Genomic DNA, 42,431 nt, shown 5'->3' with positions numbered 1-42,431 from the left:
GAATGAATTTTGTTACAAGTTTAACCGAAGGTTCTTTGGGCAGAGTTTATTTGACAGGGTATTGGTCGCAACGCTGGAAAATCCATGGTACAGACCTTTTCCAAAAAACGGATAGTCATTAACTTTTTTGTTTCTATTTTTAAATCAAGAAAAGGTACAAAAGCCTACTGTTATCAGCTTCCTTCTATCTATAGCGCGTTAGCGATTTAAAATATTATTTACCGATTAAATAGTAATTATGAGTTTAGTAAAGGCAATTAAGCGATTGGAGTATGCAAACTTTCTTATTAAGAAAAAAGCAACGGGTAATTTAGAAACCTTGCTATAAAATGCAGTTATCCAAAAAGGACGGTGTTTATGAGCTATTATCTAAAATGAGGGAAACGGGGGCGCTCAAATTTCGTTTGATCGAATAAAACAGAACTACTTTTTTGCTGAAAACAGAGAAATTTGTATTTCCAATTTATGAAATATGGACAGGTATTAACGAGAGAGAAGGTGGCAAAAATTGGGAAACCTAAGGATTTGTGTTTTTCGGAGACTGCTGTATGAGGTGCAAACGACAGATTGTAATACTGAAAGTATCGCTGGAAAATGTAAGGATTCATATCCGAATGCTGTAAAAGCAGGCTGTAGCTGTTCTTAGTTTATAAAATTATAATGGTTATAATCAAGGCCGGTTTACAACGAAATAAATCGGCCTTAAAAAATGAATAATGAATCTTTTTAGGAATCTAATTATGAGTACTGCCTTATGCTTTACTCAACAGACATCTAACGCTCAAGACACTATTTCAGTGTATATACAAAATGTTGATTTCCAAAAAAATAGTGGCATTGCTTCTTTATATGAAGTTGTTAATTACCCTTATCTTCACTTGGTTAATAAAAGTATTCCTCTTGAGTATAGAATACCTAAAAAAATAAAACTCATTTCTTATAAGTTAACATTCAATGGAGGTATTTATCCGGTTTGGGAAGGAGATACCATCAATGTGGTTTTTAATAAACAAACAGGCTCCACAGAGTTAAGCAGAGAAAATAATAATCTCTTTTTGTTTTATGAATATCTGTCTGATAATTTTTATAAAAAGTATGTTTCTCCAAATAAATTTGAGGAAGATAAGGCCTCTTCTACAAGTGAGTTTGTAAATTATACAGAAAGCTATTATCAACAAAAGGATAAAATCATTAAAACCTTTTTTAACGGCAAAAAATTACCCTTACTACATTTGATTCTTAAAGAAGAAATAGAATGCCAGAAACTTGATTCTTATTTGAGTTCAAAAGATAGAGATTCTCTTATCAATAAGGATTCTATCTTGTCTTTATATAAAAACATACCAACCTCACTTGAAAAATACGGCAGCAATTATTATAGATTAGATATAAATAATTTAAATTATTTTTTTACCCAGAAGGATTTTCCAGCATTTTTGAGCACAGATGATTTTAATCAAGCATTTATTACCACCGCCCAAAAATATTTTTCAAAAGAAGTAACAGAATTTTTGCTGATGCTAAAACTGTGGAATTTTAAAAAAAATTCCAACGATGTAAATATGCAAAGTGCTGAGATGACCTTAAATTATTTACTACATTCTACATTAGACACGCAATATAAAAATATGGCGACTCAATTTTATATTGATTATAAGAAAGCACTTAAAACACTTTCAAATCTTTTAACAGCTAAATTAAAAACGTATAGTGGGAAAGTTGTAGAGCTGAGGGAAGTAGTAAACGTAGGTACGCCGCTATTCATGGACTTCTGGGCAACATGGTGTGGCCCTTGTATAGCAGAGTTTCCAAGCCTGGATAAAGTTTCAAGGGCTAATCGAAATATTCGTTTTATATCACTTTCCATAGACGAAGATGAAGATAAATGGAGAAAATTCGTGAAAGAAAGAAAATTAGATATTAAAAACACTTTCTTACTGGTAGGGGCAAAGGAAAATCTGCTGGCAAATACCTACTCTCTTACCGATGTACCAAGATTTATAGTTTTCAATGCGAAAGGTGAGTGTGTTTCATCTAATTTTATTAGACCAAGTGAACAAGAATTCGACGTAATGCTTAAAAAGAGCTTGATTTTAAAAAGTGAAGAATGATTACATTCTCAGCACTGTCCAAAATTGCAACAATATTTTTGTTAAGCTTATAATGGGAATAAATAATAAATGATTTATAGTGAAGTTGGTTAGCAAAGATTATTTGCGGGAAAAGAAAAAAAGCTGAATAAATCAGCAGTATTAAACCCGTAGAAAGTGATATGAATTTTCCTGCCTGTTTCATGTGGGCGCTTCACTTGATATTGCCCATAATAAAGCATTTCCTGCAAACTTTCCGCACCAGCCCGAAAGGCTTTCCTTGGTACCTCCTCTGTGCTTGTTAGCAAAGTTTGGAAAACTTACCGGCATTTTCGGCTTAATACTAATTCATTTTCTTTTTCAGGTGGCTTACCTGTTCCTGGAGGTTATTAACAAGGCCCGCAAGCTGGTTTACGTCCCAGCGTTGCTGTGTATTGGCTTTTGTGATGATCATCTGCGCCTTCCATACTTCAAGAATATCATCGGGATTTACATGATAAGGTTCATACTGCGGGTTATCACTTATCAGCGTAAGCTTGTTTTTATAACGGTTGTTTTTCATGATGCGCTTATATACAATGCCTTCATTTTTTGAAACAACTATATATGTATTATTGGCACGGATGTCATCCATTGCTGTAACCCTTTCGCCAACAATTACGCTGCCGCTTGGTGTGGGCAGCATGCTGTCGCCAACTATTTCAAATGCACGGTATTCGCCCGGCGCCAGCATGGGCAGGGTAAAAGTGTTCAGTTCATCAATAAACTCAGGGTCAGCATAACCGGCAAGATAACCGGCGGCAGCCTTAACCGGCACAAATTGTATTTCGTTAATATCGCCCTGCAGCTTTAACTGGCGGCGTTTATCAATATAACTGCCGCCGCCTTTAAGCGCTGTAAGATCTTTCAGCAATAGTTCATCAAGGCTTAATTTGAAAATACTGCATAAATTTTCCAGCACATCAAGCCTGGGCTCAGCGCGTTCTTCTTCGTAAGCACCCACAAGTGAGCGTTTGATTTTTAATTTATGCGCAAATTCTTCCTGTGTCCACCCGCGGAGCTTGCGTAAATACTTCAGATTTTTTCCGGCATAACTCATAGCTAATGCATTTAGTATGCAACATACTAATTATTTTAGTTTGAAAATCTTTTTTAATAAAGTTTTTTCAGATTTTTAAGCGGGCATAAAAAAGCCGCAGCCATAATCAAATACAGAATGAAACTGCGGCTTTTAGAAGGAAAGCTTAGGCTTTTACCTGCTTCTTTTCGCCAAGCATTAAGATTTCATTTACCTGCACTTCCGTTACATAGCGTTTATTGCCTTCCTTATCTGTGTAGTTGCGGTTTATGAGTTTTCCTTCTATGGCAACTTCACTGCCTTTTGACAAAAACTGTTCGGCAATTTCCGCCACTTTGCCCCAGGCAACCAGGTTATGCCATTGTGTATCTGTAACTTTTTCGCCTTTGGCCGTGCGGTAGGTTTCGTCGGTAGCCAAGCTAAAACGGGCCATTTTTTTGCCACTTTCTATGGTGCGGATCTCGGGTTTATTGCCAAGGTTCCCGATAAGCTGAACTTTGTTTTTAAGTGCGTACATACAATAAATTTTTACGGTTTTTAAATTTGTTATTTCAATCTCCGGCGGCGCCCTGCCGGCTGACAACACAAAGATGAAATTACCGGATAGCCTTAGCCGGTTTTTATTCGTTTACTCACGGATGTAACCGTTTGTAAACGGTTATACACGAAAATTGCTTAGTTTTATAATAATGCTTGTTATATGGAAGAACCTAAAAAATGCCTGCATTGCGGTAAAGCCATAAGAGGCCGTTCCGATAAAAAATTCTGCGATGATTATTGCCGCAATAATTACAATAACCAGCTAAAAGCGCAAAGCAATAATTATGTGCGCAACATAAGCAATGCGTTGGGCAAAAACCGCAGGATACTCGAATCGCTGCTGTCCAAAACAGAAGAAAAGGGTAAAACCACCAGGCAAATATTAATGCAACAGGGCTTTTCTTTTAAATATTTTACCCATACATACATACATAAAAAAGGAAATACGTATTTCTTTTGCTACGATTACGGATATTTGCCATTAGATAACGATTGGTATCTTATCGTGCGCAGCAAAAAAGAATAAAATAATTCCTACTAAATCAGTAGGAATTAATATCTTCACCATAAAATAAATCTTTATTATGAGTTTACGTTTAGGGGACGCGGCTCCCAATTTTAAAGCAAAAACAACCGCCGGTGAAATTGATTTTTACGAATATCTTGGCGATGGCTGGGGTATTTTATTTTCTCATCCTGCTGACTATACGCCTGTTTGCACAACCGAACTTGGCAAAACAGCTTTATTACAGGAAGAATTTGCCAAACGCAATACAAAAGTGCTGGCATTAAGCGTTGATTCGCTCGACAGGCATGCAGGCTGGGTGAACGACATTAATGAAACGCAAAGTGTAAATGTTGGCTTTCCAATTATTGCCGATGAAGATAAAAGCATTGCGCATGCTTACGGCATGATACATCCAAACGCTTCTGAAAACTTTACAGTACGTTCGCTGTTCATTATCGGGCCCGATAAAAAGATTAAGCTTACGATAACTTATCCTGCAAGCACCGGTAGAAATTTTGTTGAGGTATTGCGTGTATTGGACAGCCTTCAGCTTACCGCTAATTACAGCGTGGCCACACCGGCTAACTGGGCTGAAGGTGAAGATGTAATTGTAGTGCCTGCCGTTTCTACGGAAGCTGCAATTGAAAAATTCCCTAAAGGTGTAAAGGTTGTAAAACCGTATTTACGTTATACGCCGCAACCGAATAAGTAAAAGCCTTTTTATCATTAAAAGTTATAAATGCATCACAAAACCGTGGTGCATTTTTATTGTGCCAATCTTATATACGCCGTATCTGCATCATCACAAAGCCCATGATTGAATGAGGGTTGAATGTGCGATTAAAACATATTATAATTGGTTAAGCATCCGGCAGCTATTTGACGCGGTGCAAATAGGTTTAATGCGTGGTATGAGGCCTTTGCAAAATTTGTGTTCAGCTTTTAGAATGTGCTTATTTAGCGTCTCCTTCCGTCAAATCAGCTTAATTTAATAAGGGCCTTATGAGAACAAATACTTATAATCTTACTGTGGATGACTTAATTGTGCACTTCCTGAAACTGGAAGGCGTAAAATATATTTTCGGCGTGCCCGGCGGCGGGTTAATAAATATATTAAACACGCTAAAGAATAACGTCAACGGTCTTACATATTTCATTTGCCGGCACGAAACCGGCGCCGCTTATATAGCTGATGGATATTACCGTGCAACAGGCAATTTGGGCGTGGTAATGGTAACAACAGGCCCGGCGCTACCAATGCGCTTACCGGTATAATAAATGCACAGGCAGATGGCTCGGCAGTGTTATTGATTACCGGCGAAACAGACCAGCAATTTTATGGCGAGGGCTACCGGCAGAAAGGTATTGATGCCAGGTTAGATATTAAAGCCATTTATACGGCGGCTACCGGCAATAGTTCCGTTATTACAAGCGGATCGGCCGCCACTATTTTTAAACAGGCGCTGCGTGATGCTTTATCCATTCCAGGGAAACACCTTATGATGGCCTGATGGTAATCGGCTCTTCGCTTGGGGAATTATCTACCAATTCCTGGTCGCAAATTCAGCAACATCCATCATGGCAGCGGCGTCTTCTTTATTATTCATTGCCATATATAAGGCACAAAACTCACTGACAGCAAATCAGAAGCATTCGATTCTTTGCTCTTCTTCATTTTAACGTGCACAGTTTAAATTACTCTAATTATTAAGGGTATTTGAACTTGAAACAGCCAGTCATACAATCATAAGCACTTTTTTGATGAATAATACCCTTGTTAGCCGGCAAGGAATAAAGCCACACAATGCATAAAATTTAAAGCATATCTTATTATCTTATCATTTTTATATTTAGCTAATGCTCTTATTGTCTCACTGTTAAACATGTTCTGAAATCTCAGCGATAAAATCATTTGCAGGCTTTTCATGTTTATCAAAAATAAAAAGCACGGCGCCTGCTGCTAAAATGCCAATACCAATAAGGCTTTCAACCGGTCTTTGTATAAACGTAAACACTAAAACCCAGCCATTAAACAAAAGAAAAATAATTTGCAGCCAGGGTTTTAAAGGGCTTATAAAAACACCCGGCATTTTCTCTTTTATAAATAAACTTGTTGATACGGTAAGCGATGCCATCAGTTGTAAAACAAACCCTGCATATAATAAAACTTTTTCAAACGAACCTGAAAGTACAAGTACAATACTTATAAAAACATGCAGCCATATTGCAGCAACAGGAATGTTATGCCGGTTGGTTTTTGCCAACGGTTTCCACAACCTGAATTCGTTTGCCATAGCCTGCGTAACCCGCGGGCCCACCCATAAATAAGAACTGATAGTTGCCAGCAATTGTATGGCAATAAAAGCGCTTACCCATTTGCCACCGGTACTTCCAAGTAAGTTATTGTAAGCAATAAATGCAACTTCTTCTTTATTGGCAAGGGCATTTACAGTGCCGTTCTTAAGCATGCAAAATTGAAATAGCACATATACCATTAACACGAACCATGTGCTTAATATTAAAGCTTTGGGAAGATTGCGCAACGGTTTATCAATTTCACCGGCAATATATGCTGCTGCATTCCAGCCCGTGTAAGCAAAACTTACATACACCATTGATACAGCAAATCCAGGGCTTATAATTTCCTTGCGCCAGCTATTGGAGAAATTAAGCGCATTATTTTCTGCACCCGGCAATGCAAACGCAATTATGATAAGCGCAACAATAAAAACAACTTTAATGATGGTAGTAATATTTTGAAACCTGCTGCTGTGTTTTAATGTAATGCTGTGCATGATGCCTGTAATTAATATTATGGCAACAGCTATCCAGCTATTATTGTGCAAACCAAACGGTGAAAGATATTTTATAAAAGCGATTGCGGCCAAAGCTGCCGGCGCAGAAAACCCAACCGTTAATCCTGCCCATGCCGATAAATAACCGAGAAAGGGGTGAAACAATCTTGACAGGTAAATGTAATCGCCGCCGGACTGTTTAAAATATGTTGCCAGCTCTGCATAAGCAAATGCGCCAAACAATGCCAGTGCGCCGCCAAAAATCCAAAGCAATAATATGCTCCATGTATTTTGCACTGATGCAAGCTGAAACCCAACGCTGGTAAAAACACCGGTGCCAATCATATTCGCAATTACAATGGAAATAGCGGTGAGCAGTGTTATTTTCTTTGCCGGTTGCTTCAATGTAAATGCTGTTTGGTTAAAGCAAAATAACTAAATAACGGTTACCCGTTTTTATGCATTCTTATTTATTGAATTTCGGGAACAACGAGCCGAATGTTTATTGCATAATGCGTATTGCAATCTTCACTTCATCGGCAACAATGCTGTCAATCATCTCAAATTCGTCGGTTACGCTTTTTAAACTGCGCAACGAGATACGAACATTGCTTTGAATATCATATAAACCTGCATCAATTTCCTGTTGCCGCTGCTGTAATAGTTCCTGCACTTTATTGGTAATAGGTGCATTGCGGTTTGAAACAGTGGTTTTTACAACCTCTCCGTTTAAGATGCAAACAGTTCGTTTAAATTTTTCATTTACATTATTTATCAGAGCATCAAAATCCTCGGCCTTCATATCTTTTCCAAACCTGGTTATTAATGAAGATAAGGCTGCTATATGCGCCGTTAGAATATAACCGCTGGCAACAAACTGGTGGTAAAAAGAAAGCTTTGCATCTTTTCTTTTTTCAGAAAGCATGCGCTGAAAATTATCGCTCAGGTTAGCAAGCGCCACAAAAGCATCTTTCCGCATCGGCGTATAATCTGTTTTAAGCATTTCAGGCTTCCTTAATAACCCTGCTGCAACATTGAAATATTTTTTATTGGCATCAACAAAATCCTTTATGAGATCTTTTGTTTGCTCGTGCTCCCATAAAGGAAATATCATAAAAGATGCAATGAACGCAATTACACAACCAATGGCTGTATCAATAAGCCTGTCGGTAATAACTGCACTGAAATCAGACTGGTTTAAAAAATGAAAGCTGATGATAACATAAATGGTAATGCAGGTGCAGCTTATATAATAGTTAAGTTTCAGCAGGCTGTAAGCTATTACCATGGTACAAAGCAACAGCAGGAAGGCCAGTGTATTGTTGTTAACAAAATAGATGAAAGCAAATGATATAATTACACCTGTTATGGTGCCCAGCAAACGCTGCTTATTGCGTGTGCGTGAAATGCTGTAGGCTGGTTTTAATATAGTAGCAATGGTTAATAAAATCCAGTAACCATGTCCCAATGGAAAAAACAACGAAACAAAATAACCTATAAGCATCGCAATGGTTACACGCAAAGCATGCCTGAACTGGCTTGATTTAAGCGATATATTTCCTATTAATAAGGAAGGCGAAATTTCTGTATGCTTTACCTTAAGCTCTGCGCCCGGATAATTTTTATAATGCCTCGTTGCAATGGTTTCATAGCCCGAAAAATAATGAAGCCTTTTTATTCTTTCGCCCACATCCTGTATGGTAAAGCGTATTTGCCTTAGCTTGATAAATAAAGGCAATGTATTTTTATTAAGGCCATTCTTTCTTTCCAGCGCAAAAACATCCGAAAGCTTTTTTTGCTGCGCATTAATATCTGTATATGGCTTTGAATGCTGGTTGAATTGAATGGCATAGCCAATGCTGTTCAGCTCCTGGCTAAAGGCGTGCAGGGAATTTTCTATCTCCTGCAAAATCCCCGTATTATCAAAAGCTTTATGTATATCACTATAATTTTGGTGCAGCGAAATAAGATGTTCAAACAGATCGGCGCTGTCAAGGAACATCATCATTAATATTCTTCCCTTTGCTGTAGAGTCAATCACCATTTCCCTCGTGTTCAGCAGCATTTCCCGCAGGCTGTCCTGCTCCTGCTGAATGGTAATCTGTTTCAGGCTTAACTTGTTATATAAATACTCATCGTTATGTTTCTCTTTAAACAAGCCGGCCAGTGTTTCCACATATTCGGAAATGGAACGCAGGCTTTCTCCCAGTTGTATTTGTATGTAGCGGTAAGGCCGCAGGCGGTGCAGCAATATGCTCATCAAAAAATAACACATACCGCCTGCAGTAAGCATCAGCCCGTTAAACCAGGGGCTGCCAAAGCTGGCCTTGCTGTCAATATTAAAAATAAAAACCAGCAGCGCCACGAGGCCTACGGAATTAGCGCGGCTGCCGTAAATGCCGATCAGCGAAAAAAACATCCCGAATAATACAATGAACAGGGTAATGAAGACCGCATTGTGGTTGAGCGAAATGGTAATTACAACCACTATGAAATTAAGGCATATACTTGCCAGTATGGTATTGCGGCGGTGCGTAAACGGGCCGGGGCTGTCGGTTGAACCAACGATTAATGCACCCAGCGGGACGGCCGACATTAATCCCAGCACATCATAATGATATAAAATAATGGCAGGGATAATGGCGGCGGCAGTTATGCGTATGCCGGTAAATAAATATTGGCTTGAAAATATTTTTTTGAAAGTGAGCTGGTAATCCATGCTGTTTGCAAACTTAATAAAGTGCCAAAATCCCTGCACATTAAATATAACGCTAACAACCGTTTGGATTGATAAATTGAAGTTGCTTACATTTGCGCCCTCCATGCAAATTGAAGTATTAAAATCGAAAATTCACAGGGCGGTGATAACAGAAGCCAACCTGCAATATGTGGGAAGCTTAACACTGGATGAAGACCTGATGGATGCCGCCAATCTTATTGAAAATGAAAAGGTGCAGGTGGTGAATGTGAACAATGGCTCGAGGCTGGAAACCTACATTATTAAAGGCAGGCGCGGCAGCGGCACCGTTTGTTTAAACGGCCCCGCAGCAAGGCAGGGCGCCGTGGGCGATGTGGTGATTGTAATTTCGTATGCCATCATGGAATTTGAAGAGGCTAAAAAATTCAAACCCTGGCTTGTGTTTCCGAAGGAAGGAAATGCGCTATAGATATATAATTGTTGTTGATGTAAGGCACATGCGGCTGTGAACAAGTGAACCCGTAAACTTTTCTCCACGTCAACGCATTGTCAAAACTCCTCATCTCGTAATTAATTATTAGCCGAAGCGATTATTTTTGCGCGCTAAAATTTTATCTACTGTCGCGCAATACTGTTAATATAGCTTTAGTTGGCAACCCCAACAGTGGTAAGACTTCTTTATTCAATGCATTAACCGGCCTTAACCAGAAAGTGGGCAATTTTCCGGGCGTTACGGTTGATAAAAAAACAGGCTTATCCCATTTGGATGCGGGCGTAAACGCCACTGTTATTGATTTGCCCGGCACATACAGCCTGTACCCCCGGCGGGCCGATGAATGGGTGGCTTACAAGGTTTTGCTGCATGCCGATGAAAAATTACACCCGGAAATCGTGTTGCTGGTGGCCGATGCCAGCAACCTTAAACGCAATTTGCTTTTTTGCAGCCAGGTTATAGATTTAAAATATCCCGTGGTAATTGCCCTTACCATGATGGATCTTGCCCGCAAAAAAGGAATTGAAATAGATGTTGCCGGCCTTTCAACCGAATTGGGCGTGCCTGTTATTGCTGTAAACCCTAGAAAGAATAAAGGCATTACCGAGCTGAAAAAGGCGCTGGCGCAAACAGCTAAACTTCATCAGCAGCCTGCCAAAAGAGATTTTATCAACAACCTGTCGCTGGCGCCGCATGCTGTTGAAACAGTGAAACAGACCTTGCCAGGCATCAGCGATTATGAAGGCATTCATTATCTCATCAACCATGAAAATTTCGGTTTGACAGACACCGTGAATGAGGTGATTGAACAGGCGGAGATTGACAACAATTTCAATCCATCCAAAACACAGGCGGAAGAAATTCTCCGGCGCTACACCCGCATTAAACAGGTAATGCAGCAAAACGTGGTAGAGCCCGATCCGCTGCACCGCAAATTATTTACGGAGCATCTCGATAATATTCTTTTGCACCGCGTATGGGGCTATGTAATACTGCTGGTTGTTTTAGCTGTTGTGTTTCAAAGCATGTTCTGGCTGGCGCAGTATCCTATGGATTGGATTGACGGCGCCTTCGCCAATATAAGCAGTTGGCTGAATGGTGCATTGCCATCTGCCTGGTGGAGCGACCTGCTCATAAACGGCCTCGTGGCAGGCCTGAATGGCATTCTCGTTTTTGTGCCGCTGATAATGATCCTGTTTGGATTGATTACCATACTGGAAGACACCGGCTATATGGCCCGCATAAGTTTTTTGAGCGATAAGCTGATGCGCAAAGCGGGCCTGAATGGCAAGAGCGTAATGCCGATGATAAGTGGTTTTGCCTGCGCAGTGCCAGCCATTATGAGCACCAGGAATATTGAGAACCACAAGGAAAGATTGCTCACCATACTGGTTACACCTTTAATGAGCTGCAGCGCAAGGCTGCCGGTTTATACCATACTGATAGCGCTGGTAATTCCCAATACCTATTATTTTGGTTTTTTAAGCCTGCAGGGTTTGGTAATGATGGGGCTGTATCTTCTGGGAACGGCAATGGCGCTGGTGGTAAGCTATGTGTTCAAGTTTATTATTAAAATGAAAGAAAAAAGCTATTTCATTTTAGAGCTGCCTGTTTACCGTGCGCCGCGCTGGAAAAATGTGGGCATTACCATGATTGAAAAGGCAAAAATCTTTGTTAGCCAGGCGGGAAGGGTTATTCTTTTTATAAGCCTGGTATTATGGTTTTTAAGCAGCTACGGCCCGCCTTCGCGCCTTCGCGCCGTGAATGAAAAATATACGGCAGAACTGCAGCAGAAAAATTTGAGCGAAGATTCTGTTACGGCAATCGAAAAAGAATATGCAGCAGAAAAACTGCAAAATTCTTTTGCCGGTATTTTGGGCAAATCCATAGAGCCGGCAATTGAACCGCTGGGTTACGACTGGAAAATTGGCATTGCATTGATAACATCATTTGCTGCACGTGAAGTTTTTGTTGGCACCATGGCAACGCTGTACAGCGTGGAAGATAAAGACAACAACACCCGCACCTTGCAGGAAAAAATGGAAAGCGCCGTGCATAAAGACGGCAGCAAGGTATATACGCTGCCGGCTGCTTTATCATTAATGGTGTTTTATGTGTTTGCCATGCAGTGCATGAGCACGCTGGCTATTGTAAAAAGAGAAACCCGCACGTGGAAATGGCCGCTCATCCAGTTTATTTATATGACGGGTCTTGCCTATTTGATGAGCCTGCTTGTTTATCACCTGTTTTTGAGCCTGCTTGTTTATCACCTGTTTTAATGCCCAGAACCTGTTTTGTAAATTTAATTTCTTACAGGGTTTTTCACAGAAGAAGATAGGTTTCCGGATGGTTTCTCCGCACGGGCAAAGGAGTGCAAGAGAATTAATGCGTTTCTGCCGGCTTTGTTTCTACGTGCGAAAAAATTTAAACAGCTTCTCAGGCTTTTCTGAACATAGCTATCAATACCATATCTATAACTGCAACGGCAAAAATGATAATAGTAAGCTTGTTTTGCAGCAGCTTCTGCCTGCGGCTTTTTTCACTTCGTGAATTATATAGGCTGTAATGGCTGAAGTAAAACCATTTGTACAAACTTTTGTTGGTAGTGCTTGCGGAAAACAGCACCGTTTTAAGAATGATTAAAATAAGCAGTATTGCAGTAACAGCATAAATAATAAATTGGTACATCATAGCCATTGATTTTTTTACAATGGCAAGCAGCTGTTTTCAGTAGAGGCAAAATACAAAAAAACAAATGATTTTTAAAAGGCCGCGAATTAATATTCCATTTTTCTTAATGCCGGGGCTTTAAACCAGGTAACGATAACTACAGCCGCCGTCATGCAGCCGCCAAAAATCACAGAAGGCACCACGCCCATCAGTTTAGCCATTAAGCCGCTTTCAAACTGGCCAAATTCATTGCTGGAATTAATGAACATAGAGTTTACGCTCATTACGCGGCCCCGCATATTATCAGGGGTTTTTAATTGCATGATGGTGCCGCGCACAACAACGCTTATACCGTCGAGCATGCCGCTTAACAGCAGGGCAATAAAGGAAACGATAAACAGCCTGGACAAGGCAAAGCATATAATGCATACGCCAAACCCAAAAACGGCAAACAATAATTTATATCCCTGTTTCCTGCGCATAGGGGCGGCGGTTAGCAAAACTACGCTGCATATAGCGCCCATATCCGAAGCGCCGTTCAGTATGCCAAACCCTTCCGCCCCAATCTTTAAAATATCCCTTGCAAACACCGGCACCATAGCAACAGCGCCGCCAAACAGTACCGCAAAAAGATCAAGCGACAAAGCGCCCAAAATCTCCTTTGTTTTGAAAACAAAGCTCAAACCCTCTTTTACGCTGTCCCATGTTTTCTTTTCGGTTTTTTCATTCAGCGGCGGCTTGGGCTTTATATTAAAAAGGATAATAAATGCCACGGCAATAAGCGCTGCGATCACTCCAAAAGTACCGGTATTGCCCAGCATGGCAATTAAAAAACCGCCCAGTGCATGGCCGGTAACCGAGGCGGAAAGATAGGCGCCCTGGTTCCAGGTAGTGGCATTTTGCAAAATATTTTTAGGAACAACCTGCGCCAGCACCACATTAAACACCGGCCCTACAAACGAGCGCACAATGCCGGTGCCGAAAACTATACAGTAAATAAACACGGCAATGGTACTATTGGTAAATGCCTGGCTGGTATGTTTGGTTGAAAGCAGCAATAAGATTATCACTGCAATAAAATATAAGCCAACACCCCGCAGCATCAGCTTTCTTTTTTCACTCAGGTCTATCACATGGCCTGCATACAAAGCCAGCGAAACGGCAGGCACCACCTCAGATAAGCCAATTAAGCCAATGGCAAAAGGTGCATTGGTTAAGTTATATATCCACCAGCCCAGTAAGGTGGTGAGCATTCTCAATGCCATTACAAAAGCAAACCTTCCCATTACAAGGTTCCTGAATTCGGGTATGCGAACAGCTATAAAAGCATCAGAAGAACTCTGTTGTTGATCACCGGTTGTCATTAAGCTCAAATGAAATTTAATAAAGAGGCAACAGCCTTAATGCAGGCAAATGTATTTTAAAATTATTTGGCTTTGCGATTGAGAAATGCATCTAAATGGTTGCCGCAGCTTATTCTTTAAATAAACGGCTGGTGTATTTTGTCCAATAAGTAAGTTTTTCATTAAAGAAGGCTTTGGCCCCGTTCAAAATTTCAGCATAATGGTTCAGTACATAACGGCCAGTTGTATTGGGCGTATTGGCTGATGCGTTTTGCGCCACAACACAATCTATTGCGGTTGCATTCCCAAAAATTGCTTTCAGGTCTTCAAGTTTTTTGCGGCTTGCCGTGGCTGACAACTTCTTTATATGGTTATCAAAAATGTGCATAGCCGTACTGCAAACAGCTATGCCTTTTTCCAGTTCAAGGTTTTGGCGATGGCTTTTATCATAATCATAAAAACTTCCATTAAAAATACTTGACAGAGAACCATCATCCATTTTAAAACAATTAAAAAAATAGGTGGTTGGTGCCGTGTACGTAAAGCTGCCTGTTTTGCTGTTGGCGATGGCATTAAACCATTTTTCAATTTTTATGGGCATGCTTTTATTTAAAGCAGGGTCTATAACATACAGGCCTGCTGCATTATTCTTTTTTATTTTAACAACAGGCGCCACATGATAGCCCCATTGTATCTTATTGCCCAGCGCAAACCTGTTTTTGTCTTTAATTTCAAGCATGGTTGTATTGCCGGGCGCAGTAGTGGCTGCAGCAAACAGCCAGATTTTGGCATGTTGAATTTTAAATTTCTTATCCAGTATAAGCGAACTTATATGCGCCCGTTGCTGGCAGCCGCCCTGCGGGAAATTATATTCAGCCTGCAGCAATGCTGCTATATCGCTGAATGCAGCAAGAATAGTTTTTTCTGAATATGATTTCAGTTTGCCGGCGTTAAAGTTTTCAAAGTATGTTGGCATCATGCTGTATGATAAGCAAAATTTCAACCAAATCTTTTTCCTTATCTAATGACACCAATAATTTGGCTGCATGCATGCTGAAATAACGGTGTGCAGCAACTTACAGGTTTTACCGTTATTTCCCCATTGCAGGCAAGAAAAATACCAGCAGCAAATATGGGAAAGAAGTGCATTTTACAATGTTGATGTAATTTTCAGCACGCTAACTTTTACACTATGGAACAATATTCAAGGCCATTAATTTTTTTATATCCTACTCGCACAAAAACATCAGCGAGAAAAATGAGGCAAACCCATTTCTATATTACTTTCATTCGTACAGGTTTGTTTTTTCAATGGTCTCATGCCTGTCCCGAACTTGCTTCGGGAGAATCTCGCTATGTACATTCCCCTGTGTGATAAAAATTATCATGCTCGGTTTCATTGCTAAAACTTATACCTGAAAGCAATTTTAAAACTTCTTCCAAGCAGAGGGCGTGCTATAAACGAAGTAGCGCCTGCATCGCTACTCTGAAATTCGCCCTGGCGCGGATTTCCTTCTGTAAGGCCTAATGAATTGTTGAGATTATCTATAACTCCGAAAATTGAAATTTTGTCAGTAAGTTTTACCTGGGCATCCACATCAATTTTCGTATAGCCCGGAAGGATCACCGAGTTTGCAACATCCACATAGCGTTTTGCCTCGTATTCTATGGCAGCCTGCAGGCGAAGGTTGTCATGAAAAAAATTAAACCCCGGAACAACTCTCAGCGAAGTGGCTGGTATTCTGATAAGCTGATTGCCATTATAATTGATTAAAGTTCCGGAATTATCTGTATAAATATATCCTTTATATTGGGCATGCTGTAAGGTAGATGTTGCTGAAATATCAAACCATTTTACCGGATAATAACCGGCTTCAAGCTCAAGGCCAAAAGTTTGTGTATTGGCATACAGGTTTTCCTGCGTGTTAGTTCCATCTAAATTAAAAACATAATTTGTAAAGCCTACATTATTATATTTTGTCCAGAACCCTGTAGCATAAAAAGAGAGTTTAGAATAACTGTATTTATATCCAATTTCGCCAAGCTGCATTGTTTGGGTTACAGGCGTAGCGGTGGCGTTGGTTACGTAACTGCTCAATCCCGGAATACGCGCAGCAGAAGTATATCTGGCAAATGCGCCCATATTGCCGGAAAACTGATAATTTACGCCCAATGTCCAGGTAGCGTAATTAAAATTGCGGTTATAGCTTTGAAATATCCCACTGCCGGTTAATATTTTGGATGTTGCCGTAGTTCCCAGGTTTACAGTGGTCGTTTGTTCTACCACTCCCTGTGTTTGCGCATTTTCCCAACGCAATCCCCCATCAATACGAAAAGCCTTTGTTATCTGCCATTCATCGCTGATATAAACGGCATTGGTTGTTTGTTCACCGCGGGCATTCGCAAACTCATATCCATATTGGTATATTCCGTTATCAGTAAATGTGCTTAATACATTTCCACTGGCGTCCAGGGCTACGAGGTTCAGCAATCTTGCCTTATTTTGAACATCAAGCAGTGCGCTTGAAGAATATCTGCTGAAGTCTTCTTCGAAATGAGCATAATAGTATCCAAAGTTGAAATCATGTTTGGAAGAGCCTGTGCCAAAAATATGCGAAACATGAAAGTCGTTTGTAATTTCTGTAAGCGGTAATGTAAGGCCCCTGATCCCGCCTATAATAACAAGGCCATTACCATTTTGGCTGGCCGTATTAAATGTTGTGCCTGTGGTTACATACTGTAATCCCAGTTTTGCTGCGCCTGAAACAGTTGATAACAGGCTTGCCTGGCTTGCAAGCAGTGAATCAGCGCTTTCTAAAGTATTCGGATATACGCCATTGCGCTGCGTTTGTGTGTTATCGTAGCGCAGTGTGTTTTTTAAAATCCAGTTATTAAAAAGCTCCGTCTTAAACTTAGCTGTTAGCTGGCTTCTTTTTACAGATGTCCCCACTGTATTATCAAAATTATAAGTGCTGCCGTCTCCTTCAATCATACTTACCTTTTCTGTTTCCGGGCCGGCAACTGTTCCGTAATGACCATTAAAACCAGGCACTGCTACTATTTTTCCGTTTTTATGGGTCATGGGAATGCCTAAATAAAAAACCACATCATCATCCACACGCTTAAAATCAACATCAAAGGATGATTTTTCCCATTGGCGGCCAACAGAAACCCGCACCTGCCCTCCATGATTGCCGGTAAAACCGGGGTCGCGCACGCCTGTGCCGGTACGGTAAAATCCTCCTATAGCAAATTTCCACCCATTGCCGATAGGGCTTCCTACCCAAAAATCTCCCCGGTAAAGATTATCGCTTCCCAGGCTAAGCTTAAAAATGCCTTCTGTTGTATCGCCAACGGTGCGGGGAATATAGTTTACTGCCCCGGCAGGGGCATTGGAATAAAAAACCGAAGAAGGGCCGCCCCGGACTACTTCAACAGATTGAATGGTTTCATCGAAGCGAAATACCTGGTCTGCATTCAGGTAACCTAATGCCGGGTCGTGCTGTACCGGGATTCCGTCTTCCAGCAACTGGATGGATCCGTAACCATCTACAGGAACGCCTCTTGCCCTTACATTCCCGCTTGCCTCGCCGCCTGATGCCTCAACCCAGAAACCCGGCACTGATTTTAAAGTCTCGGTAACACTTGTGGGCGCCTGCAGGCTAAGCGCATTATACCCGATATTGGTAACGGAATAGCTTGTTGCAAGTTTGGTACGATTTTGTGCACCGGCGCGCCCGGTAACGATAACTTCGTTTAAATCATTAGCTGTCAATTTTAATTTGATCACCAGGGATATGCCGGCGTTGGGTTTTACATTATAACCGGATAGTGTCTGGGATTGAAAACCTACGTGGGAAATAGTAATTGAATAAGGGCCGCCTGCAGGTAAATTGTGATAAGCGAAAACGCCCAAAGAATCTGTTTGCGTGGCAGAAACCTGGCCTGTGCTTTGGTTCTTTGCAAAAACAGTAGCGTTGGCCACCGGCTGCCCGCTCTCACTATTTACCTGCCCCTTTATTTCATTGCCATTTTGCGCATTTGCAATAATCTGAATATGACAGCAGGCTGCTAATAATAAAATATGCAGGAATTGCCTGGTTTTGATAGCTGGTTTGGTCATAAAAAAATTTATTTCTTTATTATACACTGCGATTGTTTATAATTTAGCCTGCTTTTACCATCATACCATGATCTTATTTAAATGGCCGCCATTCGTTACGTTCCTTATTATCCTTATCCCGTTTTAGCGGGCACTAAAGTATGTATTAATTGCCCCCTCTGCTTACTGTTAATATTAATTTAATGCAGATAAGAAGTGTTGATGGATACAGTGGAAAATTGCAGGTTTATATATCCGGGTTTAGTAAGTGGAAATCTTTTTCCCATAAGGCAACAGGCTTCTCAAAAACAAAAACGGCTGCCAAAAGTATTGGGCTTCTTTGTGGGCGATGCCTTAAAAAATTTCATTTTTCACAGCAGCAGGGATATTTTGCTTAGCCGCAGTAAACATAACAGGCTGCCTAAAACTGCAGCACAAACGCTGTACCTTCATCTTTCACGCTATGCACATAAATATTGCCTTTGTGCAGCATCATGATTTGCTTGCACAGGCTTAAACCAATACCGCTGCCGCTTTTTCTGGTGCTGAAGAAAGGGATGAAGATTTTATCTAAAACTTCATCTTCAATGCCGCTGCCATTATCCACTACTTTTATAGCAACGCGGTTATGGTCGCCCCGGCTTGCCGTAAGAATAATTTTAGGATCCCTTGTTTCTTTCACCGCTTCCATCGCATTCAGCAGAAGATTGATAAGCACCTGCTCAATTAAATTAATATCGGCTTCCACCTGCAGTTCGGGGTCTTTTAAAATTATTTCAAGCTCAATATTTTTTTGCAGCAGCGTTGGCTGCATTAAACGGTGCTGCGTTTTAAATAAATCTTTTACATAAAACTTCTGCAGGTTGGGCGCCGTTATCATGTTCAGGTTGCGGTAGGTTTGGGCAAACTTCAGTAAGCCTTCGCTCCTGCGCTTAATGGTTTCCATGCCAAGCGAAAGGTCTTCCAGCGTGCCGGTTTCATCATCCACTAATTCGCTTGAATGCTGCAGCCTGTTTTTCAACGTATCGGCCAAAGAAGAAATGGGCGCAACAGAGTTCATGATCTCATGCGTCATCACACGCAGTAATTTCTGCCAGGCCTTGCTTTCCGTTTCATCCAGCGCTTCATTTACATTCTGAAACGCGAGCAGCTTATACCTTTTATTGTTGGTTTGAAATGCCGTTGCCGATACAAGTATTTTCAGCACGTTCCTGTCAACATGAATATCGGTTATAGCGCTTTCGCCGGGCTTCAGTTCCACCACCTGCGCACATAAGGCCGCATCGCGTTTATCTAAAGATTGTATGGTTTTTAAATACGGTATCTTCAAAAGCTTCTTTAGCGATTCATTCATCCACATTACGTTGCCGGTTTCAATTTCGTAAGAAAGAATGCCGGTGTCAACCAGTTCCAGTATTTTTTGCAGGTATTGATACTGCGTTTCCCTTTCATGGCTTATTAGTTTGAATGCAGAATTAATATCATTAAACCCCTGCCTTAAATCCTGCACTTCGGCCGGCGCATGCTTTACATCAAAATGCCTTGAAAAATCCCTGTACTGCACCCCTTCCACAAACTGCCTTACTTCTATCTGCGCTTTTTTTAAAAATTCATATAAACTATATGACTGGTAGCCCGCCACCAGCAAAACAATAAAGCCAAACAGGAATTGCGATTGCAGCAGCAGGTAAGCGGCGGCAAATATGAAAACGGCAAGCAGCAAAATGCGGATGGCCAGCCTTAATCCGGGACGATTATATATCATATTTGCTCAACCTCCTGTACAATGCTGTTCTGGTTAGCCCTAATTCCCTGGCGGCTTTTGTTATGTTACCGTTATGCTTCTCAATCACAAGCAGGATTGTATTTTTTTCTATCGTGCTTAATTTATTATCATCCAGCTCCGGCTTTTCTGTCAGCACGCTTTCTATGGGCGAGAAAATCAGGTCCCTTTCCGTAAGCACATCGCCATCGCTCATAATAATGGCGCGTTCCATGGTGTACTGAAGTTCCCGCACATTGCCGGGAAACGAATATTTCACCAGCTTTTCCAGCGCCGACCTGTCTAATTCCATCGCCGGCTTCCGGTATTTGGCTGCATATTGTTTGGCAAAATGTTTGGCCAGTAAAATAATATCTTCTTTGCGCTGGCGCAAAGGCGGTAAAGTAATTTCAACGGTATTGATGCGATAGATTAAATCTTTCCTGAAACGGGTTTCACTGGCCAGTTCCTGCAGGGGCACATTGGTGGCGCACACCAGCCGTATATCCACGGGTATTGGCTGGTTGGTCCCCAGGCGTGTTACCTGCCTGTTCTGCAAAACGGTTAAGAGTTTAGCCTGCTGCTGTAAACTAATATTACCAATTTCATCCAGAAACAAGGTACCGCCATTGGCGGCCTCAATGCGGCCGGTGCGGTCTTCCCGCGCATCGGTAAAAGCGCCTTTTTTATGGCCGAAGAGCTCGCTTTCAAACAGCGTTTCGGTTAATGCGCCTACATCTACCTTTATAAACGGCTGTTTGGCCCTTAACGATTTTTGATGAATGGCCTTCGCCGTCAGGTCTTTTCCCGTTCCGTTCTCGCCGAGAATTAAAATATTGGCATCGGTGGGCGCAATTTTTTCAATCTTGAAAAAAATATTCTTCATAGCCTCGCTTTCAGCGAGCAGTTCGGTGCCGATGAGGTTTTCAGAAGATTCTTTTTCCGCGCCCTCGCCGGCGGTGCGCTTTGTTTTTTTAATGATGTCGGCAATATTGGCTATCAGCTTTTCATTGTGCCAGGGCTTCAGTATAAAATCCGAAGCGCCTTCTTTTAAGGAGCGAACGGCAAGGTCTATATCGCCGTAAGCCGTTATCATTATTACAGAAACGTCTTTATTCAGTTCCTTTATCCGTTTAAGCCAGTAAATGCCTTCGTTGCCGGTATTAATGGACGATTTAAAATTCATGTCGAGCAATACAAGGTCGAAAGTGTTTTCCCTTAAAAGTGCCGGCAGGTTTTCGGGGTTCTTTTCGGTCACTACTTTTTTCACTTCTGTTTTTAATAACAGCCTCACCGCAATCAAAACGTCCGGGTCATCGTCAATTACAAGTATGGATGTATTTTTCAAGCTCATTTCTTGTGCAATTTTTAAATTAGTTAAAGAAGGACGGTGCCATTTATCTGCTGCGGCAATTAAAACATTTGGCATACCACAACGCTAAAATATTGGTTTTTAACTACTGGCTGGTTTCAGGGCTTTTTTAACCTGTATCAAAACCGGACAGTTTTTGTGTCACAAGCGGACAGCAGCCTTCCGGCCCTTTTATCTAAGATATTGTTTTTCAGTGATGTTTTAAAATTGGCACTTTGCTTTCTTTGCTATTGGCACAAAGAATTTTTTATGCAACCGAAAAAAGAAAATTACTGGGTTATGTTCAGGTGGCTGTTGCTGCTGAATGTGGTTTTAATAACCGCCATCGTGCTGGCGCGCCCGTCTAAAAGCACTACCATAAAAAAAGAAGCGCCCTGCTGCAGTTCCAGGAAACTGAACGCAGATGTGATGAATGCGATAACCGTAAGATTAATGTAATAAAATAAATTATACAGTGGACAGAGTTATACAAAAGAAAAAATGGACAACCAGGAAAATTCTCACCATTGCCGGAATTGCAGCGATTGTTTTACTGATTGCCGGCAGCATTTATTTTACCAGCGGTGGCAATAAACTGAATGTGGATACGGAACGCATTACCATAAGCGAGGTAACCAAAGGCAAGTTCCAGGAAAATATACCGGTGAATGGCGTGGTATTGCCCCAAACCACCATTTACCTCGATGCCGTGGAAGGCGGACGCGTAGAAGAAAAATATGTGGATGACGGCACTATGATGAAAAAGGGCGATCCTATTCTGCGCTTATCCAACACCGACCTGATGATGAACATGATGACCCAGCAAAACCAGGTATATAACACCTTAACCCAAATTCAGATAAACAATAATGCAGCCCTGCAGAATACGGTAAGCAAGCAAACTGCCATGGCCGACGTGGAAAGCGAATTCAGGGAGGCGGAACGCCTGTATATCCTTAATAAAGACCTGTATGCAAAAAAAGCCATCGGCTCACAGGAGTTTAAAAAATCTGAGATCAGCTATAATTATTACCTGCAAAAGCGAAGGCTGAATGAACAAATTCTACAGCAGGACTCTATTTCGAGGGAACAACAGGCTGAACAAAACAGGCAGTCTTATAAAGGTTCAAAGGAAGCATTGGCTATTATGCAGAAAAAGGTGGGAGACCTTATCGTGCGTGCACCGGTTGATGGCCAGCTTACATCGCTTGATGCAGAAGTAGGTCAGAACAAAAACCAGGGTGAGCGCCTGGGGCAGATAGATGTAATGGGCGGTTACAAGGTGCGTGTGGATGTGGATGAACATTATATTTCAAGGATTTATACCGGCCTGCACGGCACTTTCTCTTTTGCCGACAGTGATTATGTGCTTGAAATTAAAAAGGTATTTACACAGGTAACCAATGGCCGCTTCCAGGTGGATATGGAATTTGTGGGCAAAGTGCCCAAAGGCATACGCCGCGGCCAGACCCTGCAGATATTACTGGCATTGAGCGATGAACGCACCGCCTTGCTGCTGCCGCAAGGCGGCTTTTACCAGCAAACCGGCGGTAACTGGATATTTAAAGTAAGTGCCGATGGCAGCAGGGCCTATCGCGTGGACATTCAGTTGGGCAATAAAAACACAGATTACTACGAAGTGCTGAGTGGTTTACAGGCTGGTGATAAAGTGGTTACATCGAGCTACGAAAACTATGGCACGGATATGCAGGAACTGGTGTTGAAAGGGAAGTAGGTGTCAGCCATCAGAAAACAGATGCAGCCTTCAGCTATCAGAAGGTCAACTCCGTAATTGATTTTTTTTCTGATAGCTGAAGGCTGACATCTGATAGCCGATACCCGTCACAGTTTATCATGATAAGAATAAATCATCTTTCTTATTTCAATGATTTCTGTAACAAGTTCTTTGAACAAACGTTCATCAATAAAGCCTAAATCTTTGCTTAAGATTAATTGATAATGAAGTTCTGAAGATGAACCTGCTGCTATAATTAAAAACCTTTTTAATTCAGCAACAGATTCCCTGCCGCAACCTTCTGCAATATTTGTGGGAATGGACGATGCAGCACGCTTCATTTGGGATACTAATCCAAACAATTCATCTTTTGGAAAAGACTGGGTGAGCTTATAAGTTTTAATTGTAAACGCATGGCTTCTTTGCCAGAAATTAAGAGATTCAAAGTTTCGCATAACAGATAGTTTAAAAGGTTAAAAAAATAATTAAAAATAAAATATTATTAAACAAGTCTTCTCAGGCTGATTTCTGATGGCTGAAAGCTGACAACTTCTAAAACAACCAAACATGATAAAGATTTCAGAACTCGAAAAAGTTTACCGCACCGAAGAAGTAGAAACCGTTGCGCTGAACAAATTGTCCTTCGAAGTAAAGGATGGCGAATTTGTTGCCGTGATGGGGCCTTCAGGCTGCGGCAAATCTACACTGCTTAACATTCTTGGCCTGCTCGATGATCCCGATGCAGGCAGCTTTTTATTTAATAATATTGAAGTAGCGCATTTTAATGAGCGCAAACGCGCCGACCTGCGCAAGCACAACATCGGTTTTGTGTTCCAGAGCTTTAATTTGATTGATGAATTAACCGTATTTGAAAACGTTGAACTGCCATTAATTTACACGGGCGTTAAATCTGCTGAAAGGAAAAAACGCGTGGAAGAAGTATTGGATAAAGTACAGATCATGCACCGCCGCAATCACTACCCGCAGCAGTTATCGGGCGGCCAGCAACAGCGTGTGGCCGTGGCCAGGGCTGTGGTAAACCATCCTAAACTGATCCTGGCGGATGAGCCTACCGGTAACCTCGACAGCAACAATGGCAATGAGGTAATGGCATTATTGACTGAATTAAATGAGCAGGGCACCACCATTGTAATGGTTACGCACAGCGAGCATGATGCCCGTTACAGCCACCGCATCATCCGCATGCTGGATGGGCAAACGGTAACGGAGAATATATTGATATAGCCGGCCTCCCCAAGCCTCCCGAAAAAATCGGGAGGATGTATAAGAGGCTGAATTATACAAATAACGTTATTTAGTCACGTTCTAAAAGTCCTCTCCTTCGGAGAGGATTTAGGAGAGGCCGCCTTTATGCTTAGAAACTACTTCCTCACACTGGCAAGGCAACTCTGGCGCAACCGGTTATACACCGGTTTAAATATTTTTGGCCTTAGTATATGTATTTGTGTGGCCTGGATTGTTTTCCGCATGGTGGATTATGAATACAGTTTTGATAAAAAAATCCCTGGCGCAGAGAATATTTACCAGGTGGTGTCAAAAAGAAAAATTGCCGGTGATGCCGGCGATAATGGTTTTGCCGGCATTTCCAAACCCGTTTTGAATGCTTTAAAAAACCAGGTAACAGGCGCTGAACTGGTGGTGCCGATGTTTTATAAATACCAGCACCAGGCAACTGTACAAGGTTTAAAGCAGCCGGTTAGTTATGCTGATAAAGATATACAACTGGTTTCCACCTCTCCTGATTATTTCAGGCTTTTACATTATCAATGGCTGGCCGGCAATCCTGCCACCGCATTGGATGCACCGGATAAAGTGGTGCTGACAGATACCCGTGCCCGTGCATATTTTCCATCCCTTAAACCACAGGACGTAATCGGCAGAACCATTACCTACGATGATACCGTATTGCGCCGCGTTTCTGCCGTGGTGGCGCAGCTTAATTACCCAAACAGTTTTAGTGCGGATAACAATGAATTTACAGGTGTTTATAAAGATGACCTTGCGGATGATTTCTGGGGAGGAATGAGTTCAAATGACCTCATCTATATTACACCTGTAAAGGGGGCAAGTGTTGCCGGCATAATGAAGCAGTTGAATGCGATAAATTTTGAGCATAACAAAGAAGATTTTCAAAAATATAAATATGAAAGCTGGTACGATGTATTGCCGCTGAGCCAAAAACATTTTGAGCCACAGTATCAGGCACAAACACGCACAGCCGATAAAAAAGTATTGGCAGGCTTAATGATCATCGGCGCCTTCCTGCTGCTGATAGCCTGCATCAATTACATCAACCTCAGCACAGCGCAATTGCCGCAACGGGCAAAAGAAATAGGCATCCGCAAAACACTCGGCAGTTCATCCCGGGCATTGATACAACGCTTCATTGGCGAAACATTTATTACTACATCCATTGCAGCATTGCTGTCTTTTTTATTTACTTCCGTTGCCGTAAAAGTATTTGCTGATTTTCTGCCTGAAGGGCTCTTCAATTATATGAATTATGAAAGTATGATGGTGTTTATGCTTGCCTTAATAATCGTCGTTTCCCTGTTATCAGGGTTATACCCTGCATGGCTTTCCTCCAGAGTAAACACGGTGAATGTATTAAAAGGCGTAACCGAAAAAGTGGTTGGCAGAAACAGGTTTTCACTGCGTAAAGGCCTTATTGTTTTCCAGTTCTTAATAGCGCAGGTATTTATTATCGGCAGCATTATCATCGGCCAGCAGCTCAGGTATGCTTTGCATAAAGACCTGGGTTTTGACAAGAACAGGATAATAACAGTGGATGTGCCTTATTATGTGTGGCAAAACCCGCAGTATAAAGACAGGCAGTTTGTGCTGAAAAATGAGCTTAAAAGCAGCGCTGTCATTGAAGGCGTTTCGCTTGGTAACCGGCCGATGAGCAATACCATGATGAGTAATATTCTGAGTTATTATAAAGACACTGCAGAAATTCAGCAGCAGGTAAATATGAAGTTTGGCGATGCAGATTATTTAAAGTTATATGGCTTTCACCTGCTGGCAGGAAGGAATTATATGGCGGCAGATACCATGCATGAGATTGTGATTAATGAAAAAGCGGTTAAGGCTTATGGCTTTAAATCGCCGCAGGATGCAATAGGCAAAGTATTGACCAGGACGGGAGAAAAGTCCTATACTTACCCGATTGTTGGCGTTATAGCAGATTTTCACCAGTTTGGCGTGCGGTCAGAGATTGAACCGGCGCTTATCGCTTCCAATAAAAATCAAAATTTCACCATCAATATCAAGCTTCCTGCTGATGCATCCAAATGGAAAAGAGCCATACAAACAACAGAGCAGGCATGGAAGAAATTATATACAGGCATTCCGTTTAAATATACTTTTTATGACGATGGCATTAAGAAGATGTATGACACGGAAGAAAAGATGCAGAAGCTGGTTGGTGCTGCAACAGCTATTGCCATTGTAATAAGCTGCTTGGGGTTATTTGGCCTGGCCACACTTACCGCTTTTAAACGCACCAAAGAAGTGGGTATCAGAAAAGTGCTGGGCGCTTCGGTGGCAGGCATTGTAAGGTTGTTATCAACAGAATTTTTATCGCTGGTAATTGTGTCTGCAATAATCGCAACGCCCATTGCATGGTGGCTCATGCATAAATGGCTGCAGGACTTTGCTTACCGCGTTACCATACAATGGTGGATGTTTGTTGTTGCCGCCATTGCGGCCTGCATTATTGCTTTATTAACGGTAAGCTATCAGGCTGTAAAAGCTGCAATGGCAAACCCGGTGAAGAGCTTGAGAACGGAATAGCAGCCTCCCCAAGCCCCTCCAAAGGAGGGGATGTGCAAGAGGCTGAATAATATAAACAACATTAAATAATCACGTTCTAAAAAGTCCTTCCCTTCGGGAAGGATTTAGGATGGGCTTTAGGAGAGGCTTTCTATGTTTAAAAATTATTTCAAAACCGCCTGGCGCAATATCATCAGGACAATTGGTTACAGCACATTAAATGTTGCGGGGCTTGCCATTGGAATGGCTATAGCATTGCTTATTGGTTTGTGGGTGTATGACCAATATTCTTTTGATAAATCTTTGCCTGGCTATGAACGCCTATACCGCGTGCAGCGCAACTTCAACAGCAATGGAGATACACTTACATTTCTTTCCACTTCATTAAAACTGGCAGATGCGTTACGCAACCAGGTTCCTGAAGTAGAATATGTGGCCGAAAGCGCTGGCATGGGGCCCCATGGATTAATGGCCGGCAACAAAAAATTATACATTAATGGTGGTATTGTTGGCAGCGATTTCTTAAAGATGTTTCAATACCCGCTTATCGCCGGTAATGCGGCCACTGTTTTTAAAGATGCTTATTCAATTGTATTAAATCAATCAACGGCCAAAGCTTTATTTGGCAATGATGACCCGGTTAATAAAACCGTTCGTTTTGATAATGAGCATGATCTTAAAATAACAGGCGTTATGAAGGATTTGCCGGGCAATTCTTCTTTCGGGTTTAATTACCTGGTGCCATTTTCTTATCTTGAACAAACCAACGACAATGTAAAGCAAAACCGTACCGGCAGCTTTGGAAATAATTCCTATACCATTTTTGTAAAGCTCAGGCCCGGCGCTGATTATGCCAAAGTATATCCCAGGATCAGGGATATTGAACATACAGAAACGGATAACCGGAATGCAATGCTTTCTTATGTTACGCTTCAGCCCATGAACCGGTGGCATTTGTATTCCAGGTATGTAAACGGACAGGATACGGAAGGCTTTCTTGAATATGTGCGCATGTTTACCATTATCGGCTTGTTTGTATTATTGATTGCCTGCATCAATTTCATCAATCTTACAACGGCGCGGTCAGAAAAAAGAGCAAAAGAAGTGGGTGTGAGAAAAGCAATCGGATCACAAAAAAGAGACCTTGTTATACAATTTTTACTGGAAGCATTTTTACTTACAGCAATTGCATTTGTTTTTGCCATACTTATTGCACAGTTATCATTGCCCGCTTTTAATGCATTAACAGGAAATAAAATTTTAATTCCGTTTACCAATACTTATTTCTGGCTGATAATGGCGGGCTGCCTTATTCTTACAGCCTTACTCGCAGGCAGCAGGCCGGCTTTTTACCTCTCTTCATTCAACCCGGTAAAAGTTTTAAAGGGAACGGTTACTGCGGGTAAATCTTCCATTTCACGAAAGATATTGGTGGTATTACAATTCAGTTGTTCCATTGCATTGATCATAAGCACCATTATCATTTACCAGCAAATACAATATGCTAAAGACAGGCCAAGTGGTTATGACCTGAACCGGCTGTTATCAACAGATATGAATGTTGACATTTCAAGGAACTATACCGCTTTAAAAAATGAGTTGCTGCAAAAAGGAATTGCCGATGCAGTAACAACGGCAACAAGCCCGGCAACAGGTGTGTGGTGGCACAGGGATGTAGATAACTGGCCCGGTAAAAACGCCAATGAAACAATTGAAATGGGAACCATATATACAACACAGGATTATTTTAAAACAACCGGTATGACATTTAATGCCGGGAAGGATTTTATAAATGATAACGATACAACCAGTATCATTTTTAATGAAGCGGCTATAAAAAAGATGCGCATTAAAAATCCCGTTAGCCAGGTTATAACATGGGGTGGAACCCAAATGAAAATTGTTGGTGTAGTAAAAAATGCTTTAATGACTTCACCATTTACCGCGGCAGAACCAACGGCTTTTTTGTGTTATCCGCAACCGCAGGATATTATGATGTACCGGCTTTCATCAAAAATAAAAACACACGATGCGGTTACACAACTAACAGCCATCTTTAATAAATATAATCCTGCATTTCCTTATACCTACACATTTGCAGATGAAGATTATGCAGCAAAATTTAATCTTGAAACATTGGTTGGAAAGTTAGCCGGTGTGTTTGCTGCGCTTGCCATTTTTATTTCCTGCCTGGGTTTATTTGGGCTGGCTGCATATATAGCAGAACAACGTACAAAAGAGATTGGCATACGCAAAGTATTGGGCGCATCTGTACAGCAGGTTTGGCTGTTGTTATCAAAAGATTTTATGGTATTGGTTTTAATAAGCTGTTTAATAGCTGCGCCTGTATCATTTTTCTTTTTGCATAACTGGCTGCAGCATTATGATTACCGCATCAGCATTGGCGCGGGCGTTTTTGTATTTGGCGGATTGATAGCATTGCTGATAACAGTTATAACGGTGAGTTTCCAGGCTATAAAAGCTGCAATGGCAAACCCGGTCGCAGCATTACGGAGCGAATAGCGGAGGAATGCGGAGATCCCGATTGAGGAAACGAACATCGGGATGAAGAACTTGAGAACGGAATGATTTATCGCCGGAGGCGATATACCGAAGCTGCGGGGCGAGGACGCCCCGCAGAGCATGGACGTGAATAATGAATGAGAATGACAATAGTAAATTAAATAACGCAAAGTTAGAAGCTCGCAGCTTCGGGCTTGCAGCCTGATATTAAAAAATCAAAAACAACAAAAAAATGCTCACAAATTATTTCAAAACGGCAATAAGATTTTTATATAAAGACAGGTTGTATGCCCTGATAAATTTAACCGGTTCAATAATTGGTTTGGCAGCCATCATTCTGATTATTTCTTATGTTCGTTATGAATTCTCCTACGACCGCAATTACAGTAATTACAAAAGAGTTTACAGGGTAATATTGACTAATAACAACCAGGGTGTAAGTACAGCGTCAATTAATGTTCCTTTAGCAGTAAGCAATATTTTAACCAGAGAGCTTCCCCAGGTTGAAATGGTAACAACTTTAGATGATGATGGCAGTAGCAGTTTTATAAAAGGCAATGCACTTATAGACGTATCTGTGGCACAATCTGACAGCAATTTTTTTAAGGTGTTTAATTTACCATTTGTTTATGGTAATCCAAAAACAGCATTGAACGAAAGAAACAATATTGTTATAGATGAAGAAACTGCAAAAAAATTTTTTCAAAACAAAAACCCGGTCGGCTCTACATTAACATATAAAAACGTATTCGGGGAATCGCGGCCTTTTTTAGTTACTGGTGTGATGAAAAATTTACCATCCAATGTGCATTTTAAGGCAAATGCAATAAGTGCTGTGAACTTTAAACAGCAAAATCTTTCATGGGCATCAATGATGATTACCAGTCCGCAATATGTTTTACTAAAGGAAAATACAAGCGTAGAACAACTTAAACCTTTATTGGAAAACATTTATCGTAAATATAATTTTCCAACGGGAACCACACTAACGTTTCAGGATGTAAAGAACATTCACCTGTATTCAAATATTCAGGATGATCAATATGCCCAGGGCAATATTAAATATATATACATTTTCGCATCAGCTGCATTTTTGATTCTTTTAATTGCCTGTGTAAATTATATAAACCTAACAACAGCCCGTTCATTGCAAAGAGCAAAAGAAATTGGAATGCGCAAAGTTTTAGGTGCAAAAAAAATTCAGGTTATTTCTCAATTTTTAACAGAGTCTCTTCTGTTCTTTTTTATTGCACTGCCGCTTGCGTTTTTCCTTGCATTTTTCCTATGGCCCTCTTTAGTAAGGTTATTAAACATTCATGTTGATGTTGACTTTTTATTAACCTGGCAAAATATAATTTATCTTCTGCTTATTGGTACGGCTGTTGGTTTATTATCCGGCCTTTATCCGGCGCTCACTACATCTTTATCAAGGCCTGCGGTTGTTCTCAAAGGCGAAAGATTTATAAATGGGCTGAGAATAGATATAAGAAAAGGGCTGATCGTTTTTCAGTTTGCGCTTTCTATTATTTTAATCATATCTGCAATCCTTATAAACAAGCAGCTCCGGCTTTTAAATAATATGCAACTGGGTTTCGAAAAGGATCACCTGTTAGTTGTTGAAACGGGAAGGTTTCCACATGGGAGCTCAGTTTTTAAAAATGAATTATCCAGAAATAGCTATGTTAAAAATGTAAGCATTTCCGGCTGGATGCTTGGCAAGAATTATTCTATGCCAGGCACTGATGAAAAAAAAGAGGATCAAAATACAGGTTCAGATACTGCCAGGATAAACAAACCTTTTAATGCAGTTCAATTGCATGCAGATTTTGATTTCATTAAAACTATGCAGCTAAAATTGGTTTCGGGCAGAGGTTTTTCGAAAGAATATCCATCTGATATGTTAAACAGAGATTCTATTCTGTATGGGAAAAGCAATCTGTCAGAAAACCAAAAGGAAGCATTGCTAAACAGCACACCAATTATTTTATCTGAAAAAGCCGTATCGGCATTACAGTTAAAAAATCCAATTGGAAAGGTGGTAAGTAACAATCTTGTCAGAGGAACCGTTATTGGTGTTATAAAAGATTTTGAAGGCACAAATCTAAAAGATAACATGCCACCGGTTGTATTGTATGGCGAAGCAGATAACAATTTTGGCAATACATATATACGTATTGCACCCGGCAACCTCCAAAATACCATCAATTACATTGATGAGACCGTAAAAAAAGTACTGCCTTATCAGCGATATAAATTATCATTTGCAGATGATCGGTTACAAAGCCTGTACACATCAGAAAAGAGATTAGCTTCTTTATTCAATATATTCTCCGGATTGGCAATCTTAATAACTATTTTAGGATTATTTAGCCTGATAGCCCTTTTAACGCAGCAGCGAACAAAAGAAATAGGTATAAGAAAAGTATTAGGAGCAAACACTTACAGCATTATTAATTTATTCGCAACTGATTTAATAAAATTGATAATCATATCCGTTGCTATTGCCTCTCCAATTGCCTGGTTATTCTTAAATAAGTGGTTGCAAGGTTATGCGCACAGAACGAATATTAGCTGGTGGATTTTTTTGGTCGCGGGATTATCAACTATAGTTATTGCATTAATAGTCATCAGCTTCCAGGCAATAAAAGCGGCGCTGGCCAACCCGGTCGCAGCATTACGGAGCGAATAGCGGAGGAATGCGGAGATCCCGATTGAGGAAACGAACATCGGGATGAAGAGCTTGAGAACGGAATGAAGCCCCTATCCCCTAAAGGGGGACAAGAAGCTTCGCAATAAATTTTATCATTTAAAAAAAACTCCCCTTTAGGGGGTGGGGGCTTATGATTAAAAACTATTTCAAAACCGCATGGCGCAATCTTGTAAAGAACAAGGTTTTTTCTTTCATCAATATTTTGGGGTTAACCATTGGCATTACTGTTTGCATGATGATATTCCTGTTCATTATGAATGAATTCAGTATGGATAATTTTCATAAAGATGGCACCCGAATTTATCGTGTAATGCGCGGTTTTAAGCGTGATGGAAAATCCCAGAGCGTAGCCTATTTGTCCGGCCCGTATGCACCGGCGCTGCTCAGCGATTTTAAAGGGCAGATTGTAAAAGCAGTGCGCATAAATCCCAATGATAATCTGGTTACCATAGGCAGCCAGTCTTTTCATGAAAAGAAAGTACTGGATGTTGATTCCGGTTTTTTCAATCTCTTTACTTTTCCGCTTATAAAAGGCGATCCTTCGCAGGTATTGAAACAACCCGGCAATGTGGTGCTTACTGAAACGACAGCCAAAAAATATTTTGGAAACATTGATGATGCAATGGGCAAGGTTATTACGATTGATAAAGCGCTTCCTTTAAAAGTTGCCGGCATTGCAAAAGATGTTCCTTCTAATTCACACCTTGATTTTGATATTGTGCTGCCGTTGGAAAATTATAAAGACAGGAGCTGGATGCAGCAGTGGATCAACAACGGTATTTATACGTATGTGTTGCTTGCGCCCAATGTAACGCAGGCACAGATTGATAAACAGTTGCCTGCATTCATGGAAAAAAATATGGGCAGCGATATGCGCAAATATGGCCTTGATTTTAGTTTATCACTTTTGCCTTTGAAGGATGTGTATTTTCAGCAAGACGTCTTTGACGGCGTTAAGCATGGCGATAAAACGGTTGTATATATCTTTCTTTCAATTGCGGTTTTAATATTATTGATTGCCTGCATCAACTTCATGAACCTTTCCACCATACGGGCAGCAGAACGTTCAAAAGAGGTTGGATTAAGAAAAGTATTGGGTGCTTTGCGCAACAATCTTATATGGCAGTTTATGGGCGAGAGTGTTTTGCTCACCGTAATATCATGCATGCTTTCTGTTGGCTTACTGGCATTGGCAATGCCCTGGTATAATCAACTGCTTGGTTATTCATTAACCGTATCATGGACTGCTTTGCCCATATATCTTTTTCTTATCGGCGTTACTATAGCTGTGGGTTTTTTAGCCGGCAGTTATCCTGCATTTTTTCTGTCTGCTTTTTCGCCGGTGCAGGCATTAAAGGGAAGGCTGAAACTTGGCAAAGGCGGCGCATCGTTCAGGCAGGTTTTGGTAGTTGTTCAGTTTACCATTTCCGTATTTCTTATTGTTGGCACCATCATCATTACCAAACAAATGAACTATGTAAAAAATAAACAGCTTGGTTATGATAAAACGCAAACAGTAATGGTGCCGGTAGATAATGAAGATATTTATAAGAACCTCGATGTTTTTAAAACCGGCTTGCAAAATGCAAGCGGCGTAGAGTCGGTATCAGCAATGTCTGGTGAGCCGGGCGGTTTTTTTGATAGCTACCCGGTTGTTGTGGAAGGCCATGAAGAACGTGTAAACACCCGCAGCGAATTTGCCGATTTTGAATTTGTAAAAACACTGGGTTTGAAAATTATTGCAGGCCGCGATTTTTCGCCGCAATTTCCAACCGATTCTACAAACGCTGTATTGATAAATGCAACTGCTGCCGCGAAATTTGGATGGACGCCGCAGCAGGCCATTGGTAAATGGGTGCTTAACCCGATACGCGATTCATTAAAACGGCAGGTAGTAGGCGTGGTAAACGATTTCAATTTTCAATCATTAAAAGATAATATTGAGGCGCTCGTTATTTCTCCTTATAAAGACAGAAGGGTTGTATTGATAAAATTAAAGCCCGGCAATATACAGGCAGGCATTGATTTGATAAGAAAACAATATAGCAAGGCCGCTTCGGCTTATCCTTTTGAATACAGCTTTTTAGACCAGCAGTTTGATACATTGTATAAAAAAGACGTGCGCCAGCAAACCATCTTAACCGTGTTTGCAATGCTGGCGATTTTAGTGGCCTGCCTTGGTTTATTCGGGCTTGCTTCTTTCACGGCCACAAAGCGTTTCAAAGAAATTGGCGTAAGAAAAGTATTGGGCTCATCTGTACAGGGCATCGTGGTATTGCTGTCGAAAGACCTGCTGAAACCTGTATTGATATCAATGCTTATTGCATTGCCGCTTGGCTATTGGGCAATGAATAAATGGCTGGAAAGTTTTGCTTACAAAACAACATTAAGCTGGTGGGTTTTTGCGGTAGCCGCATTACTAACATTTGGTATTGCATTAATAACGGTTAGTATTAAAGCCATCAAGGCAGCCGTGGCCAACCCGGTAAAGAGTTTGAGGACGGAGTAATTTATCGCCGGAGGCGATATACCGAAGCTGCGGAGCGAGGACGCCCCGCAGAGCATGGATTTGCGAATGGAATGAACCGGTCAACATAAGTGAATATATAACGTAAAGTCAGAAGCTCATGGCTCATAGCTAAACAAACCAAAAAATCAATTCTATGTTTAAAAATTATTTCAAAACCGCGCTGCGGAATTTCAGAAAGAATAAGGTTACCACCTTTATAAACGTATTGGGCCTGTCAATCGGCATCAGCGCTGCCTTAATCATTTTTATGGTGGTGGAATATGATTACAGCTTTGATAAGTATGAGCCTGACCGCGACAGGATTTACCGCCTCGTAACAGAGGGTGAACAATGGAAAAACAGTGGCGTGCCGGTGCCTTTTCATGAAGCCATTCAGCAGAAAGTTTCCGGCATTCAAACAACCGCATTGCTTTTACAGTACAACGACTGGCATATTAAAGCGGCTGTGCCGCAAGGCAATAATAAACCGCCCAAAATTTTTAAAGCGGAAGATGCAGTGGTGTTTGCCGACAGTAATTACTTCAGCATTTTTCCGCAGCAATGGATTGCCGGCAATGCAACATCTTCTCTGCAAAGCCCGTATCAGCTTGTTATAACGGAGAGCAAGGCGCAGCAGTATTTTCCCGGCCTGCCGCCGGCGCAGGTGATTGGTAAAACCGTTGTGTTCAGCGACACGATCAATACAACCATTACCGGTATTGTAAAAGACCTTAAGCAGAACAGTGATTTTAAATATAAAGCCTTTATCTCTTTATCAACCGTACCGCTCAGCAATTTAAAATCTGCATATAGCTGGGATGAATGGGGCAATACCAATTCCAATTTTCAAACCTTTGTAAAACTCTCACCCGGCACCAACCCTTTACATATAAACAAACAGCTTGCGCCTATCTTTAAAGAGCATGCAACAGCAGACGATAATAAAACCATACATCGCCTGCAGCCGTTAAGCGATATACATACCAATCCCGATTTTGATGGAAGCGTTGACCCTTCCACCATCCGCAACCTCATCCTGCTTGCCGTATTTCTTTTGCTGCTGGGCGCTATTAATTTTATCAATCTTTCTACCGCACATGCTGCCGAAAGGGCCAAAGAGATCGGCATAAGAAAAACACTTGGCAGCAAAAAAAGCCAGTTGATATTACAGTTCCTGGCAGAAACTTTTTTGCTTACAGCATTTACCGCCATTGTTTCCGTTGCCATATCGCCCTTGCTTTTAAAGGCATTTTCAGGCTTTATACCAGATGGCCTGAAATTTAATTATTTCTTATCGCAGCCTGTTGTGTATGGCTTTTTATTGCTGCTTATATTGACAGTGAGCGTTATTGCCGGTTTGTACCCGGCATTTATCCTTACAAGGTTTAAGCCCGTATCTGTTTTAAAGAACCGTGTTGTTTCAGCAGGCGGGTCAACCCGTTCTGCATGGTTAAGAAAATCGTTGATTGTATTCCAGTTTGTAATAGCGCAGGTATTTATTATTGCCATGTTTGTGGTGGATAAGCAAATTCATTTTTCGCTGGCAAAAGATATGGGCTTCAGGAAAGACGCTATCATAAATTTTTATGTGCCATTCGATTTTCAGAACCCCGGCAACAAAAAGTTTGTTTTAAAAGATGCGTTAACAAAAATTCCCGGCATACAGGAGGCAAGCATCGGCAACCAGTCGCCGGCTTTTATCGGCCAGATAAGCACACAGGTTGTTTACAAATCTAAAAATAAAGACCTGCAGCTTGATGTTGATTCAAGGAACGGCGATACCGGTTTTTTAAGCGTATATAACATTCCGCTGGTTGCCGGCAGGAATATTTCACCATCCGATTCTGCCACAGAATTTTTAATAAATGAAACGCTGGCCAGGCAGCTTGGTTTTCAGCAACCCCGGGATGCAATAGGCCATTTTTTAACCTTCCGCAACTCGCAGAAACCCATTGTGGGCGTAATGAAAGATTTTAACCTTGCATCGGTACGAAGTGTTATACACCCGATGGTTTATTATGCGGCGCCTAAGCGTGGCTACGTAATGCATATTGCATTGCAAAATAACCCGGCCACCTGGAATAAAACGATTGATAAAATACAGGCTGCGTGGAAAGCCATATACCCGGATGTGGATTTTGATTACAGTTTTTTAGATAAGAAGATAGAAGAATTTTATAAGAATGACCAACAGCTTTCCACTTTGCTTACCTGGTCTGCCGCCATAACCATTTTAATCAGTTGCCTCGGCCTGCTCGGCCTGGTAATTTTTATGACGAACAGCCGCGTAAAAGAAATAGGCGTGCGCAAAGTGCTGGGCGCATCGGTGGCGCAGATCATACAATTGTTATCGGTAGATTTTGTGAAGCTGCTGCTGATAGCTTTTGTAATAGCCATACCCATTGCGTGGTGGCAAACGCACAACTGGCTGCAGGATTTTGCCTATCACACCACGTTAAGCTGGTGGATATTCCTTTTGAGCGGGGTTATCATGATAATTATAGCGGTTGCTATTTTATGCATCCGGGCGGGTAAAGCGGCCATGGCCAACCCGGTGAAAGCGTTGCGAACGGAATAAATCGGTCAACGGTTGACGGTCAACGGTCAACAGCCTGTGCAGCCTGACATTAAAAATTCAGAAACAACAAAAAATGCTTAACAATTTTTTTAAAATCGCATTCAGGAACCTTTGGAAGAACAAAGGCTTTTCCTTCATCAATATCGCCGGGCTTGCGGTAGGCATGGCCAGTGCTATATTGATTTTATTATGGATTCAGAACGAAATGAGCTATGATAAATTCTATTCAAAATCTGACAGGATTTATACGCTCAATAACCGTGACAAATTCAACGGTGAAGTATGGGCCTGGAACACAACGCCTAAAATTTTAGCGCCAACCATTAAGCATGAATTTCCTGATGTGGAAGAGGCTGTTCGCTACAACCAGGCTACTTTCTTATTTACTGTTGGCGAAAAACATTTGAATGTTGCCGGTGGCTTTTCCGATTCAGGTTTCTTCCGCGTATTTGATTTTCCCTTTATAAAAGGCAATCCCAATACAGCATTGGATAAAATAAACAGCATTGTTATTACGGAAGACCTTTCCAAAAAATTATTCGGCAATGATGATGCTTATGGCAAGGTTATTAAAATTGACAGCAGTGATTATTTTACCGTAACCGGTGTTTTAAAAAACCTTCCAAACAATACAAGCTTCGATTTTGAATATTTGCTGCCATGGGCATACTCCAAAAAAATAGGATGGGATGATGAATACTGGGGCAATAATTCTGTAAGAAGTTATGTATTGCTGAAACCAAATGTGAATCAGGCCGCCTTTGATAACAAAATCAAAAATGTAACCATCAACCATACAAAAGGCGGCGAAGACCCAAGCACTACACAGGTATTTACACAATTGCTTAAGGACAGGTGGCTCTACTCCAAATCTGTGAACGGGCAGTATGTTGGCGGCAGGGTTGAAACCGTAAAACTGTTTTTCATTATCGCTTCATTTATACTCTTAATTGCCTGTATAAATTTTATGAATTTAAGTACGGCAAGAAGTGAGAAGCGCGCAAAAGAAGTGGGTATTCGCAAAGTGGCCGGCGCCTATAAATCATCGCTGGTAAGCCAGTTTATCGGCGAAAGCATTTTGCTTGCATTTCTTGCTTTTATACTGGCAATAATTATTGTTGAAATAAGTTTACGCGGTTTCAACAATCTTGTTGATAAGAAATTGTATATAGATTTCAGTAACCCTTTCTTCTGGTTGTTTGCTGTTGGCTTTGTTGTGTTCACCGGTGTGCTTGCCGGCAGTTATCCTGCATTTTATCTTTCTTCATTTAAGCCTGTGGGTGTTTTGAAAGGCACATTTAAAGCAAGCCACGCTTTGGTAACACCAAGAAAAATTTTAGTGGTGCTGCAGTTCACTTTTGCCATAGCGCTGATAATATGCACCATCATTGTTGGCCGGCAAATAAACTATGCACAAAGCCGGGATGCCGGTTATGTGCGTGACAAACTTGTTTATACTTTTATACAGGGCGATGTGGAACGGCATTATGATCTGATAAGAAACGATTTGCTGAGCAGTGGGGCGGCCGTTGCCGTTACAAAATCAATGAGCCCGATTACGCAGCGCTGGAGCGATGGCTGGGGCTGGAAATGGAATGGCAGCACAGAAGCAGATGATAAAACAGATTTTGTGATGATGGCCTCTGATGCCGATTTTGTAAAAACAATGGGCGTAACATTAACACAGGGCCGGGATATTGATGTGTATAAATATGCCACCGATTCCACGGCGGCATTATTAAATGAATCTGCCGTAAAAATCATGCGCTTAAAAAATCCTGTAGGCGCTGTTATTAAAGGCCAGGGAAGAGATTGGCATGTAGTAGGTGTGATGAAAGATTTTATTTACGAATCGCCTTACGAAAAAGTTAATCAGTTAATAGTTATGGGCCCTAAAGGATGGTTTAATATTGTTCACTTTAAGCTAAACCCTGCCAACACCACCGAAAAAAATTTAAAGCTGGCAGAAACAGTGTTTAAAAAATACAATCCTCAATACCCCACCTCTTTCAATTTTGCGGATGAAGGTTATGCGCTAAAGTTTAAAGAAGAAAAACGCATTGGTACATTAGCTGCATTGTTTGCCGGCTTAACCATTTTCATATCGTGCCTGGGTTTGTTTGGCCTTGCCACCTACATGGCGGAAAACCGCATAAAAGAAATCGGCGTGCGCAAAGTATTGGGCGCATCAGTTGCAAGTATTACAACATTATTATCTAAAGATTTTTTAAAGCTCGTTATTATTTCCATCGTTATTGCCACGCCAATAGCCTGGTGGGCTATGTATGAATGGCTGAGCAATTACACCTATAAGATAGGCATTGAGTGGTGGGTATTTGTTGCAGCAGGTTTATTATCTGTAGTTATTGCATTGCTCACGGTAAGTTACCAGGCCATAAAAGCGGCGATAGCCAACCCGGCGAAATCGTTGCGAACAGAGTAATTATCGCCGGTTATCGCCGGAGGCGATATACCGAAGCTGCGAGGCGAAGACGCCTCGCAGAGCATGAGAACGGGATAAATATCTATTATCCAAAATAAAAATTATGTTTAAAAACTATCTCAGAACTGCATTCAGAAGCTTTAAGCGAAACAGGGTATATACATTCATTAATGTTGCCGGTCTTGGGCTGGGCATAGCAGCATTTATCCTTATAAGCGGGTATGTTCATTTTGAAAAAAGTTTTGATACAGGTCAGAAAGACGGCGACAGGATATATCGCGTGGAAAGCCGTTTTTATAAAGGGAAGGAGCTTACTGATGACTGGGCCACGAGTACCAATGGCTACGTAAGCGCCATGAAAAAAAACTTTCCCGAAGTGGAATTATTTGCCCGTATCAGCTATCATGATGCGGAGCGTGTAATACAAAACGGTAATATAAAATTCAGGGAAAAAAATGTATGCTTTGCTGATTCTAACTTCTTCTCATTTTTTTCTTACCCCCTATTGCGTGGCAATGCACAAACTATACTGAAAGACGTCAATACAATTGCAGTATCAGAATCTGCTGCAAAAAAATATTTTGGCAGCACAGATGTAATAGGAAAGTTTCTTGAGGTTTCCACACTGTCATCACATTATCATTGCATGGTATCAGGCGTGTTTAAAGACATTCCAGCCAATTCAACATTACAGTTCAATTTTCTTATATCATGGGCAACCATGCCGGAATTGGCAAGGGATTTTTGGTACCAGCACGATAGTTATTCTTTTATAAAATTACGGCCACAGGCTAGTGCCGCTGCTGTTGAAGCCAGGTTTCCCGCAATGGCAGAAACATACAAAACTGGCGATGCGCTTAAAGAATTAAGATGGGCAATACAGCTCGTTCCTCTACAGGATATTCATTTAAACCCGGTTAAACAATATGAAGCAGAAGTAAAAGGCAGCCGCAGGGGTGTACAATACATGTATATCATTGGTATTGTAATACTGATTATTGCCTGCGTTAATTATGTTAACCTTACAACAGCAAGGGCACTGGAAAGGGCGAAAGAAGTTGGTGTGCGCAAAGTAAGTGGCGCCGCCAAGCCGCAGCTTGTTATGCAATTTTTTGTTGAATCACTGCTGGTTAACTGTTTTGCATTAGTACTTGCAGTTATATTATCAATAGCTGCCGCTTATTATGTATTGCCTTTACTGGGACAACAGCATAGCTTTCAAATGCTTTTCAGCGTTGAACTATGGATAAATATTTTGCTGGTATTTTTAATAAGCACATTACTTTCTGCCGTTTATCCTGCATTCGTTTTAACCAATATAGAGCCTATTGGCGTACTAAAAGGAAGATTTACATTTTCTCCGGGCAGCAACAGGCTGCGTAAGGTGCTGGTAACTTTTCAGTTTGCCGCTTCTTTAATGTTAATAGCAGGCACAATAGCTGTTTATCGTCAGCTTAGCTTTATGAACAATCAACAGCAGGGTATTAATATAACTCAAACGCTGGTAATAAAAGCGCCGGTAAGTACTACAGACTATCAGCAAAAAATACAGTTATTTAAGAACAAATTGCTGGGGCAGTCCGGTGTGCAGGCTGTAACTATTTCAGGGGCGGTTCCGGGTAAGAAGGTGGGTGAGTTTCTGGCCAACAGGCGCTTTGGTGCTTCTGCTGCCGATGAACGTTTATATGAAATGCTGAAGGTTGATTTCGATTTTATTAAGGCATATCAGTTAAAGATGGTTGCAGGAAGGGGTTTTGACCGTGGCAGGACAAGTGATTCAACAGCAATTGTTTTAAACGAATCTGCAGTAAAGCAGTTTGGGTTTGCTTCACCGCAAAAAGCGATTGGTGAAAAAATATGGCTGGAAGCCAATCATGGTAAACCAAATGAAATAATTGGCGTTGTAAAAGATTACCACCAGCAATCGTTGCAGCAGGCATATACACCCATTATTCTATTTATGGACCCTGGTTATGGTTGGATACCATCTGAATTCTTTTCTGTAAGGTTAAAGAGTAATGATGTACACCAGCAGGTAGCAGGAATTGAGCAAACATGGTCGTCTTTATTTCCCGAATCGTCTTTTGATTATTTTTTCCTTGACGATTTTTATAATAGCCAATACAAACAGGAAGCAAAGTTTGGCAAAACATTTATGTCTTTTTCCATCATTGCTGTTTTTATCGCCTGTCTTGGTTTGTCTGGGTTAACGGCTTATACCGTTTCCCGCAGAAAAAAAGAAATAGGTGTTCGTAAAGTCCTGGGCGCTTCTGTCTTCAGTATCACAAGGTTGCTTTCTGCTGATTTGCTGGTGCTGATTATAACAGGATGCGCCATTGCATTACCATTAACTATATGGCTTGTGTCGGAATGGCTTAATGGCTATGCGTTCAGGGCATCACTAACATGGTGGCAGTTTGTTGTTCCTGTTTTGTTATTGGCAGGACTGGCATTATTATGTATCAGCTATCTGGTGTTTAAAGCTGCCATGGCCAACCCGGTAAAGAGCCTGAGAACGGAATGAACGGTAAGCAGTTAACAGTCAACAGTCGTTCAGTTAAAGTTCAAAAGTTCACGGGTTCACAGGTTCACGAGTTATTGCTTCTTTAATGAAACCGAGCATGATAATTTTTCTCACACAGGGGAATGTGCATAGCGAGGTTCCATGAGACAACTGAAAAAACAAATATGCACGAATGAAACAATAG

26 protein-coding genes and 1 pseudogene are annotated in these 42,431 nt (G+C 41.1%); 16 read left to right on the top strand and 11 right to left on the bottom strand.

The features are described 5' to 3' along the window. Positions 1-716: 716 nt before the first annotated feature. The gene (locus tag QM629_RS16070; protein ID WP_415160909.1) at positions 717-2,111 is read left to right on the top strand and encodes a TlpA family protein disulfide reductase; all 1,395 of its coding nucleotides are present in this window, start codon (positions 717-719) and stop codon (positions 2,109-2,111) included. Between the two features lie 322 nt (positions 2,112-2,433). Here QM629_RS16070 and QM629_RS16065 read toward each other — a convergent pair whose 3' ends face one another. Next, entirely contained in the window at positions 2,434-3,189 is a 756-nt protein-coding gene (locus tag QM629_RS16065; RefSeq protein WP_415160908.1) for an XRE family transcriptional regulator, read from the bottom strand. Positions 3,190-3,334: 145 nt separating this feature from the next. After that, on the bottom strand, positions 3,335-3,685 hold the full coding sequence (locus QM629_RS16060; RefSeq protein WP_415160907.1) for a single-stranded DNA-binding protein: 351 nt from the start codon (positions 3,683-3,685) through the stop codon (positions 3,335-3,337). Between the two features lie 183 nt (positions 3,686-3,868). Between QM629_RS16060 and QM629_RS16055 the strand changes: the two genes are divergently transcribed. From QM629_RS16055 to QM629_RS16045, 3 genes and pseudogenes are all read left to right on the top strand, one after another. Beyond that, positions 3,869-4,234, top strand: a complete 366-nt coding sequence (locus QM629_RS16055) for a DUF2116 family Zn-ribbon domain-containing protein (RefSeq protein ID WP_415160906.1) — start codon at positions 3,869-3,871, stop codon at positions 4,232-4,234. A 58-nt stretch (positions 4,235-4,292) separates the two neighbouring features. Beyond that, positions 4,293-4,928 (top strand): peroxiredoxin, encoded by a 636-nt coding sequence (locus QM629_RS16050; protein ID WP_415160905.1) that lies wholly within the window; start codon positions 4,293-4,295, stop codon positions 4,926-4,928. A 290-nt stretch (positions 4,929-5,218) separates the two neighbouring features. Continuing rightward, a pseudogene (locus tag QM629_RS16045) lies at positions 5,219-5,727 on the top strand (thiamine pyrophosphate-binding protein). 366 nt (positions 5,728-6,093) lie between these two features. Here the strand turns inward: QM629_RS16045 and QM629_RS16040 are convergent. Then, positions 6,094-7,416, bottom strand: a complete 1,323-nt coding sequence (locus tag QM629_RS16040) for an APC family permease (RefSeq protein ID WP_415160904.1) — start codon at positions 7,414-7,416, stop codon at positions 6,094-6,096. Between the two features lie 97 nt (positions 7,417-7,513). Continuing rightward, on the bottom strand, positions 7,514-9,835 hold the full coding sequence (locus QM629_RS16035; RefSeq protein ID WP_415160903.1) for an FUSC family membrane protein: 2,322 nt from the start codon (positions 9,833-9,835) through the stop codon (positions 7,514-7,516). On the opposite strand from QM629_RS16035, the gene panD reads away from it, so the two are divergent. Then, on the top strand, positions 9,834-10,178 hold the full coding sequence (panD, locus tag QM629_RS16030) for an aspartate 1-decarboxylase (RefSeq protein ID WP_415160902.1): 345 nt from the start codon (positions 9,834-9,836) through the stop codon (positions 10,176-10,178). The two genes, QM629_RS16035 and panD, sit on opposite strands and share 2 nt — an antisense overlap. A gap of 104 nt (positions 10,179-10,282) precedes the next feature. Further along, the gene (gene feoB / locus QM629_RS16025; protein WP_415160910.1) at positions 10,283-12,481 is read left to right on the top strand and encodes a ferrous iron transport protein B; all 2,199 of its coding nucleotides are present in this window, start codon (positions 10,283-10,285) and stop codon (positions 12,479-12,481) included. 157 nt (positions 12,482-12,638) lie between these two features. Here feoB and QM629_RS16020 read toward each other — a convergent pair whose 3' ends face one another. The 6 genes from QM629_RS16020 to QM629_RS15995 all read right to left on the bottom strand — a co-directional run bounded on the left by QM629_RS16020 (position 12,639) and on the right by QM629_RS15995 (position 21,433). Next, the gene (locus tag QM629_RS16020; RefSeq protein ID WP_415160901.1) at positions 12,639-12,893 is read right to left on the bottom strand and encodes a hypothetical protein; all 255 of its coding nucleotides are present in this window, start codon (positions 12,891-12,893) and stop codon (positions 12,639-12,641) included. An 86-nt stretch (positions 12,894-12,979) separates the two neighbouring features. Next, on the bottom strand, positions 12,980-14,236 hold the full coding sequence (locus tag QM629_RS16015) for an MFS transporter (RefSeq protein WP_415160900.1): 1,257 nt from the start codon (positions 14,234-14,236) through the stop codon (positions 12,980-12,982). Between the two features lie 109 nt (positions 14,237-14,345). After that, entirely contained in the window at positions 14,346-15,194 is an 849-nt protein-coding gene (locus QM629_RS16010) for a protein-glutamine glutaminase family protein (RefSeq protein WP_415160899.1), read from the bottom strand. A gap of 423 nt (positions 15,195-15,617) precedes the next feature. Continuing rightward, the gene (locus QM629_RS16005; protein ID WP_415160898.1) at positions 15,618-18,338 is read right to left on the bottom strand and encodes a TonB-dependent receptor; all 2,721 of its coding nucleotides are present in this window, start codon (positions 18,336-18,338) and stop codon (positions 15,618-15,620) included. 400 nt (positions 18,339-18,738) lie between these two features. Beyond that, positions 18,739-20,082 (bottom strand): sensor histidine kinase, encoded by a 1,344-nt coding sequence (locus QM629_RS16000; RefSeq protein ID WP_415160897.1) that lies wholly within the window; start codon positions 20,080-20,082, stop codon positions 18,739-18,741. Beyond that, positions 20,072-21,433: a sigma-54-dependent transcriptional regulator gene (locus QM629_RS15995; RefSeq protein ID WP_415160896.1), complete on the bottom strand. Its 1,362-nt coding sequence runs from the start codon at positions 21,431-21,433 to the stop codon at positions 20,072-20,074. The genes QM629_RS16000 and QM629_RS15995 overlap by 11 nt, the downstream gene beginning before the upstream one ends. A 267-nt stretch (positions 21,434-21,700) precedes the next feature. Between QM629_RS15995 and QM629_RS15990 the strand changes: the two genes are divergently transcribed. Continuing rightward, positions 21,701-21,889, top strand: a complete 189-nt coding sequence (locus tag QM629_RS15990; protein WP_415160895.1) for a hypothetical protein — start codon at positions 21,701-21,703, stop codon at positions 21,887-21,889. 16 nt (positions 21,890-21,905) lie between these two features. Further along, a complete protein-coding gene (locus tag QM629_RS15985) occupies positions 21,906-23,165 on the top strand; it encodes an efflux RND transporter periplasmic adaptor subunit (protein ID WP_415160894.1) in 1,260 nt (419 codons plus the stop codon). Between the two features lie 107 nt (positions 23,166-23,272). Here QM629_RS15985 and QM629_RS15980 read toward each other — a convergent pair whose 3' ends face one another. Next, positions 23,273-23,620 carry a four helix bundle protein gene (locus QM629_RS15980; RefSeq protein WP_415160893.1) on the bottom strand — a complete coding sequence of 116 codons (348 nt, stop codon included), beginning with the start codon at positions 23,618-23,620 and terminating at the stop codon, positions 23,273-23,275. Positions 23,621-23,732: 112 nt separating this feature from the next. On the opposite strand from QM629_RS15980, the gene QM629_RS15975 reads away from it, so the two are divergent. The 8 genes from QM629_RS15975 to QM629_RS15940 all read left to right on the top strand — a co-directional run bounded on the left by QM629_RS15975 (position 23,733) and on the right by QM629_RS15940 (position 42,247). Further along, on the top strand, positions 23,733-24,410 hold the full coding sequence (locus QM629_RS15975) for an ABC transporter ATP-binding protein (protein WP_415160892.1): 678 nt from the start codon (positions 23,733-23,735) through the stop codon (positions 24,408-24,410). Positions 24,411-24,536: 126 nt separating this feature from the next. Beyond that, positions 24,537-26,981, top strand: a complete 2,445-nt coding sequence (locus tag QM629_RS15970; RefSeq protein ID WP_415160891.1) for an ABC transporter permease — start codon at positions 24,537-24,539, stop codon at positions 26,979-26,981. A gap of 132 nt (positions 26,982-27,113) precedes the next feature. Continuing rightward, on the top strand, positions 27,114-29,483 hold the full coding sequence (locus QM629_RS15965) for an ABC transporter permease (protein ID WP_415160890.1): 2,370 nt from the start codon (positions 27,114-27,116) through the stop codon (positions 29,481-29,483). Between the two features lie 232 nt (positions 29,484-29,715). Then, on the top strand, positions 29,716-32,172 hold the full coding sequence (locus QM629_RS15960; protein WP_415160889.1) for an FtsX-like permease family protein: 2,457 nt from the start codon (positions 29,716-29,718) through the stop codon (positions 32,170-32,172). Between the two features lie 151 nt (positions 32,173-32,323). Continuing rightward, positions 32,324-34,702, top strand: a complete 2,379-nt coding sequence (locus QM629_RS15955) for an ABC transporter permease (RefSeq protein ID WP_415160888.1) — start codon at positions 32,324-32,326, stop codon at positions 34,700-34,702. Between the two features lie 154 nt (positions 34,703-34,856). Beyond that, a complete protein-coding gene (locus QM629_RS15950) occupies positions 34,857-37,280 on the top strand; it encodes an ABC transporter permease (protein ID WP_415160887.1) in 2,424 nt (807 codons plus the stop codon). A gap of 73 nt (positions 37,281-37,353) precedes the next feature. Beyond that, on the top strand, positions 37,354-39,723 hold the full coding sequence (locus tag QM629_RS15945; protein WP_415160886.1) for an ABC transporter permease: 2,370 nt from the start codon (positions 37,354-37,356) through the stop codon (positions 39,721-39,723). 103 nt (positions 39,724-39,826) lie between these two features. Continuing rightward, positions 39,827-42,247 (top strand): ABC transporter permease, encoded by a 2,421-nt coding sequence (locus QM629_RS15940; protein WP_415160885.1) that lies wholly within the window; start codon positions 39,827-39,829, stop codon positions 42,245-42,247. Positions 42,248-42,431: the final 184 nt, after the last annotated feature.

The sequence above is a fragment of the Parafilimonas sp. genome, assembly GCF_047606085.1.
Lineage (GTDB): Bacteria > Bacteroidota > Bacteroidia > Chitinophagales > Chitinophagaceae > Parafilimonas.
This window is presented reverse-complemented; position numbering and strand designations above follow the sequence as displayed.

Coding starts and splice junctions, on each gene's coding strand:
- panD (WP_415160902.1), top strand. CDS start 9,834: ATGCAAATTGAAGTATTAAAATCGAAAATTCACAGGGCGGTGATAACA.
- QM629_RS16000 (WP_415160897.1), bottom strand. CDS start 20,082: ATGATATATAATCGTCCCGGATTAAGGCTGGCCATCCGCATTTTGCTG.
- QM629_RS16060 (WP_415160907.1), bottom strand. CDS start 3,685: ATGTACGCACTTAAAAACAAAGTTCAGCTTATCGGGAACCTTGGCAAT.
- QM629_RS15990 (WP_415160895.1), top strand. CDS start 21,701: ATGCAACCGAAAAAAGAAAATTACTGGGTTATGTTCAGGTGGCTGTTG.
- QM629_RS16050 (WP_415160905.1), top strand. CDS start 4,293: ATGAGTTTACGTTTAGGGGACGCGGCTCCCAATTTTAAAGCAAAAACA.
- QM629_RS15960 (WP_415160889.1), top strand. CDS start 29,716: ATGCTCACAAATTATTTCAAAACGGCAATAAGATTTTTATATAAAGAC.
- QM629_RS16005 (WP_415160898.1), bottom strand. CDS start 18,338: ATGACCAAACCAGCTATCAAAACCAGGCAATTCCTGCATATTTTATTA.
- QM629_RS15995 (WP_415160896.1), bottom strand. CDS start 21,433: ATGAGCTTGAAAAATACATCCATACTTGTAATTGACGATGACCCGGAC.
- QM629_RS16015 (WP_415160900.1), bottom strand. CDS start 14,236: ATGACAACCGGTGATCAACAACAGAGTTCTTCTGATGCTTTTATAGCT.
- QM629_RS16065 (WP_415160908.1), bottom strand. CDS start 3,189: ATGAGTTATGCCGGAAAAAATCTGAAGTATTTACGCAAGCTCCGCGGG.
- QM629_RS15940 (WP_415160885.1), top strand. CDS start 39,827: ATGTTTAAAAACTATCTCAGAACTGCATTCAGAAGCTTTAAGCGAAAC.
- QM629_RS16055 (WP_415160906.1), top strand. CDS start 3,869: ATGGAAGAACCTAAAAAATGCCTGCATTGCGGTAAAGCCATAAGAGGC.
- QM629_RS15950 (WP_415160887.1), top strand. CDS start 34,857: ATGTTTAAAAATTATTTCAAAACCGCGCTGCGGAATTTCAGAAAGAAT.
- QM629_RS16020 (WP_415160901.1), bottom strand. CDS start 12,893: ATGATGTACCAATTTATTATTTATGCTGTTACTGCAATACTGCTTATT.
- QM629_RS16010 (WP_415160899.1), bottom strand. CDS start 15,194: ATGATGCCAACATACTTTGAAAACTTTAACGCCGGCAAACTGAAATCA.
- QM629_RS15970 (WP_415160891.1), top strand. CDS start 24,537: ATGCTTAGAAACTACTTCCTCACACTGGCAAGGCAACTCTGGCGCAAC.
- QM629_RS16035 (WP_415160903.1), bottom strand. CDS start 9,835: ATGGAGGGCGCAAATGTAAGCAACTTCAATTTATCAATCCAAACGGTT.
- QM629_RS15965 (WP_415160890.1), top strand. CDS start 27,114: ATGTTTAAAAATTATTTCAAAACCGCCTGGCGCAATATCATCAGGACA.
- QM629_RS15955 (WP_415160888.1), top strand. CDS start 32,324: ATGATTAAAAACTATTTCAAAACCGCATGGCGCAATCTTGTAAAGAAC.
- QM629_RS15980 (WP_415160893.1), bottom strand. CDS start 23,620: ATGCGAAACTTTGAATCTCTTAATTTCTGGCAAAGAAGCCATGCGTTT.
- QM629_RS15945 (WP_415160886.1), top strand. CDS start 37,354: ATGCTTAACAATTTTTTTAAAATCGCATTCAGGAACCTTTGGAAGAAC.
- QM629_RS15975 (WP_415160892.1), top strand. CDS start 23,733: ATGATAAAGATTTCAGAACTCGAAAAAGTTTACCGCACCGAAGAAGTA.
- QM629_RS16070 (WP_415160909.1), top strand. CDS start 717: ATGAATCTTTTTAGGAATCTAATTATGAGTACTGCCTTATGCTTTACT.